At 41.2% G+C, this 57,671-nt stretch carries 43 protein-coding genes, 2 pseudogenes and 2 CRISPR repeat arrays (1 of these 47 cut by a window edge); of the genes and pseudogenes, 40 read left to right on the top strand and 5 right to left on the bottom strand.

All coding sequences use genetic code 11. The annotated features are described in order from the left end of the window. Positions 1–444: 444 nt before the first annotated feature. The 27 genes and pseudogenes from ACZ42C_RS08675 (at position 445) to cas2 (ending at position 29,027) form a co-directional block, all read left to right on the top strand. Positions 445–2,466 (top strand): glycoside hydrolase family 3 protein, encoded by a 2,022-nt coding sequence (locus ACZ42C_RS08675; protein WP_461182193.1) that lies wholly within the window; start codon positions 445–447, stop codon positions 2,464–2,466. Between the two features lie 39 nt (positions 2,467–2,505). Further along, complete coding sequence (locus tag ACZ42C_RS08670) at positions 2,506–2,985, top strand: SipW-dependent-type signal peptide-containing protein (RefSeq protein ID WP_461182192.1); 480 nt, start codon at positions 2,506–2,508, stop codon at positions 2,983–2,985. A 66-nt stretch (positions 2,986–3,051) separates the two neighbouring features. Then, positions 3,052–3,621 (top strand): signal peptidase I SipW, encoded by a 570-nt coding sequence (gene sipW, locus ACZ42C_RS08665; RefSeq protein ID WP_461182191.1) that lies wholly within the window; start codon positions 3,052–3,054, stop codon positions 3,619–3,621. Between the two features lie 44 nt (positions 3,622–3,665). Further along, positions 3,666–4,250, top strand: a complete 585-nt coding sequence (locus tag ACZ42C_RS08660; protein ID WP_461182190.1) for a TasA family protein — start codon at positions 3,666–3,668, stop codon at positions 4,248–4,250. Between the two features lie 222 nt (positions 4,251–4,472). Continuing rightward, positions 4,473–5,711: pseudogene (locus ACZ42C_RS08655) on the top strand (exo-beta-N-acetylmuramidase NamZ family protein); the annotation flags it as partial. Continuing rightward, entirely contained in the window at positions 5,688–5,975 is a 288-nt protein-coding gene (locus ACZ42C_RS08650) for an FIMAH domain-containing protein (RefSeq protein WP_461182223.1), read from the top strand. The pseudogene ACZ42C_RS08655 and the gene ACZ42C_RS08650, both read left to right, overlap by 24 nt. A 118-nt stretch (positions 5,976–6,093) precedes the next feature. Further along, positions 6,094–7,224, top strand: a complete 1,131-nt coding sequence (locus ACZ42C_RS08645) for an endonuclease/exonuclease/phosphatase family protein (protein WP_461182189.1) — start codon at positions 6,094–6,096, stop codon at positions 7,222–7,224. Positions 7,225–7,638: 414 nt separating this feature from the next. Next, positions 7,639–8,592, top strand: coding sequence for an agmatinase family protein (locus tag ACZ42C_RS08640; protein ID WP_461182188.1), 954 nt, complete (start codon positions 7,639–7,641; stop codon positions 8,590–8,592). Between the two features lie 189 nt (positions 8,593–8,781). Beyond that, complete coding sequence (locus tag ACZ42C_RS08635) at positions 8,782–10,098, top strand: protoglobin domain-containing protein (RefSeq protein WP_461182187.1); 1,317 nt, start codon at positions 8,782–8,784, stop codon at positions 10,096–10,098. Positions 10,099–10,312: 214 nt separating this feature from the next. Further along, complete coding sequence (locus ACZ42C_RS08630) at positions 10,313–10,561, top strand: hypothetical protein (RefSeq protein WP_461182186.1); 249 nt, start codon at positions 10,313–10,315, stop codon at positions 10,559–10,561. A gap of 133 nt (positions 10,562–10,694) precedes the next feature. Beyond that, positions 10,695–11,669, top strand: coding sequence for a DMT family transporter (locus ACZ42C_RS08625; protein ID WP_461182185.1), 975 nt, complete (start codon positions 10,695–10,697; stop codon positions 11,667–11,669). Between the two features lie 288 nt (positions 11,670–11,957). Further along, complete coding sequence (locus tag ACZ42C_RS08620) at positions 11,958–12,038, top strand: putative holin-like toxin (protein WP_461182222.1); 81 nt, start codon at positions 11,958–11,960, stop codon at positions 12,036–12,038. A gap of 539 nt (positions 12,039–12,577) precedes the next feature. Beyond that, a complete protein-coding gene (locus ACZ42C_RS08615) occupies positions 12,578–13,780 on the top strand; it encodes a CynX/NimT family MFS transporter (RefSeq protein ID WP_461182184.1) in 1,203 nt (400 codons plus the stop codon). A gap of 175 nt (positions 13,781–13,955) precedes the next feature. Next, positions 13,956–14,144 carry a hypothetical protein gene (locus tag ACZ42C_RS08610; protein ID WP_461182183.1) on the top strand — a complete coding sequence of 63 codons (189 nt, stop codon included), beginning with the start codon at positions 13,956–13,958 and terminating at the stop codon, positions 14,142–14,144. 102 nt (positions 14,145–14,246) lie between these two features. Continuing rightward, on the top strand, positions 14,247–15,428 hold the full coding sequence (locus tag ACZ42C_RS08605; RefSeq protein WP_461182182.1) for an MDR family MFS transporter: 1,182 nt from the start codon (positions 14,247–14,249) through the stop codon (positions 15,426–15,428). Between the two features lie 17 nt (positions 15,429–15,445). Further along, positions 15,446–16,180 carry a Cof-type HAD-IIB family hydrolase gene (locus tag ACZ42C_RS08600; RefSeq protein WP_461182181.1) on the top strand — a complete coding sequence of 245 codons (735 nt, stop codon included), beginning with the start codon at positions 15,446–15,448 and terminating at the stop codon, positions 16,178–16,180. 133 nt (positions 16,181–16,313) lie between these two features. Further along, the gene (locus ACZ42C_RS08595) at positions 16,314–16,490 is read left to right on the top strand and encodes a cold-shock protein (protein WP_461182180.1); all 177 of its coding nucleotides are present in this window, start codon (positions 16,314–16,316) and stop codon (positions 16,488–16,490) included. A gap of 197 nt (positions 16,491–16,687) precedes the next feature. Continuing rightward, a complete protein-coding gene (adh, locus tag ACZ42C_RS08590) occupies positions 16,688–18,208 on the top strand; it encodes an aldehyde dehydrogenase (protein WP_461182179.1) in 1,521 nt (506 codons plus the stop codon). Between the two features lie 179 nt (positions 18,209–18,387). Continuing rightward, positions 18,388–18,753: a DUF779 domain-containing protein gene (locus ACZ42C_RS08585; protein WP_461182178.1), complete on the top strand. Its 366-nt coding sequence runs from the start codon at positions 18,388–18,390 to the stop codon at positions 18,751–18,753. Positions 18,754–19,062: 309 nt separating this feature from the next. Beyond that, a complete protein-coding gene (gene cas3, locus ACZ42C_RS08580) occupies positions 19,063–21,468 on the top strand; it encodes a CRISPR-associated helicase Cas3' (RefSeq protein ID WP_461182177.1) in 2,406 nt (801 codons plus the stop codon). A 713-nt stretch (positions 21,469–22,181) separates the two neighbouring features. Then, a complete protein-coding gene (locus ACZ42C_RS08575) occupies positions 22,182–23,411 on the top strand; it encodes an IS110 family RNA-guided transposase (protein WP_461183817.1) in 1,230 nt (409 codons plus the stop codon). Between the two features lie 170 nt (positions 23,412–23,581). After that, entirely contained in the window at positions 23,582–24,286 is a 705-nt protein-coding gene (gene cas5c / locus ACZ42C_RS08570; RefSeq protein ID WP_461183714.1) for a type I-C CRISPR-associated protein Cas5c, read from the top strand. Between the two features lie 12 nt (positions 24,287–24,298). Further along, positions 24,299–26,197 carry a type I-C CRISPR-associated protein Cas8c/Csd1 gene (gene cas8c / locus ACZ42C_RS08565; RefSeq protein WP_461183715.1) on the top strand — a complete coding sequence of 633 codons (1,899 nt, stop codon included), beginning with the start codon at positions 24,299–24,301 and terminating at the stop codon, positions 26,195–26,197. After that, the gene (cas7c, locus tag ACZ42C_RS08560) at positions 26,194–27,051 is read left to right on the top strand and encodes a type I-C CRISPR-associated protein Cas7/Csd2 (protein WP_461183716.1); all 858 of its coding nucleotides are present in this window, start codon (positions 26,194–26,196) and stop codon (positions 27,049–27,051) included. The genes cas8c and cas7c overlap by 4 nt, the downstream gene beginning before the upstream one ends. Then, complete coding sequence (gene cas4, locus ACZ42C_RS08555) at positions 27,041–27,700, top strand: CRISPR-associated protein Cas4 (RefSeq protein WP_461183717.1); 660 nt, start codon at positions 27,041–27,043, stop codon at positions 27,698–27,700. The genes cas7c and cas4 overlap by 11 nt, the downstream gene beginning before the upstream one ends. Next, positions 27,697–28,728, top strand: coding sequence for a type I-C CRISPR-associated endonuclease Cas1c (gene cas1c, locus ACZ42C_RS08550; RefSeq protein WP_461183718.1), 1,032 nt, complete (start codon positions 27,697–27,699; stop codon positions 28,726–28,728). The genes cas4 and cas1c overlap by 4 nt, the downstream gene beginning before the upstream one ends. Positions 28,729–28,736: 8 nt before the next feature. Then, complete coding sequence (cas2, locus tag ACZ42C_RS08545; protein ID WP_461183719.1) at positions 28,737–29,027, top strand: CRISPR-associated endonuclease Cas2; 291 nt, start codon at positions 28,737–28,739, stop codon at positions 29,025–29,027. A 175-nt stretch (positions 29,028–29,202) separates the two neighbouring features. Beyond that, positions 29,203–32,299: direct repeats of the CRISPR family, unit length 32 nt; unit sequence GTCGCACTCCTTGTGAGTGCGTGGATTGAAAT. A 233-nt stretch (positions 32,300–32,532) separates the two neighbouring features. Here cas2 and ACZ42C_RS08540 read toward each other — a convergent pair. Then, a protein-coding gene (locus tag ACZ42C_RS08540) for an IS3 family transposase (protein ID WP_461183819.1) occupies positions 32,533–33,665 on the bottom strand; the annotation gives its coding sequence in 2 pieces (ribosomal slippage) (positions 32,533–33,416 and positions 33,416–33,665; 1,134 coding nt in all). Positions 33,666–33,773: 108 nt separating this feature from the next. After that, a CRISPR array of direct repeats spans positions 33,774–37,080; the repeat unit is 32 nt; unit sequence GTCGCACTCCTTGTGAGTGCGTGGATTGAAAT. 751 nt (positions 37,081–37,831) lie between these two features. Between ACZ42C_RS08540 and ACZ42C_RS08535 the strand changes: the two are divergent. The 11 genes and pseudogenes from ACZ42C_RS08535 to ACZ42C_RS08485 form a co-directional block, all read left to right on the top strand. Beyond that, positions 37,832–38,356 (top strand): annotated as a pseudogene (locus ACZ42C_RS08535) (PglZ domain-containing protein); the annotation flags it as partial. Continuing rightward, positions 38,326–38,580: a hypothetical protein gene (locus ACZ42C_RS08530; protein WP_461183228.1), complete on the top strand. Its 255-nt coding sequence runs from the start codon at positions 38,326–38,328 to the stop codon at positions 38,578–38,580. The pseudogene ACZ42C_RS08535 and the gene ACZ42C_RS08530, both read left to right, overlap by 31 nt. 216 nt (positions 38,581–38,796) lie before the next feature. Further along, positions 38,797–39,843 carry a hypothetical protein gene (locus ACZ42C_RS08525; protein ID WP_461183229.1) on the top strand — a complete coding sequence of 349 codons (1,047 nt, stop codon included), beginning with the start codon at positions 38,797–38,799 and terminating at the stop codon, positions 39,841–39,843. A gap of 108 nt (positions 39,844–39,951) precedes the next feature. Then, a complete protein-coding gene (locus tag ACZ42C_RS08520) occupies positions 39,952–40,638 on the top strand; it encodes a Crp/Fnr family transcriptional regulator (RefSeq protein WP_461183230.1) in 687 nt (228 codons plus the stop codon). A gap of 372 nt (positions 40,639–41,010) precedes the next feature. Beyond that, a complete protein-coding gene (arcA, locus tag ACZ42C_RS08515) occupies positions 41,011–42,243 on the top strand; it encodes an arginine deiminase (RefSeq protein ID WP_461183231.1) in 1,233 nt (410 codons plus the stop codon). A 248-nt stretch (positions 42,244–42,491) separates the two neighbouring features. After that, on the top strand, positions 42,492–43,973 hold the full coding sequence (locus ACZ42C_RS08510) for a YfcC family protein (protein ID WP_461183232.1): 1,482 nt from the start codon (positions 42,492–42,494) through the stop codon (positions 43,971–43,973). A gap of 105 nt (positions 43,974–44,078) precedes the next feature. After that, positions 44,079–45,092: an ornithine carbamoyltransferase gene (argF, locus tag ACZ42C_RS08505; protein WP_461183233.1), complete on the top strand. Its 1,014-nt coding sequence runs from the start codon at positions 44,079–44,081 to the stop codon at positions 45,090–45,092. Between the two features lie 46 nt (positions 45,093–45,138). Further along, positions 45,139–46,119, top strand: a complete 981-nt coding sequence (gene arcC, locus ACZ42C_RS08500; protein ID WP_461183234.1) for a carbamate kinase — start codon at positions 45,139–45,141, stop codon at positions 46,117–46,119. 154 nt (positions 46,120–46,273) lie between these two features. Continuing rightward, positions 46,274–48,991 (top strand): cation-transporting P-type ATPase, encoded by a 2,718-nt coding sequence (locus ACZ42C_RS08495; protein ID WP_461183235.1) that lies wholly within the window; start codon positions 46,274–46,276, stop codon positions 48,989–48,991. Further along, positions 48,991–49,113, top strand: coding sequence for a hypothetical protein (locus tag ACZ42C_RS08490; RefSeq protein ID WP_464891349.1), 123 nt, complete (start codon positions 48,991–48,993; stop codon positions 49,111–49,113). Before ACZ42C_RS08495 ends, ACZ42C_RS08490 begins: the two co-directional genes overlap by 1 nt. A 70-nt stretch (positions 49,114–49,183) precedes the next feature. Then, positions 49,184–50,659 carry a protein adenylyltransferase SelO gene (locus ACZ42C_RS08485; protein WP_461183236.1) on the top strand — a complete coding sequence of 492 codons (1,476 nt, stop codon included), beginning with the start codon at positions 49,184–49,186 and terminating at the stop codon, positions 50,657–50,659. A gap of 175 nt (positions 50,660–50,834) precedes the next feature. Here the strand turns inward: ACZ42C_RS08485 and ACZ42C_RS08480 are convergent, their stop codons facing one another. After that, positions 50,835–51,965, bottom strand: a complete 1,131-nt coding sequence (locus ACZ42C_RS08480; RefSeq protein ID WP_461183237.1) for a CAP domain-containing protein — start codon at positions 51,963–51,965, stop codon at positions 50,835–50,837. 300 nt (positions 51,966–52,265) lie between these two features. On the opposite strand from ACZ42C_RS08480, the gene ACZ42C_RS08475 reads away from it, so the two are divergent. Continuing rightward, positions 52,266–52,700, top strand: coding sequence for an IDEAL domain-containing protein (locus tag ACZ42C_RS08475; RefSeq protein WP_461183238.1), 435 nt, complete (start codon positions 52,266–52,268; stop codon positions 52,698–52,700). Positions 52,701–52,836: 136 nt separating this feature from the next. On the opposite strand, the gene ACZ42C_RS08470 is transcribed toward ACZ42C_RS08475, so the two are convergent. From ACZ42C_RS08470 to ACZ42C_RS08460, 3 genes are all read right to left on the bottom strand, one after another. Further along, complete coding sequence (locus ACZ42C_RS08470) at positions 52,837–54,870, bottom strand: penicillin-binding transpeptidase domain-containing protein (protein WP_461183239.1); 2,034 nt, start codon at positions 54,868–54,870, stop codon at positions 52,837–52,839. Between the two features lie 188 nt (positions 54,871–55,058). Beyond that, positions 55,059–55,997 (bottom strand): LCP family glycopolymer transferase, encoded by a 939-nt coding sequence (locus ACZ42C_RS08465; RefSeq protein WP_461183240.1) that lies wholly within the window; start codon positions 55,995–55,997, stop codon positions 55,059–55,061. A 266-nt stretch (positions 55,998–56,263) separates the two neighbouring features. Further along, on the bottom strand, positions 56,264–56,476 hold the full coding sequence (locus tag ACZ42C_RS08460) for a sortase domain-containing protein (protein ID WP_461183252.1): 213 nt from the start codon (positions 56,474–56,476) through the stop codon (positions 56,264–56,266). A 655-nt stretch (positions 56,477–57,131) separates the two neighbouring features. Between ACZ42C_RS08460 and ACZ42C_RS08455 the strand changes: the two genes are divergently transcribed. Beyond that, positions 57,132–57,671, top strand: partial view of a TasA family protein gene (locus tag ACZ42C_RS08455; protein ID WP_461183241.1) — the 5' portion only. Its footprint extends 162 nt past the window's final position; the window shows 540 of its 702 coding nt (coding positions 1–540); it begins with the start codon at positions 57,132–57,134; its stop codon lies off the right edge, out of view.

Below are 57,671 nucleotides of genomic sequence, written 5' to 3'. Positions count from 1 at the left end.
ACTCAATATATTAGAAAGCGCAAATGTCTCGTCAATCTCATTAACTCTGAAATAAATGCCCGCAAGTGCAACAGGGGAAGTAGTCCCATGCAGCAGTTCTTTAGAATCAGGTATACTTTCCCGGTTTTGCCTGAAGACTATTTCCATCATCCTATTTTGCTACATTTAGACATGGTTCTTTTTCATTATTTTTTAAAAATTTAAAAATATGTATAGAAATTTTGTAAACGATCTGTTATTGTCATATTTAATAGAATACATAAGGGATTTATTGACATCTTTGACCACAAAACGCAAAGAGAGGCAGGTGACATTTAAAAAACAGAGGAAATAACGGGGGGTCATGAATTACAGGACGTAAGCACATAATATAGTTCAAGAAAAATAATGTTGCAACGGTAATACCCTCCCGGTCCTGCAAAATAATGTAAAGGAGGAATATCTTTGAAGCCAAACCGGTGGGTGGTTGGTTTGTCGATTATTTGCATCATGATGTTTCCATTCCAAACTTCTGCAAATCAGGTGCCTGGAGATGATTATGCTGGTGAAATTGAAGATATAATGGAAAACATGACGCTGGAGGAGAAAGTCGGACAATTGTTTATTGTTCATGTATACGGTACAACGCCAACGGATCCGGACTACGAAGATATTAACCTGAATAATAATCGTGGTGGAAAGAATTTTAAAGAGGTCATTGAAAATTACCACATTGGGGGGGTTTTATATTTTAATTGGACAGATAATATTGGCACCCCGCTTGATGCACAGCAGGTAAATGGATTATCCAACGGACTTCAGGAAATAGCAATGGAAGAGTCATCCATTCCGTTGTTCATTTCCATAGATCAGGAAGGCGGAATTGTACAAAGAGCAACCAGTCCGGCAACAGTATTTCCTGGAAACATGGCCCTCGGCGCCACAGGTTCTGAACAATTAGCTTCCGAGAGTGGCAGTATCCTCGGCAAGGAAATGAACGCACTTGGTGTAAATATGAATTTTGCACCGACTGTGGATGTAAATGTTAATCCTGACAATCCGGTCATCGGTGTCCGTTCCTATGGGGAAGACCCGGAGCTGGTTTCCAAGCTTGGAGTTGCACAGATTACAGCGATGGAAAACGAAAATGTCATCACTTCAGCAAAACACTTTCCGGGGCATGGGGATACAGATGTGGATTCACACTACGGTCTGCCGATCATAGAGAGTGATTTGGAAACTTTGTATGAAGTAGACTTAAAGCCTTTCCGGGACGCGGTTGACGCAGGTATTGGCTCCATTATGACAGCCCATATCGTCGTTCCTGCGCTGGATGATTCAGGATTGCCCGCAACCCTTTCCAAACCGATTCTTACTGATTTGCTGCGGGATGAAATGGGTTATGAGGGTCTAATTATAACGGACAGTCTTGGAATGGCCGGAGCGGATATTTACCCGCCTGAACAAGTACCAGTGGAAGCATTTAAAGCAGGAGCGGATCTTTTATTGAATCCGCCGAATGTAGAAGTGGCATATAACGGCATGCTGGATGCTGTGGAGTCAGGTGAAGTGAGTATGGAGAGGTTGGATGAATCCGTCTTCCGTATTCTACAGGCAAAAATGGATTATGGTTACTTTGAAGACCCATTTACGGACTCTGAAGCAATAAATAATATTGGGACTGATGCTCATTTACAGACAGCACAGGAAATTGCCGATAAAAGTATTACCCTCGTAAAAAATGATAATGAGGCGTTACCGGTCAACAATGATGAAAGCGTTTTAGTTACCGGACCATCTGCAGCCAACCCGGCTGAAATCGCAGAACAGTTGGAAAAGCTGGGCATAGAAGCCAATAGCTTTACAACAGCCGCGAGTCCAACCGAAGCAGAAATTGTTGAAGCAGGTGAACAAGCTGCCGATGCAGATAAGGTCATCGTTACAACCTATACGGCAAATACAAACGCTGCCCAACAGGATTTGGTACAGGCGATGGTTGATACAGATAAACCGGTCATAGCGGCAGCAATGCGTAACCCGTACGACCTAATGGAATTCCCGGAGGTGGATGCATATTTGAATGCATACAGCTACCTGGATGTATCTACCAATGCGATGGCAAATGCGCTTGCAGGAGAAATTAACCCGTTTGGGAAATTACCTGTCACCATTCCTGACCTTTTTGACATAAACCATGGTATAGATTATGTGGACAAGCCATTGTCCGCAGAAGGAATAAAAGAAATGGCGGATGATCTTCTGGAAGAAGGGGAAATTTCCAATGAGGAGGCCCACCGTACGATATCCATGCACCTCGCTGCAGTACAGCAGTATGAAGAAGGGGAACAACAGGATAAAGTGATACGGCATATAGAAAGCTTTCAAATGTTGACGGACCATTATAAAGATGCCGGTGTTATTTCAGATAAAGCCTTCAGTTACCTGGATACGCGTACCATCAGATACATGGAATTGTGGACAGAGTAACAGAAAACATTTATTTCAGGTAAAGAGGAGGAAGATGGAATGAAATCGAGCCCGAAGAAAAAGAAAACAAACAAATACACGAAAATTTCATTGCAGATTCTCTCCATCATGTATCTTCTGTTTTTGATTATTCACCAGGTCCATTCACCAACGACTGCCTATTTTACCGACTCCGACACGGTAGAGGGAACCATCGAAACAGATATGGTCTTTGATGACGAGGCGAAAGATGCCAAAGTCACAGAGGAAAGCAATAGGAATGAGGGTGAAGCAAAGGATGAAAATACCAAAACAGAACTGAGTGATGAGCAAAATGAACAGCAAAAAGATAATAAAAATGAATCATCAGATGCTGAAATGGAAGATGAGAAAAAAGAAAAAGCGCAGGACAAGCAAGAAGGAAATAAAGGAGAAGCTGCAGTAGAAGATACTGAACAGGAAGAAGATACAGAAACCGAAGAAGCGCAGGAACAAGTGGAGACAGAGGAAAAAGAAGAAACTGAAGACGTGCAAGAATGATCAAAGTGTTAAGTGAGAAGCATCAGTATATCAGACACTGTTATTTAATGAAAAGGGTGGTCAAGCATGAACGGAGGCAAAAAAGCAATTAAATTTATAAGCAGCCTGACTACAACACTGCTAATGGTTGTCTTACTGGTTACCCTATTTATGGTTGTCATTACAAAAGCATCCGGAAATGAAGCGAATCTATTTGGCTATCAGATTAAAACAGTATTATCAGGCTCCATGGAACCAGTTTTTGAGACCGGGTCGATTATTGCAATTAAGACAGGCGGAGATATGACCCGGTTTCAGGAAGGAGACATCATTACCTTTCAAATGGATGAAGATATACTGGTGACACACAGAGTGACCGAAGTGAATAATGCTGGTCAGGAATACATGACAAAAGGGGATGCAAATGACGGAGCGGATTTGAATCCGGTGACTTCGGAAAATATTGTCGGGGAATACACCGGCTTCACTGTCCCTTATGCCGGGTATGTAATGAACTTTGCAAATACGAGAGAAGGGGCAGCACTTCTTCTCATTGTACCGGGAGTCTTCTTTATCGGTTATGCCATGATTACGATCGGGCGAACGGTAAGACATGTGAAAAAGCTGGTGGAAAAAGAAGAAGTAAAGGCAGAGTAGGATTGTTTATAAAATATTAGATGAATAAAAGGGGAGAAATACAAATGAACATTAAAAAACAATTAAGTATGGGGATTATGTCAGCGGCTTTGGGAATCTCTTTAATCGGTGGAGGTACTTTTGCCTATTTCAGTGACACGGTAACAACGGAAAATACGTTTGCAGCGGGTACACTGGATCTGGCTGCCGAACCGGAAACGATTATCAATGTGGACAATATGAAACCAGGGGATTCCATGGTTCGTACATTTGAGCTCCAAAATAATGGATCACTTGACATTCATCGGGTCTTTCTTGACACCGAATATACGGTGGATGATGCAGAAGGAAATAATACGGAAGATTTTGGTGAGCACATCGAAGTGGAATTTTTATACAACGTAGACAAGCTGGATGAAGTTATATTCAGCACCACTCTTGCAGAACTAAGGGATATGACACCGGAAGCAGTCGGAGAGCATGCGTTGAACCCAATTCTGGGTGAAGGGTTACCGTCCGGTGACTTTGATGATTTAGTAGTGAAATTTAACTTTGTGGATAATGGCGAAGATCAAAACCAATTCCAGGGAGATGCACTGGAACTGGAGTGGACATTCACAGCAACACAAACTGAAGGTGAAGAGCTTTAAAGTACAGATATAGCAAAGAAAAAGGGAATACCGGAACCGGCTGGTATTTCCTTTTTTAAAACAATAGCGGCGAAATTTATAAAAATGCTCACTAAATATGAAAAACTTATTTTATACGGGATATTTCAAGATCCGGTAGTACACCCTCAGTATAACCGTAAATAACATCCTCGAGCTAACAGCAAAGAAAGCATACTATTTTATCCATGTGGAGGTTTAATTATGAAAAAGTTAAGTATTGCGGCTTTTGCGCTGTTGTTGATTTTAGGTTCCCTTACAGTGGCGGCAATGGCTGCCCAGGAAGTAACAACAGAGGATGATTCCGCCAATGAATTAAAGCTTGGTGTTGAAGTTTTGCTTGATGAACAAATGGAACTATTGGAAGGGAAAAGGGTTGGGTTAATTACCAATCCGACCGGGGTTGATCAGGAGTTGAATCATATTGTTGATGTGCTTCATAATGATCCGGAAGTGGAATTAACCGCATTATACGGGCCAGAACATGGAGTTCGCGGCGATGCCCAGGCTGGTGATTATGTGGAGTTTTACATCGATGAAATTACTGGTCTGCCAGTTTACAGCTTGTATGGACAAACAAGAAAGCCTACACCGGAAATGCTGGAAGATGTCGATGTTTTACTATTTGATATCCAGGATGTAGGCGCCCGTTTCTATACGTATATTTACACCATGGCTTATGCAATGGAAGCGGCACAGGAAAACGATTTGGAATTTGTCGTGCTGGACCGGCCGAACCCAATAAGCGGATACGATGTCGAGGGACCGGTGCTTGATCCGGAATATGCTTCCTTCGTCGGAAACTACCCGATTCCATTGCGTCACGCCATGACAGTAGGAGAACTGGCACTTCTCTTTAATGAAGAATTTGAAATTCATGCAGATATAACAGTAGTGGAAATGACCGGCTGGGAAAGAGGTATGTATTATGATGATACTGACCTGGAATTTGTCATGCCATCACCAAACATGCCTACATTGGATACGGCTTTGGTTTATCCGGGAGCCGCTTTTATTGAAGGGACCAATCTTTCTGAAGGAAGAGGTACAACGAAACCATTTGAATTATTGGGTGCGCCTTTTGTAAATAGCACAGAGTTTGCTGCGGCAATGAATGATCTTGATTTACCTGGTGTTACCTTCAGGGCAGCTTCATTTACGCCGATGTTTTCCAAGCATAGCGGGGATCTGAGTCACGGGGTGCAAATTCATGTTACCGACAAAGAAACTTTTAAGCCGGTGGAAACAGGGCTTCATACCGTTAAAATGCTGCACGATATGTACACGGATGAGGTGGAGTTGACCGCATTCTTTGATAACCTGCTCGGTAACGGATGGATTCGTGAAGCGATTGAGAATGGTGAATCAGTGGACTCCATGGTAGCCGAATGGCAGGAAGAGCTGCGGGAATTTAAAGACCTGCGCCAGGATTATCTGCTTTATAAAATTACTGTAGCTGAGCTTCAGGGTTTGCTTGAAGAATTGGAAGCATCCGGAGATGTGACTGAAGAGGCGATGCGGGCATTAAGCATGCACCTGATTGCTGTAGAGCAATTTGAAGGAAATGGAGATGGTGAAAAAGTAGCCAATCATATGGAAGGTTTTATGCTGCTCCTGGATCAGCAATTTGACAATGAATTCATGGATGAACAGGCATATGATCGCCTTAAAGCAGATGCTGATGATTTGTACAAACAGTGGAAATAAAAAGTTCAATTACTCCCCCTTTTGCATCTTGCAGAAGGGGAATTTGTGTTGGTTACTGTTGACTGAAATAACAGTTGAACAATGGACTGGTATAAATAATAAACAGGAGTGAATACAAATGAAAAAGTTGTTTGTCCTTGCTTTCGCATTTTTCTTTTTCTTTTCCTGCTTCCATATTGTAACGGCCAGTGAAAAAGAAGATGATCATGAAACAAAGGTTTCTGCCACAGTTGCAACGTATAACATGGCTGCTGGCACAGGAATGGATGGAGCGTATGACCTGGATAGAATTGCTGATACAATTAGTGAAACTGATGCAGATATAATAGGTTTGCAGGAGGTGGATGTTCATTGGGGCAGTAGAAGTCAATATGAGAATACCATCGAGATCCTGGCGGAAAAATTGGACATGCATTATTTTTTTGCACCAATTTATAGTTATGAGCCAGTAGAAGATGGTGCTCCAAGAAGAGAGTATGGAGTCGGGCTTTTAAGTAAATATCCCATCCTACATGCAGAGAATAGAGAAATAACAAGGTTGTCTACGCAGGATGCTGATCCTGTACCAACGTTAATGCCAGGTTTTCTGGAGGCGGAAATAGATATAAATGGAGAAAATGTTTGGTTTTATGTCACACATCTTGACTATCGCGGAGATCCGACGATCCGGGAGATGCAAATTGATGACATGTTCGAAGTGATGTCACTGGATAGGCCTAATTTGTTACTGGGCGATTTGAATGCAAGACCTGATGCAGAGGAACTGGAGCCGCTCTTTAACTGGTTTGATGATGCATGGGAACAAAATGAAGAGCCGGGCTATACCTTTCCTGCAGATTCGCCGGATCGAAGAATTGATTATATATTAACTTCACCAAGAATGAAGGTGAATGCTGCGCAAATCACTCATTCGACTGCATCTGATCATTTACCGGTAACAGCAGAAATCACGTTGCCACGGGGAAATAATTCGCAGTCTATAGCAGAGATGAAAACCCTTGTGGAAAAATTCGCTGAAAAAGGAGAGTTTACTTCTGCGGAGCCCGTGCATGCGCTTAACGTTCACTTGACTGCTCTGGATCATTTTGAAGAACATCATCAAGCCGAGAAATTAATCAAACATCTGGAAGGTTTACAGGTTTTATTGAATTATCAATCAGATCAGGAAGTGGTCACTGACAGAACATACACCGAGTTATATTCAGATACATTATATTTAAAAGAGAAGTGGACAGAAATTTCGAATTAGTTATAAAAAAGTTAATGTCTTTATGATTGTGTATGCACCCTGTCGGCCTTTAATAAAACAACAACCTCTTTTTGCCCGGTCATCGTAACGGGTACAAAAGAGGTTTTTTATAAGGGTGCAAAAAGGGTATAGGATAAAAGCAGTCTGTCCAAAATTCAAAATCGGGAGGAAGATTTAGGAATATGCCATTGATGGATGGACGCTTATTTTGATTTGCAATACCAATGCCATTATTGGTAATATGAGCAATAATTACCTTCTTTAGAACAGGGAAAATGAAGATTCTCGCCCCCGCGCTATCCAGTTTGGCTGTCGTGATATTCAGACTGGTTGGTAAAGGTCCTTCAGACGAGATCATAGAAGAGTATGATAAAGTAACAGGAGTCAAATAGAAATAATACAGGAGGATGAAAAATGAGTCAGGATAGGATATATGGGAATACACCTTGTTTTTTAAGCGGCAAAAAAGTAAAAGTGGATGATGATTCTGTTATGGATAAAGATGTATTGGTTTATGGCGTTCCGTGGGAAGGGGCGGTAACTTGGGGAGATTACACAGGGTGTGAGCTTGGCCCCAAAGTGATCCGTTTAAGTTCTGCACGCTATTCGGGTTATCTGCCTGAACTCAACCATATCGACGTCTTTTCCCATTACTCAATTGGGGATTTAGGTGATGTGGATGTTGTACCTGCAGATACGAATGAAACAATGCAGCGGATTGAAAGCTTTGCGGATAAGGTGTGGAAGACAGGCAAGTTCCCGATCGCACTGGGTGGGGATCACGGCATCACGTATCCGATTGTAAAAGCATTAAGTGAAGAAGTTGACGGACAGGTTGGCATCATTCATCTGGATGCCCATTACGATAACGCAAAAGAATATGACGGGGAAATATATGCAAGGAATACTCCATTTCACCGGATTTATGAGAGTGAAAGTGTGCGGAATGAAAGCATTGTACATCTTGGCATCCACGGACCGCGCAATAAGCCCGAATCCGGCCAATTTGCTGAAGAGGCCGGTGCAAAAACCATTACAATCAGGGATATTCGAAAAACGAATAATCTGGATGAAGTAGCCAAAAAAGTGTATGATCTGGCAAGCGAAGGGACGGAAGCTGTTTATCTGAGCATATGCAGTGACGTGCTGGACTTTGCCTTTAATCCGGGTGGACCTGTTGATGGGAATGGATTGACTTCCTACGAGCTGCTTGAGTTAATCCATGCTTTTGCCAAAATGGGTATTCGGGGAATGGATTACGTAGAAGTATATCCCCAACAGGATGTGAATGATAATTCCTCACACTTCGTTTCTTATGCAGCATTGTATGCATTAGCCGGAAATATCCTGTATGAACAGAAGAAATAGAAAAAGTGCCGCTTCCGCTGGGAGGCGGCTATTCTTTTGGTGAAATTCGATAAACTTCGACAAAAACCGGGGAGTGACATATTTTTACGGTGGGACGAGCATTTAGCACAGTCCCAGGCACCGGCTACAACATTTTCTTCATGCTGCCGATATAAGGGGTAGCCGCATTAAAAAGGAGCATATTGAGGTATGAAAAGACTGCTTAGAAGTAGAAAACATCACGGGGTTAATCAAGTTCTATTAACGGAAAGGCTGGAGGAAATGAGTCCGGTTATTCAGGTTCAGGCCGGATCAGATTTGGATCACCAGCTGAAGATGCTTGATATTTCCAGGACGGACTTGGCGGTTGCCCAAGTATTAAAGCCATACGTGGAAAAAGAGAGTACAGAAATTATTGATGCGTTTTATAAAAACCTGGAGCATCATCCACCATTACTTGAAATCATTAACGAGAACAGTTCCATTGATCGACTTAAAAAAACATTAAAAAGACATGTTGTCGAAATGTTTGCAGGTGAAATGAATGACGCTTTCATCGAAAAGAGAAAAATCATTGCCCATATTCATGTGAAAATCGGGTTAACACAAAAGTGGTATATAGCTTCTTTTCAAAAGCTGTTTGATGGTTTGTATAATATTATTTTCCGTAATTTGCAGCATGAAGAGGATCGTTTACTTGCCTTAAAGGTTGTGAACAAATTACTCAATCTGGAGCAACAGGTTGTGCTGGAAGCCTATGACGACGAAGTAACTCAGATGAAAGAATCCAGTCTTCAGTCTAAGTTGGAAACAGTGGCATCATTGGAAGAAACTTCGGTAGATTTAGCGTCCCTGGCTCAGCAGACAAATGCTTCTTTTGAAGAAATGACAGCACAGCTAGACGTGATTTCCAATAATTCTAAGACAGGAACAACCCTGGCACTGGAAGCAAAGGATGCTGCTGACGAAGGAAGAGTCCGGTTGGAGGACATGGGAAATTCCGTTTCTAATATGGAAGACAGTACTTCCAAGGTGACGGACGATATGTCGACCCTGGAAGCCACAGCTTCACAAATTAAAGAAATTATAGAAATTGTAAAATCCATTGCAGACCAAACCAATCTGCTGGCCTTAAATGCATCGATTGAAGCAGCAAGAGCAGGGGAACATGGGCGCGGTTTCGCTGTAGTGGCAGATGAAGTACGGAAATTAGCCGAGCAGACAGGAAGCTCTGTAACCAATGTGACAGAACTTGTTCAACAGACGAATGAACAAATTCACAACAGTTCCGCATCGATCGTACAAGTGCAGGAATTTCTCTCTGATGTAAAGAAGGGATTGAAAAACACAGAAACCACATTTGTCAAAATCGACGAAAGCATGGAAAATACTATTACAAGCAATAAAAATATCCAGGGTGATCTGGAAACGGTTGTCCATGTGATTAATGACATTGGACAATCCGCTTCGACATTATCCGAATCAGCTGATAAACTGAGCCAGGTTATGGAAGAAATGCAGGAATAATGAAAAAGTTACACATATGGTGACTGAACGTATCCATTCGAGAACATCCGGAAGTGACAAATTTCTCGGTTTGAAACACAAATATCGCATACCCCGCCCCCTACTAAATACCTACAAAGGGGGTGGAAAGATCGTTCTTTATGCACTTGTAGGTAATTTATTCAGGTGATAGGATAGCAATGTCGATATTAAAAACAGCGAGGGAGGGAACAGGTTGACCAAACAAATGCTGGAAGATTTGTTGCATGCAATTACGGACCTGTTGGATGAATTGGATGATATAAAAACGAACAGTCACCAAATCAAGGATCTTTACTCTGATCTGGAACTTCAAGTAAATGATATTGAATTAAATATAGATGGGTTGGAGAAGAACCTGAAAGAATTGGACGATAAAATAGCGTTAATTGCAGAGGGGCAGGAGCGAAAACCGAATAGCATCATAGCGGAGGACATCATTTAAAAATGAGCATGCAGAAGCAGGCTTATTTTTTTTGTAATATATAACGCAGAACCGGTCCGCTGAAAAGAAATGGGGAGGATATCGACTGTCCCCTTGTTCCTCTGCTATAATTTGTACAGGGGGATTGTATGCAATGACAAATAGATTAAACCTTTTACTGGAAGCTTTGCAAAAAAACAAGGCGCTTTTGTGGCTGCTTATCATTTGCATTACTTTAATATGGGGCTATGCCTGGGTGCTGATGAAAGCATCTTTGCAATATATGGGTCCTTTTACATTTTCGGCATTTCGCTTTAGCATCGGAGCAGTAACCTTACTGCTGGTGATCTGGCTTTTAAAAACAGGTCTGCCTCCCAAGAAATACATAAAACATATAATTCTCATTGGATTATTACAGACATCAGCTGTTTTCCTGCTCGTTATGTACGGACTCTTGTTCGTTGATGCGGGGAAATCTTCCGTCATTTTATACTCCATGCCGCTATTCAGCACTTTGCTTGCGATAAAATTCCTTGGTGAAAAAATCAACACAGCAAAATTTATTGGCCTATGTATGGGTTTGCTTGGCTTAGTAACTATTTTAGGGTGGGATATATTTATTGGACAGCCCCAAGAGGCTATTATCGGTCAACTGCTGATTGTTCTGGCAGCCATTGCCTGGGCCATTTCCAATATATATTACCGGCTGAAGGTACAACATTTGCCAAAACTCCAGGTGTCCGCCATCCAAATGACGTTTGGTGCAATGGGAATAATAATTGCAGCAGGCTTCATGGAGTGGAATGAGCCGGTTATTTTAAACGCAGAAAGTATTTATTATATTGTATTTACCGGTGTCCTGGCCTCAGCCTTATGTTTTACAGCGTGGTTTTTTATTATCAGTCTGATTGATATGGCAACGGCAACCATCTCGACTTTGCTTGTCCCCATGTTCGGTTTGTTTTTCAGCAGCCTCATTCTGAATGAAGAATTGACGCTTGGTGTAATCAGCGGCTCTGTATTGATTATATCCGGTATCATCATTGCTCAAGTAAAAAGCCCGAAAAAATCTCAAGGCGATCATACAACACGTCGGAATAACAACAGACATCAGCCGGACAGCGGATAACCAATGTCGCAAAAATTCAGATATATGCATTACCAACGATGCATTCTTTGGCATAAGATAAAATATACAAGCATTTATCCAGCTTGTGTAAGCTATTTTGGGAAAACAGCACATTCGACACGTTAAGATATACAAAAAAATGCACACCTACCCCGTGACAGAACAAATATTCCTATTTTCATGTATGTTTGCATTTTGGCAAGTCATACTAGGAATGAGCAAACGCTTATCGGGAGTTCTGTTAACCCCGACTAGCAAAGGGGGTGATGCTGTTTGGGTGTCTTCGAAGTGTTTATGCTGATGTTTGCATTCGGTTCGTTTATCCTTACGCTTTTGACACTCATCGTACGGATGATCAACAAAAAATAGACCTCCTGGATTGAGGCCTATTTTCCGGAATGCTGTGCCCAGATGAACAGCATATCAAATGGACCGCAGTACCAGCTGCGGTCTTATTTAGTATATGCAACCTTACACCTAGAGTATACTGCGTACCGGATAATTAGCCAAGGAAAATAAAAGTACAAAAACTTTTCAAATAGACATGATCTATGGGAATACGTTAGAAAAACCTAATATTAGACAGTATGGAAGGTTGGCAACATCGACTAGTGGAGAAAGGGAAGTGTATATTCAACAATATGTGCAATCCCTTTTACAATTGACTAATTTGAAATCATAGTTAAAAAGTCCCGATTTCAAAGTGGATTCCATTCTCCTGAAGGGTTCCGCCACGTTTCCTACCTCATAGATGATGAAAACCTAACTTGTCAATTTCCCTGTTTTAAAGTAAGAGCATTTATGGACAAAATTTATTCTCATTTCGTTTCTGATGCCTGTGCAGTTTCTTTTTCTCAGTTGATTATTATGCTATATTCTTATATAGGGTAAAAGAAAGGAATTGTTGTATGAACATACAGGATCAGCAAAAGAATCAATTATACCGTGTCTTATTAATTGCGGGCATCATCATTGTGGCAATAAATTTACGGCCTGCCATCACTTCTGTTGGCCCGCTCATTGGTACCATACGTGATGATATAGGCTTATCGAATTGGAGTGCAGGTATATTAACCAGCCTTCCGCTGGTCGCATTTGCGGTGCTGTCCCCCCTTGTCCCCAAGCTGGGAAATCGATATACGAATAAAGTTATTATGCTTGCCGGGTTAATCCTTTTATTCATCGGGGTCAGCATTCGTTCTTTTTCTTTTGTTTTTTTTCTATTTCTAGGAACTTTGTTTGTTGGTTTGGGCATAGCGATTTGTAATGTACTGCTCCCTGCGGTCATTAAAGATAAATTTCCTGCAAAAGTTGGATTGATGACAAGTATTTATTCGACAGTGATGGGGATTTTTGCCGCAACCGCATCCGGCGTCAGTGTACCAATTGCTTCGGGAATGGGATTCGGCTGGCAGGTTGCCCTGCTTGTTTGGTCGATTCCAGCAGTAATTGGCATTGTTATATGGATCTATCTGGTGAAAAAACCGGATGCAACTGACGAGAAAGAGATGAAGTTTGTAAGTACCTCGGACAATCGTATGTGGAAATCTTCATTAGCCTGGCAGGTGGCAGCTTTCATGGGACTTCAGTCCTTCCTTTTTTATGTGACGATTTCCTGGCTGCCGGAAATTTTGCACCATTACGGTTTAACTTTGACTGCTGCAGGTTGGATGCTGTCCTTCACTCAGTTTGTCGGTCTTCCGGCAAGTTTTATTGTTCCTGTTCTGGCCGGAAAATTTACTTCGCAACGCTCGATTGTAATTACACTTGGAGCCCTGTCAGTAACCGGTTACGGCGGCCTGCTGCTTGGGCAGTCAATGGCGGTTCTAGTGATCAGTTCAATATTCATTGGCCTGGCGCTCAGTGGTTCATTTGCACTCGCTTTGACTTTTCTTGGTCTTCGCGCCCGTGATGCCAGACAGGCTTCCGAGTTATCCGGGATGGCTCAATCCCTTGGATATGTGCTGGCCGCTACAGGACCCATGTTTATCGGATACTTATTTGATCTGACTCAGACATGGTCCATGCCACTTGTTATGCTGATCATTGTAACTATACTCGTAACTTTGTTCGGCCTGGGAGCAGGTCGGAATCGGTTTGTGCTTGATTAATGCAGGATGGAAGTGACCTGATGGAGGTTTGCCTGAAATTAAGCAGGTAATGGCACCTGGTCTATTTATGAGCTGCGTGCAATACAGCAATTTCCTGATAGTCACTTCCATGGTGGGTAATCCTTTTTAAACCTAAAACAGCAACTAATAATAGAGAATAGTAAGGGAGATTAACATGTCGGATGTTGCAAAAAGACTGATCACAGAAGCTGTCGGGTGGGTATTCGCAGCCATTGGCGCGTATTATGTATATGAAAATACTTCAAATGTCCTGGCCTATATTATCCTAGTGCTGGGTATTATACTTGTTCTCACTAATTTTCCATTTACAGGTTATTCGAAGAGAAGAAAACCCCGGAAATAATACAGGAGAAGTGAAAATAATAAGGGGTAAAAAACCTATTGCTTAGCTTTCCGAAATATATTAAACTAACGTAGATCATATGTGGAATGTGAGATGATAGGGATGCCAAAAATGATTTGGCTGTTGGTAATTGCGACGACTATTAACGTTACCGGGGCCTCTTTTTTATGGCCTTTAAACACGATATACATGCATAACGAGCTCGGCAGAAGTTTGGCTTTTGCGGGGTTTATTTTAATGCTCAATCAGGCTGCGTCGATTGCAGGAAACCTGATTGGTGGAGCATTATTTGATAAAATCAGTGCCTATAAAACAATCCTGTTTGGTACAGGTTTTGCCATGACTGCAGCATTTTTTCTTTCTTTTTTACATGAAAATATTACAGCTTACTCGATCCTGCTTATTATGATTGGGTTTGGGGCAGGGGTTACCTGGCCGGTAATGTTTGCGATGGCTGGCTCTCTTTGGCCTGAAGGAGGAAGACGCGCATTTAATGCCATCTATGTAGCCCAAAATCTGGGAGTGGCACTTGGCGCAACCATTGGGGGATATATAGCAAGCATCTCTTTTGATTACATTTTTATGGCAAATGCTTCTCTTTTTCTTGTTTTTTTCCTGATTGTTGTCATTACCTTTAAACCAATGGACCAGGAACGCGACAGACAAATGCAGGCCTCTGTTATGGATCAGCGTGGGGAGATCAAAAGCAAATCTGCTTTTACTGCCTTAATTATTTTGTGCAGCGGGTTTTTAATCACCTGGCTGGCATACAGTCAGTGGCAGTCGACGATTGCTTCACATACCCAGGATATCGGAATTCCATTGGAACAATATAGTACATTATGGGCGATTAATGGTTTCCTTATCGTTTTAGGTCAACCTTTGGTAAAATGGTTTGCAGGGAAGGTAACTTCACAAAAGAAGCATATTTATATAGGGAACACTATTTTAATGGCTTCCTTTACGCTTGCCATGTTTTCCGATATCTTTACGATGTTTGCGGTGGCAATGGTAATTTTAACGCTGGGAGAAATGCTTGTTTGGCCTGCGGTTCCAACCCTTGCCAATGAGCTGGCACCGAGAAACCGCAAAGGGTTTTACCAGGGAATGGTTAACAGTACAGCGGCGGCAGGCAGAATGACAGGTCCCCTGATCGGTGGACTGATTGTTGATTTATTCAATATTGAACTGTTATTCTTCATTTTGCTGACATTACTTCTCATTCCTTATTTTACAACGTATTTTTATGATAAGCGTATAAAACAAAAACAGCAGGCTGCTTAGAATGGAGGAGTTAATCTTTGGAACGTAAGATTAAATTAGTAGCTTTGGACATGGATGGTACTTTATTAAACAGCGACCAGGAAATTTCGGATTATACAAAAGAAGTTATTCAAAAAGCACTTGATAAAGATATTCATGTTGTGTTAAGTACAGGGCGATGGCTTAAGTCATGTTATCCATATGCCGAGGAGTTAAATCTAACCTCCTATTTGGTTACTGTAAATGGCGGCGAAATCTGGACGATGGATAAAGAATTGATTGATCGGCATTTGCTGCCGGCGGAAAAAGTGGAAAAAATGTGGCATATTGGTAAAGATGTCGGTGTGCATATGTGGATGATGGCAACCGATGAGCCGTTTCGCAACACGCCGCCGGATAATTTTTACCATTATGACTGGCTTAAATTCGGCTGTCATTCCCTTGAACAGGGAAAGCTGGATAAAATGGTCGAAAAGCTTTCCTATATTAAAGGTTTGGAACTTACAAATTCCATGCCGAACAATATCGAGGCAAATCCTGAAGGTGTAAACAAGGCAGCAGCTTTAAAAAAGGTTTGCTGGGAAATCGGAATTACGATGGATGAAGTAATGGCTTGCGGGGATAGTTTGAATGATATTAAAATGATCCAGGAAGCTGGAATTGGTGTGGCGATGGGCAATGCCCAGGAAGCGATATTAAAAGCGGCTGATGTAGTGACGGATACGAATGACCGGGATGGCGTGGCAAAGGCGATGGAGCGGTATGTACTGTAAATGAGAAGAAGATATGTAAAATTAATTGTAATGACAAGCAGCAGATTTTGCTTCAGTTAACCCAATCTCTTCAACTCGCATTGTATATGGAATGCGAAAGGAGTATAATAAGAAGGGAAAGGAGATGCTGACATTGTCATTTTACCGTAAAGAAGAAGTCCCTGAAGTGGAAACCGCTGTATGGTCATGTACCAGTGCTGATTGTTCGGGGTGGATGCGTGAATCATACAGTTTTGAAAAAGAACCTGAATGCCCGCTGTGTAAATCCTCTATGGAGCAGGAAACAAGGGTCCTGCCGGAGTTGAAATAAGTTATAGTATCTCTGTTTTAATTAAATTTTGCTTGGAAAAGACGTTGGGATGCCCGCGTCTTTTTTTGTGTTTTAATAATTTGAATCCTGCAATAAGATAATACTGGAATAATATTGCTTACATAGAAATAAGATGAAATAGAGCGTCTTGTCCTTCATCAATTAATTATTTTACAAAACCAAGGAGGAGTAGTTATATGAGGTATGTAAATCCAAATACGGAAGGTTCACTTGTGACCTTCCAGAAAAGGTATGACAATTTTATTGGGGGAGAGTACCGTCCACCGGCAAGCGGATTGTATTTTGAGAATGTGAGTCCTGTTACCGGTGAAGTTTTCTGTGAGATAGCGAGGTCGAATAAGGAAGATGTGGAAGCAGCAGTAGAAGCAGCATATCAAGCAAAAGAGGCATGGGGAAAAACATCTGTAGCCGAGCGGGCAAATATTTTAAATAAAATTGCTGATAGAATGGAAGAGAATCTGGAAATGCTAGCAGTGGCGGAAACTTGGGATAATGGAAAGGCAGTGAGGGAACCGCTGGCTGCTGATATTCCTTTAGCAGTGGATCATTTTCGCTATTTTGCCGGAGTTATTCGAGCGCAGGAAGGTGGCATCAGCCAAATTGACGATGACACGGTAGCTTATCATTTTCATGAGCCACTGGGTGTCGTTGGCCAAATCATTCCATGGAACTTCCCGCTATTGATGGCAACTTGGAAACTTGCTCCGGCACTGGCTGCAGGGAATTGTGTTGTTTTAAAGCCGGCAGAACAAACGCCAGCATCTATCCATGTATGGATGGAACTGATTCAGGATCTCTTGCCGCCTGGTGTTGTTAATATTGTAAACGGATTTGGTGTGGAAGCAGGGAAACCACTGGCATCAAACAGCCGGATTTCCAAGGTTGCATTTACAGGGGAAACAACAACAGGGCGTCTGATTATGCAGTATGCTTCAGAAAATATAATTCCAGTTACATTAGAACTTGGTGGAAAATCCCCAAATATTTTCTTTGAAGATGTCATGGATAAAGATGATGCTCTTCTCGACAAGGCTGTTGAAGGCATGGTTATGTTTGCCTTAAACCAGGGTGAAGTTTGTACGTGTCCGTCGCGTGCGCTGGTTCATGAGTCTATTTATGATACATTTATGGAGCGGGCAATTGAAAGGGTCAATCAGATTAAAATTGGACATCCACTTGATACAGAAACGATGATGGGAGCACAAGCTTCCATGGAACAGATGGAAAAAATCAAATCTTATCTGGACATTGGTAAACAGGAAGGCGCTGAGATTCTAGTTGGCGGAAATGTAAACAAGCTTGAAGGGGAATTGGAAGGCGGCTATTACGTAGAGCCAACTATTTTTAAAGGCGACAACAGTATGCGTATCTTTCAGGAGGAGATTTTTGGACCAGTTCTATCCTTAACAACTTTTAAAGATAAGGAAGAAGCAATGGAAGTAGCAAATGATACATTATACGGCTTGGGTGCAGGTGTCTGGACGCGTAATATTAATGATGCTTATCGGTTTGGCCGTGGAATAGAAGCCGGTCGTGTATGGACGAATTGTTATCACCAGTATCCAGCGCACGCAGCGTTTGGTGGATACAAGAAATCCGGAATAGGCCGGGAAAATCATCTGATGATGCTGGGACATTATCAGCAGACAAAGAACCTGTTGGTCAGTTATAGTGAAGGAGCTGCTGGGTTGTTCTAAAGTTGCTGTAAAGCTTAGAAAAAAGGAGTTATGGTTACGCCGTAGCTCCTTTTTTGCATTGTTATATGAACGAGAGGCAGGCTGGTTTTCTGATATCGTTCAGGAAGGAAGTATCAATTTTTCCACGGCATATGCATATATTAGTTAAGGTTTAACCAGAAATAAATAGGGGGGATATGATGACTGATCGGGTAAAGGCAACAAATGAGGCGCTGGATCTGATTAATGTACTTAAAAGTATGCACGGAAACTTAATGTTTCACCAGTCTGGAGGGTGTTGTGACGGTAGTTCACCGATGTGTTATCCCAGAGGGGAGTTTCGAGTTGGCGAGTCAGACCTGCTGCTTGGAAATATTGGAGATACTCCTTTCTACATCTCGAAAGACCAGTATGAGTATTGGAAACATACACAGTTAATTATAGATGCCGTAGATGGACGCGGAGGGATGTTTTCGCTGGAAGGGCCGGAAGGAAAACGGTTTTTGACAAGGTCACGAGTGTTTACGGAGGGGGAGAAAGAGGAGTTGGAAAAGGCAAATAATTAACGTAGACCGTCAAATCTCGGGAAGGTTTGGCGGTTTATTATGTAGTAGAAATACTAATGCATTTCTAAAGATTATTACAGGGATAGCATTATTTTGTATATGCTTTGTGTTAATCTATAAAATAACAAACAAATATTTTGTTTTGCTAATTTAATCAAAAAGATAATTTGCTGTTATTGGTAATATTTAATGAAAATTAAAATATAGAAATATGTTTGAAAAAATAATGAAAACTTTTTCTGTTTATTGGAAAATACTTCATGAAATGGTATTATTGTTATAAAATCATTTTAAAATAGGAGGTAGGACATGGTTAAAATTGCTCACGTTCGTGAGAAAGATAATGAAATCCAAACAGTCAGCTATCACTTACTTGGTGTAAAAAAATTATCTGAAACATTCGGTGCAAAGTTAGGTCTTAAGCATGTTGCCGGTTTGGCAGGATTACTGCATGATGTGGGTAAATATACAGATACATTTCAAAAATACATAAATGACGTAGCTTTTTATCCTGAAACTACTGAAATGAAACGAGGAGATGTTGACCACTCTACTGCGGGAGGTAAGTTGCTATTTTCATGGTTTCATAATAAGGAAAATACACCGTATGAAAAACTTTTAGCCGAAATTGTTGGAAACGCGATAATTTCTCATCACAGCAACCTGCATGATTACATATCCCCTGAAATCCAATCTGACTATCTAAGACGTGTGAGAGATAAAGAATTGAAAGAATATGAAAACGCCGTTGATTGCTTTTTTCAAGAGGTTATGGATGAAAAAGACTTTAATCAATATGTTTCCAATGCAGTGAATGAACTTCAACAGTTTATGGATATGAGCCCCACACAAAGTTTCTTTCTAACAAAGTATATCTTTAGCTGTTTAATCGATGCAGACCGAACTGATACGCGTTGGTTTGAAGAAAACACAATAGATGTACAGGACTTCCAACATGATAAATTGTTTGCCTTATACTATGAAAAATTAATAAGCAAACTTGAATCTTTTAAAAAGAATAGTAAAGGAAATGAACAAATCAATATATTGCGTCAACAGATGTCAGAACAGTGTGATTTATACGCAGATAAACCTTCTGGCATTTATACCTTATCCATACCAACGGGCGGTGGTAAAACGCTGGCCAGCCTCCGTTATTCTTTAAAGCATGCGCAGAAATTTAATAAACAAAGAATCATTTATGTTGTCCCCTTTACAACGATCATAGAGCAAAATGCACAAGAAGTTCGTAATATTTTAGAAGATGAAGATCACATTTTAGAGCATCATTCAAATGTCATTGATGAAGACGAGGAAAACGATGAACAATCCGATGGGTTAATTACAAAAAAAGAAAAAATAAAGTTGGCCAGAGATAATTGGGATAGTCCAATCATTTTCACGACAATGGTTCAATTTTTAAATATTTTCTATGCTAAAGGAAATAGAAATACAAGACGTTTACATAATCTGAGCCATTCAGTACTCGTATTTGATGAAGTACAAAAAGTCCCAACGAAGTGTGTATCACTTTTTAATGAGGCATTAAATTTCTTAAAAAAGGACGCGTATTGCAGTATATTACTTTGCACTGCCACACAACCAACGTTGGAAAACGTAAATCATTTTCTTCTGAAAGAACGTGATGGGGAAATTGTGCAAAATTTATCCGATGTTTCCAAAGCTTTTAAAAGAGTTGATATTATAGATCGGACAGAAAGACCGACGAATAATGACGAGTTGGCAGAATGGGTTAATTCCAATGCAGAAGCTTGGGGAAGTACCCTCGTAATATTAAATACAAAATCAGTAGTAAAAGAACTATACGAAAAATTAAAGGACAGTTCACTGCCGGTTTACCATCTGAGTACGGGCATGTGTGCGGCACATCGGAAAGATATTTTAAGCGAGGTTAGAAGGTTATTACATGATAAAGTTCCTTTTATATGTATAACAACCCAGTTGATTGAAGCAGGGGTGGATGTCAGCTTTAAATGTGTCATACGGTCTTCTGCTGGACTGGATTCCATTGCTCAAGCAGCGGGACGGTGTAACAGACATGGTGAAAATGATGTGCAAGATGTTCATGTTATAGATCATGCTGATGAGAATCTTTCTAAGCTAAAAGAAATAAAGACTGGTAAAGAAATATCGGGTAATGTGTTGGTGAGGTATAAAAAGAAGGGAGAAGAATATGATAGAAGTTTGTTATCCCAAATTGCAATGGATGAGTACTTTCGCCATTATTATCAAAAAATGGAAACCGATTTGAACTATTACATTCCACAGGTAGATAAAGAGATGACGAAACTGTTAATGGCAACCCGAAAAGAAAACGATTACGTAAATACTTATAAAAAGAAACACAATACAGAATTACCTTTGTATCTGACCGGCAGCTACAAGACCGCAGCAAATCACTTTCAGGTTATAGACCAGATAACAACAGCTATTATTGTACCATATGGAAAAGGAAAAGAGATCATTGCTCAGTTAAATAGTGTAGAGCGAGTTGACGATTTATCCACACAGTTAAAAAAAGCACAACAATATACAGTAAATGTTCATTCAAAAGAATTAACCAAATTAAAACAGAATAATGCCATCATATCCCATTTGGAAGGTACCATTTATGAACTAAGGGAAAATTGGTATAGCGGAGAGTATGGTATTGATTTGTTGGGTGAAGGTGAGATGGGAAGTTTAATCATGTAAAGAACCTGTCTGTTTAAAAGACAGGCCTCCACTTCTAATTATTATTATTTCAATCCGCGCTAAAAGCGATTAATTAAATATATGTAATTACTTCACTTATAGCACAGTATTTACGTTAATTTACCAAAAGGTTTTTCAATAAAAATTACAAGTGAAGGAACACATTTACCCCTTCTGCATAAAATTGCTTATAAAAAGAAGGGAGAAATTTTAAATGGAGATAAAAAATCAAAAAGCAAAAGAGTTTTTAAAGTTATTACTTGAGATTGTAAGATATATAACCAAATAGCTGTATATCTCTTTAGTTAATTGAATTAGCTAAAGAGTATTCATACATATTACCCTCGTATAGTATATTTAGGCCCATAATTTTGAGCCTATAAGATTCTTACTTTTATAAAAATATAGTCAAATCTCTTGGATGTCCTGAGATATTTCTAGATAATGGTCTTAGGATCATTTGGGACAATTCTTTTCCCCCTTGTGGCTCGACCACATTAGAAAGACTGTTTCCCAGTGTACGTGCGGACCTTCCTACTCGCAGGCTGTGCACCCTGATTATCGAACCTGGATGGTAGTAGCTCTAGGGCGGCTTTCGAATCAGGGATAGTACTTATACACGAGGTTGTTGATCGACGTTCACACTAGGGATATCTCAGGGCGTCCAAGAAATAAGTACCAATGATTCTAAATCGAAAGGAGGAATTCCCCCCATGAAATTATTTGTTGGTCTAGATGTTAGTTCTTTTGATATTAAGGTTTGTTTTCTAAATGGTGAAGGAGAGAAACTTCGTTCCTTCACAGTATCCAATGATTTGCCTGGTGCCACTGTTTTACGTGATTCTATTTTAGAGTATATACAAAGCCAAAAAAGCCATTTGATTAAAATTGGTCTTGAATCTACTTCAGTTTATAGCTTTCATCCATCCATGTTTTTACATAATGATGAAACGCTTAAGGCACTTGGTACAGAAGTATTCGTTATGAATCCCAAACAGATTGCGAACTTTAAAAAGAGTTACAGTGATATGGACAAAACGGATGAAATTGATGCGTTTGTCATTGCCGATTATTTACGCTTTGGGCGTTTGCCAATGTCTGTTGTTAAAGAGCAGCAGTATGTTGCGCTTCAACAACTTACTCGCTCTCGTTACCAACTCATCCGTCAAGTAACTAAAGAAAAACAACACTTTCTTCAGCACTTAAGTTTTAAATGCAACACCTTCACAGAGGAAGTGGAGTCTTCTGTCTTCGGCAATGCCATGATGGAGCTGTTTTATGAGAAATACAGCCTTGATGAACTGGCGCAAATGCCAATAGAAGATTTAGCAGCATTTCTTCAAGAGAAAGGCAGGAACCGCTTTGATGATCCAGAGTGTGTAGCTAAATCAATCCATAAAGCTGTTCGTTCTTCCTATCGCCTAGATAAGGTTGTAGAGGACTCTATAGACATCATTCTTGGCACTACTATTGAGGTCATAAGGACTCTTCAAAAGCAAGTAAAAGAGATTGATAAAGCGATCAAGCGAATTATGGCTGGATTACCTCAAACACTTCAAACGGTACCTGGTATAGGTCCAGTATTTACAGCAGGCATTATCGCTGAGATTGGGCAGATAGACCGTTTTGAAGGTGAAACAAAAATCGCAAAGTATGCGGGCCTTTATTGGCGTAAACACCAATCAGGGCGCTTTACGGCTGATGATACTTCGCTATCACGTAATGGTAATCAGTATCTCCGATATTACTTAGTTGAAGCCGCCAACCGGGTAAGAAGAGAGATTCCTGAATACCAAGTGTATTATGAAAAGAAGTATCGAGAAGTACCGAAACATCAACACAAAAGAGCCCTCGTTCTAACCGCAAGAAAATTAGTGCGTTTGGTGGATGCGCTACTACGTAATCACCAAATCTACACGCCGAAAAGGAGCGTGAATATATGAAGCTAAATTGCTTCTAATATCCTTTGTGTTATTTCCAGTAATTTACATTATTTTACTGGTCTAGTTTCTTGATGCCTTTTTTAAGCAAATTGAACCTTGACAATTAAATAATTTAACATTTTTCTCTTGACATACTACCGCAGGTCTTTTAAAGGAGGTGAAAGAAAAGCATGAAAAACGAAATCCAATTCGAGGTTTTTGGGGACTATGCACTTTTTACAGATCCACTCACTAAAATTGGCGGTGAAAAACTTTCTTATAGTGTACCAACGTACCAGGCGATTAAGGGCATAACTGAATCGATCTACTGGAAGCCAAGCATCCTTTTTATTATCGACGAGCTTCGTGTAATGAAACCAATCCAAATGGAATCAAAAGGAATACGTCCTATTGAGTATGGTGGCGGCAACACACTTGCCAACTATACCTATTTAAAAGATGTCCATTATCAAGTAAGAGCACATTTTGAGTTTAATATGAACCGTCCGGATATGGCTTTTGATCGTAATGAAGGAAAGCATTTCAGTATTATGCAACGTTCACTGAAGGCTGGTGGCAGACGAGATATTTTTTTAGGAACAAGAGAATGTCAGGGCTATGTGGAACCGTGTGAATTTGGAAGCGGAGAAGGTTATTATGATAATGAAAACTCAGAACATCATTTAGGAACAATGGTCCACGGATTTAATTATCCGGATGAAATCGGTCGAAATCAACTGGAAGTCAGGTTATGGCATCCAATCATGGATAAGGGATATATAAGTTTTCCTAGACCAGAAGAATGTGATATCACACGAGTAATTAAAGAGATGGAGCCAAAAAAATTTAACGAAGACAATGTTGAATCAGCAGAAACACTTTCTCGTTATTTATAGGAGGTGAATAAGATGAGTTGGCTGCAAAATTTATATAAGACCTATGAGGCGAATGAAAGTCAAGTTGGAAAAACATTTAAAAAACGAAATGGGCAAGAGTATACATTATTGCCAATTTCCCACACTACCCAAAATGCACATATAGAAGTGACAGTTGACGAAGAAGGAGAATTTATGAGGGCAATCGTACTGGAAAAAGAGAGTACGATCATTCCTTCAACAGAGGAGTCTGCAAGTAGAGCTGGATCAAAAATTGCTCCATACCCCCTGCATGATAAATTGAGCTATGTTGCCGGAGATTTTGTGAAGTTTGGTGGAAAGGTAAAAAATCAAAATGATCTTCCTTTCGACGCCTACATCCAGAATTTAAAAGAATGGGCTGAATCTCCATATGCTACACCCAAATTAATAAATATTTACACGTATGTAAGTAAAGGAAGGCTAATTGAAGATTTGGTTAATGACGATATTCTCGTCTTGGATGATAATAAGCGACTGATTAATAAATGGAAGAAGAAGTATGAAGAAACACTGGGGGAAAAGCCTCCCATATTTTCCAGTGGAGCTACAGATCAGATGAGTGTTTTCATAAGATTTAATGTTTATTCACCTTCCTCTACAGCTGATGTGTGGAAAGATAAAAAAATGTATCAATCTTTTATTGACTTCTATAATGAGAAATTAGAAGATGAGGATGTTGATTTCGTAACTGGTAAAATAACCCCCAGTACAGAAAGACATGCGAATAAAATACGCCATGCCGCAGACAAGGCAAAATTAATTTCAGCTAACGATACCTCAGGTTTTACATTTCGAGGAAGATTTAAAACTAGTAAAGAAGCTGCAGGAATTAGTTTTGAAGTATCACAAAAAGCCCATAATGCTTTAAAATGGTTAATTCACCGGCAGGGAAAAACGATTGATAACCGTGTATTCCTAGTCTGGGGCATTGACCAAACAGATATAATTGACCCCAGTGACGATGCGTGGGACATAATGCAACATGTAAAACGGGAAATAGAAGAAGAACCAGGTACAGACAAGCCCTTTGCAGAAGAGGTGAAAAAAGCAATAGATGGTTACCGAAGTGATCTAAATATGAATGCAGCAGTTAATATACTGGTACTTGATTCAGCAACTACTGGGAGAATGGCTGTGCTCTATTATCGGAACATGAATAAGGAACTGTATCTTGATCGTTTAAAGGATTGGCATGCACAGTGTGCTTGGGAGCATAGATATCGAAGGACTGAAGAGCAATTTGTTAAATTTTATGGTGCTCCAGCTACGAGAGATGTAGCTTTCGCTGCATATGGACCTAGGGCAAGCGAAAAAATTGTTAAGGGATTAATGGAACGTATTCTACCTTCCATCATAGACGGACGACATATTCCCAAGGATATTATAAAAAGTATATTTCATCGAGCTTCTAATCCAGTGTCGATGGAACGGTGGGAATGGGAGAAAACACTTAGCATTGCTTGCGCACTTATACGGAAAACATATATTGAGAAAAAGGAGGTATGGGACGTGCCATTAGATAAAGACTCGACTGATCGCAGTTATTTGTTTGGCCGTTTGTTAGCGGTTGCAGATGTGCTTGAAAGGGGAGCGCTAGGAAAGGAAGAAACTAGGGCAACAAATGCTATACGTTATATGAATTCATTTTCAAAAAATCCAAGCAGAACCTGGAAAACCCTTCAAGAAAGCTTGCAGCCCTATCAAGCTAAATTAGGTACAAAAGCAGCTTATCTATCAAAAATGATAGATGAAATTAGTGATCAATTTAATATAGAGGATTTTAATAATAAGCCTTTATCAGAAAAGTATTTATTAGGATTTTATAGTCAACGTCGGGAACTGTATAAGAAAAAAGAATCAAATATTGAAAGTGAGGAGACAAACAAATGAGTGTACTTGATCACAAAATTGATTTTGCAGTAGTTTTAACTGTTAATAAGGCTAATCCAAACGGTGATCCATTAAACGGAAATCGTCCACGCCAAAATTATAATGGACATGGGGAAATTTCTGACGTGGCGATTAAACGGAAAATCCGTAACCGTTTACAGGATATGGGGGAAGCTGTCTTTGTCCAATCTGATGATCGTAAAATAGATGAGTATAAGAGTTTAAAAGAAAGAGCGGAGTCGGATGAAACTTTAGCAAAAATGCTAAAGGATAAAAAAGCATCAGCGGATGATTTTGCTACTATTGCATGCGAGAAATGGATTGATGTCCGTAGCTTTGGGCAGGTGTTTGCATTCAAGGGATCTAACCTATCCGTGGGTGTCCGGGGACCTGTTTCTATTCAAACTGCAACTAGTATAGATCCAATAGACATTACGAGCTTACAGATTACTAAAAGTGTAAATTCCGTTACCAGTGAATCTAGGAGTTCTGACACAATGGGAATGAAACATCGGGTAGATTTCGGTGTTTATGTATTTAAAGGAAGTATTAATACCCAATTAGCAGAAAAGACAGGTTTTACAAAAGACGATGCAGAAAAAATCAAGCAAGCGTTAATTACATTATTTGAGAATGATAGTTCTTCTGCGAGACCTGATGGTAGTATGGAGGTTCATAAAGTTTACTGGTGGGAACATTCTTCAAAGCTTGGGCAATATTCATCTGCAAAAGTACATCGATCTTTAAAGATCGATGCAAAAACCGATGCACCTGAAGCTTTTGATGAAGAAAATTATACCGTAGAGTTACAAGAATTGGATGGATTAGCGGTGGAAGTACTACATGGTCAATAGTACAGAAGATAATTATTTGATGCTATCAGGTCTTCAGCACTTTCAGTTTTGCCGTCGCCAGTGGGCATTGATTCATGTTGAGCAACAGTGGGCAGAAAATGTGAAAACGATTGAAGGACAGCATTTGCATCAGAAAGCTGATCAGCCGTTCACCCGTGAAAAACGTGGTGAAAGGCTGATCGTGCGAGCGATGCCCATACAATCACATCAATTAAAATTGAGTGGAATTTGTGATGTAGTTGAATTTATTAGAAGTCCCGATGGTATAGAATTAGCAGGCGTGGAAGGTTCCTTTTTAGCCTATCCTGTTGAATATAAACGGGGCAGGCCCAAGAAGGGTGATGAAGATGTCATTCAGCTAGTAGCCCAAGCAATGTGTTTGGAAGAAATGCTACTATGTGAGGTTGACCAAGGGTATCTGTTTTATAATGAAATTAAACATCGTATTGAAGTTCCGATCACTACAGACTTAAGAAATAAGGTAATAGACATGGCAAAGGAAATGCATCACTTTTATGAAAATCGCTATACACCTAAAGTGAAAGCAGGTCCACACTGTAAAAGCTGCTCATTACAGGATATATGTTTACCAAAACTTATGAACAAGCGTACAGTAAAAAGTTATATTGAAAGGAAGTTGAACGAGTGAAAAAAATGTTAAATACATTATTTGTTACCCAACCAGATGTCTATTTATCTTTAGATGGGGATAATATAGTGTTGAAAAAAGAAAAGAGTCAACTCGGAAGACTTCCTTTACATAACTTGGAGAGTATTGTTAGCTTTGGTTATACAGGTGCCAGCCCGGCATTAATGGGATATTGTGCTGACCGCAATATTTCAATTTCATTTTTATCAAAGAATGGAAGGTTTTTAGCTCGTGTTATTGGAGAAAGCCGAGGGAATGTCACACTGAGAAAGAAACAATATCGTTTATCAGATGATGAAGTTGAATCAGCAAAAATCGCTCGGAATTTTATAATAGGAAAAGTTTATAATAACAAATGGATTTTGGAAAGAATGACAAGAAATTATCCATTACGTATTGATGTAGAACAATTTAAGGATTTATCAAAACATCTTACTTCAATTCTCCAAGAAGTAAAAATATGTGAAGAACTTGATAGTTTGCGTGGTTGGGAAGGACAGGCTGCAATTAGTTATAATAAAGTCTTTAATTCTATGATTTTGCAACAAAAAAAGGATTTTTATTTCCATTTACGCTCAAGGAGACCACCAAAGGATAATGTAAATGCGATGTTATCTTTTGCTTACACACTCCTTGCAAACGACACAGCAGCTGCTTTAGAAACTGTTGGGCTTGATGCTTATGTTGGTTTTATGCACCGGGATAGGCCTGGACGTGCATCCCTAGCTCTTGATCTTATGGAAGAACTAAGAGGAGTATTTGCAGATAAATTTGTTTTGTCCCTAATAAACCGTAAAGAAATAACCAAAGACAGTTTTTTGCAAAAAGAAAACGGTGCAGTATTACTGACAGATGAAGCAAGAAAGACTTTCCTAAAATCTTGGCAAATTAAAAAGCAAGAAAGGATCACCCACCCTTTTTTAGGAGAAAAAATAACTTGGGGGCTGGTACCATATGCTCAAGCTTTACTTTTAGCTCGGTATTTACGAGGTGATTTAGATGAATACCCACCATTCTTATGGAAGTAGGTGAATAGATGCTTGTTTTAATCACATATGATGTGAGTACGTCGAGTGAAGGAGGAACAAAAAGGCTGAGAAAAGTTGCTAAAGCATGTCAAAATTATGGTCAACGCGTACAAAATTCTGTTTTTGAATGTATCGTTGACGCTACTCAATATGCAATATTAAAGATTGAGTTAGAGCAGCTTATTGATCCTAAAAAGGATAGCCTTAGGTTTTACAATCTGGGCAATAATCACAAAACTAAAGTGGAACATTTTGGAGTGAAGGAATCTTTGGATCTAGAAGACCCGTTATTATTTTAGACAATGGTGCTAACCTCAAGTGAACATGAAATTAGTAAGTGGTTAGCACCGAAATTAGACTTTTATTTAGGTGAATAGTTGTATTTTGATATCCATTATTCATAATTACTGGTAACGTTAAGTCGATTTTTTGATGTGTTAAGTACGTGTGTTCCTGTTTTTTGCAAAATTGGCAGTCGCACTCCTTGTGAGTGCGTGGATTGAAATCATGTCTTCATTTTCCATATCGTGATGAACCCGAGTCGCACTCCTTGTGAGTGCGTGGATTGAAATAAAAAGCCCGGTAGCTGCTAACCCAGATATTCCACGTCGCACTCCTTGTGAGTGCGTGGATTGAAATAACTCTCATTGGCCGCGGCTTGGCGTTAATAAGAGTCGCACTCCTTGTGAGTGCGTGGATTGAAATCATTACGTAAAATTGTACAGGCACACAAAGAAAGTCGCACTCCTTGTGAGTGCGTGGATTGAAATTCCCTCGGGAATCACGATACAACAAAGTTTCTTGTCGTCGCACTCCTTGTGAGTGCGTGGATTGAAATTCAACAAGGTTTGATTCCTCGAGTAGTTCCCGGGTCGCACTCCTTGTGAGTGCGTGGATTGAAATCGCAAACAATGGCGCAAATGAGTCCGGCAATGAAGTCGCACTCCTTGTGAGTGCGTGGATTGAAATAATCCTTAGCCACATCTATTCAAGGTGCAGTGGAGTCGCACTCCTTGTGAGTGCGTGGATTGAAATCTTCCAGTGCCAAACAATCTTATGAAGGATTCTGGTCGCACTCCTTGTGAGTGCGTGGATTGAAATATATCTATTTTTTAGTCTCTCTTTATGTGCCTGTAGTCGCACTCCTTGTGAGTGCGTGGATTGAAATAACGATGGCGGAAATGTATGAATATAAATGATTTTGTCGCACTCCTTGTGAGTGCGTGGATTGAAATTTCATATCATCACCCTTTTATATAGATTCTTTGTGTCGCACTCCTTGTGAGTGCGTGGATTGAAATCTGCTGTATAGGAGCCTGCTGAGGTGCAGGATGTGGTCGCACTCCTTGTGAGTGCGTGGATTGAAATATTCATGTGATCTCTGTAACTGGTTGTACTTATGTCGCACTCCTTGTGAGTGCGTGGATTGAAATCTGCTGTGGCAAAGCTTCTTATTAACGCCAAGCCGTCGCACTCCTTGTGAGTGCGTGGATTGAAATTTTAAAGCTTTGCGTGGCCAATCCCTGAGTGAATCGTCGCACTCCTTGTGAGTGCGTGGATTGAAATATTGACCGATTGCAGTATTTCATCTTTGCTGCTAAAGTCGCACTCCTTGTGAGTGCGTGGATTGAAATGTGCCAACTGCGACGTAAGTCGGTTGTCTACTTCGTCGCACTCCTTGTGAGTGCGTGGATTGAAATACTTCTCGTTCCTTTAAATCGCGTCAAATTAAAGTCGCACTCCTTGTGAGTGCGTGGATTGAAATCCAACGAACAACCCCTGTTCTGTTGCAATCACTTGGTCGCACTCCTTGTGAGTGCGTGGATTGAAATGATTAAATTCATATCTTTGTCGTAATAGTCTGCTGTCGCACTCCTTGTGAGTGCGTGGATTGAAATATTACATCGACCACTTGTTGAGCGGATACGCCGAAACGTCGCACTCCTTGTGAGTGCGTGGATTGAAATATCAATGCGATTGCTTCCGATTATGCTCGGACAACGTCGCACTCCTTGTGAGTGCGTGGATTGAAATATGACAACGCAAGATGAGGAGTGGGTGGTATAAAGTCGCACTCCTTGTGAGTGCGTGGATTGAAATTTAACAGCGTTACTCCCATTAATAAAAGTAACCCGGTCGCACTCCTTGTGAGTGCGTGGATTGAAATTAAATCAAGCAAAGTTGCATAAGCCCCTCTAGGTGTCGCACTCCTTGTGAGTGCGTGGATTGAAATAAGTATACCGCCCGCTATCCTATCAGCAAGCATACGTCGCACTCCTTGTGAGTGCGTGGATTGAAATCAAGTGGAAATTGAATATAGAGACCCGGAAATTGAGTCGCACTCCTTGTGAGTGCGTGGATTGAAATCACGGTTGATTTCCGTTGCGAAAAAGCTCCACGAGTCGCACTCCTTGTGAGTGCGTGGATTGAAATATTCACGGATTCAACTGCGCTATCATCATCTGTCGTCGCACTCCTTGTGAGTGCGTGGATTGAAATTATTAACTTGTACCACTTGGAAAAACTTTATGAAGTCGCACTCCTTGTGAGTGCGTGGATTGAAATTTGAAGTTTTGGTCACCCGCGAAAAAAGGGGAAGGTCGCACTCCTTGTGAGTGCGTGGATTGAAATTAACCTGTGCATTAACTTAACTTCATCAACATCCGTCGCACTCCTTGTGAGTGCGTGGATTGAAATTCTTACTGTCTGGTAATGTTGCCCGTCAGGATTATCGTCGCACTCCTTGTGAGTGCGTGGATTGAAATCTCGATCTCATCTTCTGCCAATCCTTCGCCATAGCGTCGCACTCCTTGTGAGTGCGTGGATTGAAATTCTTACTGTCTGGTAATGTTGCCCGTCAGGATTATCGTCGCACTCCTTGTGAGTGCGTGGATTGAAATTTTTGCAGATGATTCTTTATCCATCTCCGCTATTTCGTCGCACTCCTTGTGAGTGCGTGGATTGAAATTCTAGGAAGTTCTGGCGGTGTCTGGTTTAACTGCGTCGCACTCCTTGTGAGTGCGTGGATTGAAATTTTTTAACTCTGATGATATTTTTCAAAAATGCCACCGTCGCACTCCTTGTGAGTGCGTGGATTGAAATTGTTTGCGCGTCTTGCAGAGCTTTTGTGGCTTGTGTCGCACTCCTTGTGAGTGCGTGGATTGAAATTTAAGCTCGCTGAGTGTGTCCATTACGTGTGACAAAGTCGCACTCCTTGTGAGTGCGTGGATTGAAATCTCTACTAACTCCAAAGTGAGTGTATGGAAAAGTGTCGCACTCCTTGTGAGTGCGTGGATTGAAATCAGTCTCATTACGGGCGATTTTGAGGGCTTGAAAGGTCGCACTCCTTGTGAGTGCGTGGATTGAAATTGTTTCCTGCGAAACAACACTACTCACATTATTAGCGTCGCACTCCTTGTGAGTGCGTGGATTGAAATCTGACGTTTTCCCGTCTATGCCCACAGCAAAATGACGTCGCACTCCTTGTGAGTGCGTGGATTGAAATCCGCAAAGTGGAAGAAGGTACTGCTTATCTAGTTGTCGCACTCCTTGTGAGTGCGTGGATTGAAATTAAAACACACTGGAATGTCAACACTAAACTAAACAAATTTATTAAGGAATATAAACTTTTTATGGTGTTAAATAAAATGCTCTTTAATGAAAATAGTTGTATCAGTTTCTCACTTGACTTGGAGCCTCTGCGGGCATGATTTTCTTGCCAGGAAGCCAGCCAATTTAAAACCCGGCTGGCTAGCCAAAAAGGCTATCACGCCCGCCTCTCCAAGTAAAGTGGACGCATTGGTGTTAGATAGCAGTCTGTTCTAACGGATGCTGTAGCTTGTACTCTCTTGGCGTTAAATAGTCTAGTGACTCGTGCATGCGAATGTTATTAAACCAATTGACGTAATCAAACAATTCAAGATCTAACTCTTCTTGACTTGAGAAAACCGCTCCATTGACGAACTCTGTTTTAATAGATTTAAAGGTTGCCTCTGCTACTGCGTTGTCATATGGTGTACCTTTACTGCTTAATGATCTGTCGATATTAAATGTAGCTAATGCCTCATCAATTAATTGATTCTTAAACTCACTGCCTCGATCCGTATGAAACAGTTCAAGGTTGGTTAAGTTGTAAGGCACTGTCGAAAAAGCACGTTGAACTAACCTTGCATCTTTATTTGGACCAGCACTGTGACCAATGATTTCACGGTTATGTAAATCAACGAGTACACAAATATAATGCCATTTTTGTTGCACGCGAACGTATGTCAAATCACTTACAACTACTTTCAGAGCTTGCTTTTGATCAAACTCACGGTTTAATACATTTCCCACGTCAGATTCATTTACGGTTGATTTTTGGGGCTTGAATTGGGCAACTGTATACTTAGAAACAAGTCCTTTAGCTTTCATAATTCTGCCGATCCGACGGCGAGAGACTTGCCAGCCTTTCTTTTGTAGTTTCTCTTTGATTTTCCGTTGGCCATAGACTCGTCTGTTTTTATGGAAGATTTCTACAATTAATTTTGTTAGTTCTTCTTCTTCTTTTGTGTCACGTTCTTTCGCTTCATAATAGTACGTGCTTCTAGGAATTTGCAGGACTTCGCACATTGCTGATACCGAGTATTTGTGTCGATTATTACGAATCACATCTACTTTCGTCCCATGATCAGCGCGGCTTGCTTTAAAATATCATTTTCCATGGCAAGCCTTTGGTTCTCTTTACGTAACTTGATTAATTCTTCTTGTTCAGGAGTACGATTGTCTTTTTCTTCAAAAGATCCAGTTGTGTTATGTTGGAGAACCCATTTATCAAAGGCAGATGGCGTCAGCTCGTATTCTCTGATAATCTCGGCTCTTGGTTTACCTGAAGCATGTAACTGAACGATTTGTTCTTTAAACTCCTTTGAAAATGTCCTTCTTGGTCTTTTGGTCATAAACTGATTCTCCTCCGACTAATTATTGAATTCAGTTTATATGACCTTAAAGTTTTTGTCTAACTAAGTGTAACCGATTCACACCCTACACGTTCCGGTGGAAGGACAGTCGCACTCCTTGTGAGTGCGTGGATTGAAATAGAAAACCCATGGAGTTATTTGAACACTGGAGTGGTCGCACTCCTTGTGAGTGCGTGGATTGAAATGCTAAAAATTGGTAGGGCTTCTGTATATTCTTCAAGTCGCACTCCTTGTGAGTGCGTGGATTGAAATAGGGATACGAACAAAAAACTAATTAAACTAGCACCCGTCGCACTCCTTGTGAGTGCGTGGATTGAAATTCCAGACAAGTTTTTGACAGAAAGCACCTCATCACGTCGCACTCCTTGTGAGTGCGTGGATTGAAATCCTAACATCCCAAAAATCCCGAGCCTTGACGTTGGTCGCACTCCTTGTGAGTGCGTGGATTGAAATCCACGTATAATGTTAGTCATACCCGTTGTGTCCAGTCGCACTCCTTGTGAGTGCGTGGATTGAAATTCTTGTCATAACTACTTTTGAAATGTTACTCATGTCGCACTCCTTGTGAGTGCGTGGATTGAAATACAAGAAACTGGTTTACCGAATGGAGAACCTGGGTCGCACTCCTTGTGAGTGCGTGGATTGAAATTGAAAAAGCATATGGAGATGTAATTGATGCTGCTAAAGTCGCACTCCTTGTGAGTGCGTGGATTGAAATGCGCCAAAATAGCCGAAGCATATGCAAAATATGAGTCGCACTCCTTGTGAGTGCGTGGATTGAAATTCCACTTGCAGATATACCGGGCATTGGAAAGAGGGAGTCGCACTCCTTGTGAGTGCGTGGATTGAAATACAGAAAATCAAATGAAATATGTTATGGGGAAGAAGTCGCACTCCTTGTGAGTGCGTGGATTGAAATCTAGAATAACCAATCAAATACAATAAAGGAAAAAAGTCGCACTCCTTGTGAGTGCGTGGATTGAAATAATAAAGTGGACAAAACATGTTCGCACTGGAAAGGTCGCACTCCTTGTGAGTGCGTGGATTGAAATAAACAAGGAAAGGAGGCTAAATAATGGTTACAATGTCGCACTCCTTGTGAGTGCGTGGATTGAAATATTTGCGAAAAATGTACGTAACACGATACAGGAGAGTCGCACTCCTTGTGAGTGCGTGGATTGAAATATAGCGATTCAGGGCATCTTTAAAAAGCGTTAGTGTCGCACTCCTTGTGAGTGCGTGGATTGAAATACGGATTAGGTTAGCATCTCGCCAGTCCTCGCCTCGTCGCACTCCTTGTGAGTGCGTGGATTGAAATCTATAGGACATAATGCAAAAAGTGTCGCCGGTTCATCGTCGCACTCCTTGTGAGTGCGTGGATTGAAATCTGCCAAAATTCCAGTACCATAGAAAGGTTTTCCTGGTCGCACTCCTTGTGAGTGCGTGGATTGAAATAACAAGTGCGCTAAGGTTATTACCGACAAATGACGGTCGCACTCCTTGTGAGTGCGTGGATTGAAATATCCATTGGGTTTTCTTGTCGTACCACCCCGTACGTCGCACTCCTTGTGAGTGCGTGGATTGAAATTCATGGTATCGCTCCTTTGGACAACTCAGAATAAGTCGCACTCCTTGTGAGTGCGTGGATTGAAATATTCGCGACGTGCCTTTATACAGCGTTTTTTGCTGTCGCACTCCTTGTGAGTGCGTGGATTGAAATATAATTACCTAGATTTTTCTTTGTCTGTACTCCGGGTCGCACTCCTTGTGAGTGCGTGGATTGAAATCTGCTGTGCCTGGTATTTCGTTTTCATAATTTAGCGTCGCACTCCTTGTGAGTGCGTGGATTGAAATTAAATCTAACTCTGTATTTAAACAGCATCCATATCGTCGCACTCCTTGTGAGTGCGTGGATTGAAATCGGTAATTCCATCTCTATTGCAATTTGGAATAACGGTCGCACTCCTTGTGAGTGCGTGGATTGAAATAAAGATGGCATAACAGGTAAATCACCTGCACCGAGGTCGCACTCCTTGTGAGTGCGTGGATTGAAATCGGCCATACAGGACTTGGCCGAAAATGTAAAAGGGTCGCACTCCTTGTGAGTGCGTGGATTGAAATAAGATCCCGCCTAAACCTGTCATCATGGAGCCTAGCGTCGCACTCCTTGTGAGTGCGTGGATTGAAATGTAGTAATGTACGATAATGAAACGGTAAAATGTCATGTCGCACTCCTTGTGAGTGCGTGGATTGAAATAATCTGCCTGTTTAAATTACTCAGCGAATCGGCAACGTCGCACTCCTTGTGAGTGCGTGGATTGAAATAAGAGCAAACGCGGGCAGTTTTTACCGCTCCAGGTCGCACTCCTTGTGAGTGCGTGGATTGAAATATCAGCATAATCCCAGTGCAGTTGTATTGTCTCAAGTCGCACTCCTTGTGAGTGCGTGGATTGAAATATCAGCATAATCCCAGTGCAGTTGTATTGTCTCAAGTCGCACTCCTTGTGAGTGCGTGGATTGAAATCATCCATTTCCACTAGCTCCCAAGTTATAATTATAGTCGCACTCCTTGTGAGTGCGTGGATTGAAATTTGGCAGATGTGGGCGAGGTGGAAGTAAAGGAACTGGTCGCACTCCTTGTGAGTGCGTGGATTGAAATCCGCCACTATCGACACAAGGTATATGCGAAGCACCGTCGCACTCCTTGTGAGTGCGTGGATTGAAATTCTGGCGGTTTGTGACGCGACTGCCAGAGGGGCTAGTCGCACTCCTTGTGAGTGCGTGGATTGAAATAAAATTGATAAGCTCATCAAAAAAGTGGACATCCAGTCGCACTCCTTGTGAGTGCGTGGATTGAAATGGCCAAGCGTTGACCGCTCAAGGATTGAACGCTGAGTCGCACTCCTTGTGAGTGCGTGGATTGAAATTGATAAATTTCATTTTTATTATCTCCCTTCCCTGTCGCACTCCTTGTGAGTGCGTGGATTGAAATTCTCGTGTAACCAACCACATTTATTTCATCTACGGTCGCACTCCTTGTGAGTGCGTGGATTGAAATTATACGTGGAGTTAACGGAATTACTCATGCTTCATTGTCGCACTCCTTGTGAGTGCGTGGATTGAAATCGCTTTGTCCAAGACTAAGTCGGACGGATCAAATGTGTCGCACTCCTTGTGAGTGCGTGGATTGAAATCCTGTACAACTTCATGATCTCTGGATGACGCTCCTGTCGCACTCCTTGTGAGTGCGTGGATTGAAATAAGCATGTTTATATCTATCAAACTACTGTTATATCGTCGCACTCCTTGTGAGTGCGTGGATTGAAATTGCTAAAGGTAGCGGATATGGAACAATGGAGATAGTCGCACTCTACATGAGTGCGTGGATTGAAATGCGGATGAATTGCTGGACTTGTCTGCTATTACCGGTCGCACTCTACATGATGGTTGTTATATCAATCAGGGAATGCCAATCATACCACATCAAGGTTTACAGGGGAATTATGGCACTGGATAAACACACCATAAAATGTTATATTATTTATAGAAAACCATATAATAATTACACAAGAATTTGGAGGATGGAACAGGCAGCCATCGCCCTTTGTTTGGAGATGTAGGGTTGTCACCCTACCCAATTCTTGTGTGTGATAAAGCCATAGTTAAGATAGCTATGGCTTTTATCTGTTGCGCGTGCCCAGCAAGCCGTTAATTGCTAGTTGGTGAAAGTCCAACTCAAGTAAGTGTCAAGACGCTTGGCAGCTACAGGCAACTGATGGAGAAATCCTAAGGTTGAAGCCCTGTGACAAAGTAACTCTCTAATAGAGTGCAGCGAAGCAACAGATCGTAACATCAAGTGAATCTTGCCGCCTTGTCAAAAGAGACCACAAAGGGAAGTCGACCCTGGGTAATATGGGGGAAGACCACGGAAGGTGTGAAGAACTTGAAAGACAGCACCAAGGAATCCCTCGGGGTAAGGGGATCGGTATGTTAGGGGAAAGTAATTAATGGAACTGGGGATACCCTCCTCGGTAACTCTACACGCGGAGTAAAACCGATTCAACCTATAAGCCACAAGGTGAAATGGTTGATGGACTGAAAGGGAGTCGAGGGGATCATAGTACCAATGATGGCAACGACAACATGAAGCTGCCGAAGATGCGATAAATGACATTCGGCTGCTGGTAAACCGGCTGGTAGTGGACACGAGTGCTTCCAACATTTTAATTACAGCGGATCATGGATTTTTATATCAGAGAAAGCCGTTGGCAGAGAGCCAAAAACTGCCGGATAAAGAAGAAGATGCGATCGTTACGAAGCGGAGATTTTCCGTATCGGAAAAGTCCAGAGAAATAGAAGGAACCCTGGACTATTCCATGGATTATATTTTAGAACAGGAGAAGGACTTGTACGTTACTGTACCAAAAGGGATTAATCGGTTTGCCATCCAAGGTGCAGGTGCGAATTTTGTTCATGGTGGTGCGATGTTACAGGAAATTGTTGTCCCTGTTATTACATTTAAAAATGACCGAAGTAAATCATTGGTTAATGCTGCGGTAAAAGTGGATGTGAAGTTAACAACGCCAACAAGAAAAATAACAAATACGATTACTTATTTGGAGTTTTCCAGACAGCCCGCGTGGAAGACAAAAAACGGCCAAGAAATTTAACTGTTTATTTTGTGGATGAAGATGGAGAACGTGTTTCCAATGAAGTTAGAATGATTGCGGAAAGTGTCTCTTCCCAGGCAACAGAAAGAACCATGCGTGAAAAATTCGTGTTTAAATCGATTGCATATGATAAGCGTAAAGATTACTATCTTATATTGGAAGATGAAGAAGAAAAAATGGAGTCCATTTATGAGAAATATGCTTTTACAATAGATATTGTTTAACTTTTGAGTAATGGAAAGAACTATGAAAGAAACACATTGTGAAGGCAGGTTCTAGGTCTATATTTCACGTGCAATAGTAGTTTGAGCCTGCCTATATGATGTTTTGCTTATAAGAGAGTTTATCTTAACACAGCGGGATAAAAACTGATTAACAAAGCGTGTATCATTCACCCACACACCCAAATATACATAAACTACACAAAAAGAAAAAAGGATGTGTCCGCAATTAAAAAGTATTATGTTTCTGCAAACACAGCGGAAGGTTTTATTAACTTGCTGCCTTCCAATGTAAAAGACTTTAAATATGTCATTATCCTGAAGCATCCATCGCATACGTTAAAAACTGCTGTTATCAATAAAGTCATGGAAAGATACAAAGACAATGAGCTGGAGATACTATTAAGCCCAAAACAAAAAGAATACCTTGACGGTGTTATCATCCGCGACAAAAAGACGGCCATGATCATTGATGACATTGCAACACCGAATCTACCGGGGGCAATTGAAATTGACCTTAATTTATTCATATCCGAACAACTCCCCAACGATCTTGATGAACAAAAAGAAAAAATTCAGGAATACACAAACTTAGCCTACGACGATTTCCAAACCGGCTTAAAAATACACGATGACCTGGAAGCAATCTATATCAATGAAATGGATTTTCAAAAAGCGGATGAGCTGGCTGATAACTTCATTGAAAAACTGCTGGAAAACGTACCGAAAACAACTAATAAAGGAAATGCTTTTTATCGCTTATTTGGTACGAACACGGCTGATGGCGTAGTGAACGAGGTTCCCCATATAATTAATCAGGTGTCAAAGGCTTACTATATTAAGGGCCGGGCAGGTACAGGTAAATCCACGTTCATGAAAAAAATTGCGGAAGCATGCATGCAGCATGGGTATGACATAGAGCAGTATCATTGCAGCTTTGATCCTGGAAGTATAGATATGATTCTGGTAAGAGAATTGGATTTCTGTATATTTGACAGTACCGATCCGCATGAATTTTCCCCTGAACGTGATCAGGATGAGATAATTGATTTATATGAAATAGCTGTAACCCCGGGCACCGATGAAAAGTATGAGAAAGAAATTGAAGAGGTCACAGCAAGGTATAAATCCTATATGAAAAACGGAATTAAAAACATCAAAAAAGCAGGAGAATATCTAGAAGCGATGGAACAGCAATTTCATATTAAAGACGAAGACATAAAAAATGTTACAGAATTTATAACAAAAAAAGCAATGGTACACTAGAATTCACTTGATTGTATGACTATTTTCCAAAAATTGATCTGCATCACATCTAATCCCTTATTTTTATGTTATGATTAAAGTAGGAAAAGGAATTAAGGTGGGGATTGAATGCGAACATCACCAGCAGTGAATTTAGCCAACTTTGAATTTTTATCTCATTTTAGTGAGGAAGAAATTGCCGAATTAAAAACATCGCTGTTTGAACGAACTTACAAGAAGAATCAGCTGCTTTTTACAGAAGGAGATCCACGGGAAAGAATCTTTCTCCTCGCAGACGGTTATGTGAAATTGGAAAAAACAAATCGGGATGCTAACATGCTGTATATTAATTATATTAATCCGAATGATTTTTTTCCGTATGTAGGATTATTTAATGAGGATTTTTATCGATATTCAGCTTACGCAGTTACTGACATCCATGTATACTACGTCCCTACGAAAAAGTTTGAATCGATCATTCCGCAAAAAAATGAAATGTTACTGCATATCATTAAGCGGCTGGATCTTTTAACGAAAAGACATCAGGACCGCCTTCAGACTGTATCCACACCGCTTGCAACAGATCGGGTGGAACAATCCATCAGCTATTTGTTTCAGAATTTCTCCACCAAAATTGAGAAAGATTATCATATTGACATTCCAGTAACCATGGTGGAAATGGCTCAAATTGCAGGCACCTCCCGGGAAACCGTATCACACGTATATAAGACGTTAAAAGAAGATCAAGTTATATCATTGAACGGAAAGAAAATCATAGTGCATGACGCAGACTACTTCATCGGAAAATGCGTATAAAAGAAGCAACTGCATGTTTCATCAGCATAATGCTGATCCTTCTCCTTTGTTATCGCAATAATACCGAATTACAATGTTAATTCGGTTATTTACCACCCTATCATGTGAAAACATTCACATTAAAACTTATTATGCCAAATCCTCCACATTATGAATGCCAAAATCTATACAACTGCCTTGTCTGATTTACTGCAAATAAAAGGTGAATTTGCATACATTATTTATGTGAAAACATTAACAAAGTTATTGTATAAACCCCCACATCAAAAGTTTCTTTTCCAAAGTAGAATAGAAGATAGAGAGATAAGGTTATTTTCTCTAAACATTTTATAAGAAAGTTTGTTTTTAATAAAAAAACAGGAGGTCTTTACGATGAAATATCCATTTCGTGTCAATTCGGAGATTGGTAAATTAAAGTCGGTATTACTACACAGGCCTGGAAAAGAATTGGAAAACCTTACCCCGGAATATTTACCGAGGCTATTATTTGATGATATCCCGGACTTGAAGGTGATTCAGCAAGAGCATGATTATTTTGCAAATGCGTTAAGAAACCGGGGCATTGAAGTTTTATATTTAACTACGTTGCTTTCTGAAGCGCTTCACACAGAAGATATTAAGGAGCAATTTGTGGCAGATATTTTATTTGAATCAAAAGTGATGGTGAATGGCTCATACGATACGGTGTCTGAATTTCTGTTATCCCACAGTACGAAGGATATGATTGATAAGATCATTGCCGGCGTGCGAAAATCTGAGATTCAGAAGGAGAAAAAGACCCATCTTTATGAACTGCTGGATGATCATTATCCATTTTATCTGGATCCGCTGCCAAACCTCTATTTTACAAGGGACCCAGCGGCAGTAATCGGGGAAGGCCTGACCATTAATACGATGCGTGAAGAAGTGAGAAAACGAGAGTCTCTGTTCATCAGCTATATTTTAAAATATCACCCACGTTTTGCCGGACATGATATACCTGTTTGGCTGGACCGTTACTTTGAGTATCCAGTCGAAGGCGGAGATGAACTTATGCTTTCAGAGGATACGGTTGCGATTGGCATCAGTTCCAGAACAGCTGCCAAGGCAATTGAACGTTTAGCGTTAAATATATTCAACCGTCAGGACAAGATCAAAAAAGTCGTTGCGGTGGAAATTCCAAAAACAAGAGCATTCATGCATTTGGATACTGTCTTTACGATGGTCGACTATGATAAATTTACGATCCATCCTGCTATTCAGGGGCCTACTGGGGACATGAATATTTATATTTTGGAAAAAGGTGAAACAGAAAACACGGTAAAAATTACCCCAAGGAAAAATTTAATAGAAACATTAAAAGCTGTGCTTCATTTGGATGACGTGACATTGATCCCGTGTGGAGGAGGAGACCCGATTGCAGCAGCCAGGGAACAATGGAATGACGGTTCTAATACACTGGCCATTGCTCCAGGTGTCGTAGTCACCTACGCAAGAAACTATGTAACCAATCAATTATTAAGGGAGCATGGAATTGAAGTTATTGAAATCCGGGGTTCGGAACTCGTCCGGGGAAGAGGCGGACCGCGCTGCATGAGTATGCCACTATATCGGGAAGATCTGTAAGGGGAAACAGGAACCACTGTTTCTCCCACCAATTAAAGGGGGGATGCGAATGAACAGGATTCATGATGGACTGGTTTCATGCTCGCAGTCCAACCCTGTGTTACACGCTATCTAAGATTCCTTATACAGAAAAAACAGGGTGATGCATCAAGGACGAGCTTTAATTTCCGGAAAACGAAATAGTAGATGTAGTCATGTTTGAAAGATGGTAACTCAGGAAGGAAATTATTTGATGAGGAGGGAGAGACATGGAAAAGAAAAAAAGTAAATTTAAAATGCCCTCTGCGTACACCCTGTTATTTCTCATTATTATAGTGATTGCTATACTAACCTGGATCGTGCCTGCCGGTCAATACGAGATCCTGGGAGATGATTTGCAGCCGGTACCTGGCACTTATACTGAAATGGAACAAAATCCCCAAGGTATATGGGAAGTACTGTACGCACCTATTCGCGGTTTCTTTGATGCGCAGGATATTGCCTTTTTCGTCCTGGTTATTGGCGGATTTCTTGGCGTTGTAATGAAAACCGGGGCAATTGATGCAGGAATCGGCCGTATTGTAAAAGGAATGGAAGGCAGGGAGCATCTGCTTATTCCGGTACTGATGGTTTTATTCGCCCTTGGTGGAACCACTTACGGAATGGCGGAAGAAACCATTGCCTTTTATCCATTGCTCATTCCGATTTTAATAGCAGCAGGGTATGACTCTCTGACTGCAGTATCAATTATCGCGCTAGGATCAGGTGTTGGTGTGCTTGGCTCCACGATGAACCCGTTTTCAACAGGGATTGCATCAGGCTTTGCAGGAATCTCCATCGGTGAAGGGATTATACTTCGGGTAATTATCCTTATTCTCACACTCGCTGTAACTATTTTCTTTGTTATGAGATATGCCAAACGGGTGAAAGAAGATCCTTCCAAATCCCTGGTGTACGATATGAAAAAGGATAATGAAGCGTACTTTCTAAGCGGACAATCCGAAAAGTTATTGGATTTAACCGGAAAGCGAAAAGCAGTATTGTGGGTGTTTGGTATCACTTTTTTATTTATGGTTCTTGGTGTCATACCATGGGCAGATAAATTTAACATCCACATTTTTGATAACATAAACAACTTTTTCTTAAACATCCCGGTCATCGGTCCGTTTCTTGGAAATGTCATGCCGCTGGGTGACTGGTGGTTCGGTGAATTAACCTTGCTCTTTCTGTTTGCTTCCATTGTTATCGCCTTTATTTACAGAATGGGAGAGGAAAACTTCACCAGCACTTTTGTTGATGGGGCGAGAGATTTACTTGGTGTAGCTTTAATTATTGGCATATCAAGAGGTATTTCTGTTGTCATGGCAGATGGTGGAATGACAGCAACCGTGCTGCATTGGGGAGAGCAGTTGTTGGACGGGGTAGGGCCGGTATTATTCTCCAACCTGGCTTACTTGTTCTATCTGCCATTATCATTCCTGGTGCCGTCCACATCCGGATTGGCGACGATGTCCATGCCAATCATGGCACCTTTGGCCGACTTTGCCGGCGTAGGAAGGGAAATGGCAGTGACCGCTTTTCAAAGTGCTGCCGGAGTAGTAAATTTAATTACACCGACCAGCGCCGTTATTATGGGAGCATTGGCGATAGCCCGTGTCCCGTATAACGTATATTTCAAGCACGTCTGGAAGCTTTTGATTGTTTTATCTATTATTGTCATGGCTTCTATGAGCATAACAGTTTTGCTCTAGCTATGAATTTTTGCAGGGAGTGATGGGCAGGGGAGAGCATTTGTTGTTTGAACCTGCCCATGCAGCCGGTTTCAATTTTAGTAAAAAACCAAGGAGGTTTTTCAAATGGAAACGACCACGATAGATCTGCGGGGAAGAAATTTTTTGACACTTACAGATTTTTCGGAAGAGGAAATTAACTATTTAATTGACTTTGCTAAGGAACTGAAGGAAATGAAGAAAGACGGTGAAGCTCACCGTTTTCTGGAAGGACAAAATATTGCCCTGTTATTTGAAAAGCCGTCCACAAGAACGCGCTGTGCGTTCACGGTAGCATGTGTGGACTTAGGCGCACACCCTGAGTATTTGGGGAAAGCGGATGTGCAATTCGGGAAGAAGGAGTCCGTCCGTGATACTGCGATTGTGCTTGGCAGAATGTTTGATGGCATCCAATACCGCGGGTTTAAACACGAAACCGTGGAAGAACTGGGGCAGAATGCAGGAGTTCCAGTATGGAATGGGTTGACAGATGACTACCATCCAACCCAAATATTGGCGGATTTTCTTACTATAAAAGAAAATGTGGGACACCTGAAAGGGGTGCGGCTCGTTTATGTCGGCGACGGCAGAAATAATGTAGCCACCAGTTTATTAATTGGCGGTGCAAAAGTTGGGATGGATATCCGCATTTGCGCTCCCGAGACACTTCTGCCGGATCAAGAACTCATCACCTATGCGGAAGAGTTGGCGGAAGAATCAAAGGCGAAAGTGATGGTCACTTCGGATGTAGCAAAAGCTGTGGATGGTGCAGATGCGATATATACAGATGTGTGGGTATCCATGGGTGAAGAGGAGCAATTCGGAGAGCGAATCAACTTGCTGAAACCTTATCAGGTTAACAAAGAGATGCTGGAGTTAACCGGCAACAAAAATGTGCTGTTTTTACACTGTCTTCCGGCTTTTCATGATTTGAACACCGAGGTGGGAAAGCAGGTTTATGAAGAATACGGTCTGAACGAGATGGAAGTAACAGATGAAGTGTTTCAAAGTGAAAATTCCGTCGTCTTTGATCAGGCGGAGAATCGAATGCACACGATTAAAGCGATTATGGCTGCAACAAACAGGAAAGAAAATAATTGATGCAGGGGCCATCTTTTACCCTGCATCATACAAAGAGGTGAGCAACATGGAAAGGAAGAGAATTGTCGTGGCGCTTGGTGGTAATGCGATCCAAGCAGGAAATGGGACTGCCCAGTCACAATTAAAAGGATTGGAAAAAACCGCGATACAACTAGCCAAACTGATTAAAGACGGGCATGAGCTTGTGATTACCCATGGCAACGGTCCGCAGGTAGGCAATATTTATTTGCAGCAAATGCAAGCAGAAAGTGCGGATTTGCCGGCCATGCCGTTGGATACTTGCGGGGCGATGAGCCAGGGGATGATCGGGTACTGGCTGCAGAATGCCATTGACTTACGGTTAAAGGAGCTTGGTGTATCCAAACCGGTTGTTTCTTTGGTAACCAGGGTAGAGGTAGACGCAGCAGATCCAGCATTTTGGAACCCGGTCAAACCAATCGGTCCGTTCTATACGGAAAAAGAAGCAGAACAGTTGATGGAGGAAACAGGGGAAACATATGTAGAAGATGCGAATAGAGGGTGGAGAAAAGTCGTTCCATCTCCATTACCGATAAATATTCTGGAAGATAAATCAATCCGGACTTTAATCGAAAGTGATCACATCGTTATTTGTGCCGGTGGAGGCGGTGTGCCGGTGATTCATCGTAGAGGAAGGTATATCGGGGTCGAGGGTGTCATCGATAAGGATTTTGCATCCCGGAAGCTGGCAGAGGAAATTAACGCCGATGTACTGTTAATGCTGACGGAAGTAGATCATGCTTATATTCATTTCAACACACCGGATGAACAGGCACTTCACGTGGTAGGAACGGAAGAAGTGGAAGAGCTGCTGAAAGAAGGCCATTTCGCACCTGGCAGCATGCTGCCGAAAGTAAGAGCGGGCATTGATTTTGCTGCATCCGGTAACGGCAGGAGCTGTATTATTACTTCCTTGAATAAAGCAGCGGAAGCACTGCAGGGAAAAACCGGCACAAAAATTGTAAAACAGGCAGTGAAACAAGGAGATGCTTCTCTTGTTTCCGTTTGAAAGGGTCATCGCATTTTATGTATAGTGAATATAGGTGGTTAAGATTGGCAACTTTATTATATGAATGGACGGTTCTCTCACCTTATTAGTAAAGTGGAATAAGGCTTATACAACAGGAGAACCGTCCCGGTGTTGTTAAAGAAAGGGTGAGGAAATGAGTAGGGAATATGATCGCTGGTATGAGTTAAATGCTGATGATGTATTAAAGGACTTGGATGTCAATGAGGATAGCGGGCTTACTGCGGAAGAAGTAGTGAAGCGGCAGGAGCAATATGGAAAGAATAAATTGACAGGTGCCAAAAAAGAATCGAAATTCAAGAAATTTATGAAGCAATTTAACGATATGCTGATCTATGTATTGCTGGTGGCGGCAATTATTACGACACTGCTTGGCCATATGATAGACACTGTCGTTATTCTTGCAGTAGTGGTGATCAATGCCCTCATCGGATATCTTCAGGAAAATAAAGCGGAAAAAGCCCTCGATGCCATTAAAGGTATGCTCTCTTTGCATGCCAATGTAATACGGAATGGAAAGCGAGTGGAAATTGAAGCAGAAGATGTAGTAAAAGGGGATATTGTACTTTTGCAATCAGGAGATAAAATCCCGGCTGACATACGTCTATTGCAAACAAATAACTTGAAAGTTGAGGAATCTCCACTTACCGGTGAATCTTTATCTGTGGAGAAAAACACCCAACCACTAAAGGAAGATACCGTACTCGGGGACAGAATAAACATGGCTTTTTCAGGAACGACGGTTACGAATGGCACAGCCACTGGGGTTGTAGTGGAAACCGGTAATGATACAGAAATCGGGAAAATTAACCGCTCCATTGCAGAAGTGGAAGAAATTAAAACACCGCTGATCGAACAGACAACCAAGTTTGGAAAGCAAATTTCCGTTGCGATTGTGGTGTTCGGTATCGCACTGTTTTTCTTTGCTTTATTTTTGCGTGATTATCCTATTGGAGAATTGGCGCTTTCTATTATTGCCCTCATCGTAGCGGCCATACCGGAAGGACTGCCCGCTATTATGTCCATTCTTCTTGCTATTGGTGTACAAAACATGGCAAAAAGGAATGCTATTGTCCGAAACCTCCCTTCTGTTGAAACCCTCGGATCCGTCTCTGTCATCAATTCGGACAAGACAGGGACACTGACGAAAAATGAAATGACGGTACGTTCCATTTTCACTCGGGAAAAAAATTATGAAGTAACCGGTTTGGGTTATTCTCCGGAAGGACAGATTCTTCACCATGGAGAAGAAGTCAATATATCTGCGGATGATTATGTAAAAAATGTACTTTTAACGATGAAAACTGCAAACGATGCAGCGTTGACAAAGGATGAAGATGGACATTGGGCGATCAACGGGGAACCAACGGACGGTTCACTCGTAACACTCGCCGAAAAGGCAAATGAAGAACTGCCGAATGTGACAAAAATAGATAAAATACCATTTGACTCCGAGTATAAATATATGGCAGTACTCGGCGAATATAACAATGAAAAATATGTTTTCATTAAAGGTGCACCGGACAGACTTTTTGAAATGGCGCAGTACGAGGAAACAACAGACCATCCTTTTAAGCGGGATCATTGGGAAGAAAAAATGGTGCAGCTGGCCAAAAAAGGAGAGCGGGTACTTGGGGCAGCCTATAAAAAGGTGCCTGATGACACGGAATCCATTGATCATGACGATTTGTTCAGAGAAGTCGTCTTTCTCGGTTTAACCGGTATTATTGACCCGCCGAGAGAGGAAGCCATCGATGCCATTAAAGCATGCAAGCAGGCGGGCATCGCGGTTAAGATGATCACGGGAGACCATCCGGAAACAGCGCATGCGATCGGGAAACAGCTCGGAATCGGCAATGGCCATGGTGCCCTGGAAGGCAGAGAGTTAGATAAAATGTCGGAGGAAGAGCTGCAGGAAGCAGTGAAAAAATATGATATTTTTGCAAGGACAAGTCCACAAAATAAATTGCAGCTGATTGATGCATTGCAAAAAAATGGCGAAATTGTTTCCATGACCGGTGATGGTGTAAATGATGCGCCTTCCCTGAAAAAAGCGGATATTGGCGTGGCGATGGGGATCAAGGGAACGGAAGTGTCCAAGGATGCTTCCAAAATGGTACTGGCTGATGATAACTTTAAAACGATTTATGATGCGGTGGAAGAAGGCAGAAGGGTATATGATAATCTGCGGAAAACAATCCTATTTATGCTTCCTACCAACGGAGCGGAAGCCCTGCTTGTCGCAGGCAGTGTGATGCTTGGAATTGCGGTTGTATTAACTCCCGTACAGATTTTATGGGTGAATTTAATTACAGCGGTCACGATAGCTTTCGCGCTTGTTTTTGAAAATCTGGAAAAAGGGGCGATGAGCCGCCCGCCCAGACCAAGAAAAGCTGCTTTACTGAATGGCTACTATATATTCCGGATCGTGTATGTTTCGCTGATTGTAGGTTTATCTTCCATATATATAACAGTAAACTTAACAAATCAGGGATATGACCATGCATTAATTCAGACGATTGTACTGAACACAATTGTTTTTGCGGAAATGTTTTATTTGTATAATTGCCGGAGTGAAAGGGATGCAGCACTGACAAAAGGTTTCTTTTCCAATAAAGTAGCTTTTATTGTAACAGGTGCGCTTATTTTATTCCAGCTCGGCCTTACGTATGTACCGGTATTGCAAGCTGCCTTCGGTACGGCATCCATGGATATTGAATATTGGATCATACCGATTATGGTAGGCTTGGCCGTATTTATTATCGTGGAAATCGAAAAGTATATTACCCGTAACAGCCGTTTAGGCAATTTGTTTGAAAAACGGCAGAATAAAAGGGAGCAGGAAAGTAATTAGTGGGAAAAGGACAAATGAAACAGGAAGAAAAAGGCCAAATCATTCACCGGTTTGGTCTTTTTCATGTCAGAAACACACAGAATTCCTATTTTCAACATGAATCCTCTCGTCATAGGGAATAGTAAAACAACAGGAGAACATAATGTATGTTAATCTAAAGGAAATATATTATTGCAAGGGTGGATCATATATATGGGTACGCAAACGATTAATCAGATAGCGTGGGGTTTGGATAGCAGTTATGCTGCATTACCGGATTTATTTTATACAAAGCAGCAGCCGGCCAAAGCCGAGGAACCTGCGTTGGTCATTTTCAATCACCCGCTCGCAAAATCCCTTGGACTGGAAACAGATAAGCTGAACGAAGATGCATTGGCAAATGTATTTTCTGGCAATCAGCTGCCGGAAGAAGCAGACCCGCTTGCTCAGGCTTATGCAGGCCATCAGTTTGGCCACTTTACAATGCTCGGGGATGGTCGTGCGGTATTAATGGGGGAGAAATTATCCCCGTCCGGGGAGCGGTTTGATATCCAGCTGAAGGGTGCAGGAAAAACACCATATTCCCGCGGGGGAGACGGCAGGGCAGCACTTGGTCCGATGCTTCGGGAGCATATTATCAGTGAAGCGATGCATGGACTGGGAATCCCGACCTCCCGCAGCCTGGCAGTAACGACTACCGGGGAAAAAGTAAGGAGGGAAACTTTTTTGACGGGTGCCATTGTCACGCGTGTTGCCTCCAGCCATATACGGGTGGGTACGTTTGAATTTGCAGCACGCTGGGGATCAATTAATGACTTGAAAGCCTTGGCCGACTATACGATAAATCGTCATTTTCCGGAAATGAAAGAGGCAGAGAATCCCTATGTATCATTTTATCGAAAAGTATTGGAGCGTCAGGCCCGGCTCATCGCGAAATGGCAGCTGACTGGTTTTATTCATGGTGTGATGAATACGGACAATATGACGATCAGCGGGGAAACGATTGATTATGGACCTTGTGCGTTCATGAATGATTATGATCCAAAAACCGTTTTTAGCTCCATTGATGTAAACGGCCGATATGCCTATGGGAATCAGCCCGGGATAGGGGAATGGAATCTGGCCCGCTTTGCGGAAGCGTTGCTGCCATTATTTCATGAGAATAGGGACCAAGCGGTGGAAACAGCGCAGCAGGAATTGGCCAACTATGCAAAGTATTACCGGCATTATTGGTTATCCGGCATGAGAAAGAAGCTGGGACTAATGGATGAAGAAGATGGGGATGAAACACTCGTCAAAACCCTGTTACAGTTAATGGAGGAACACAAGGCTGATTTTACGAATACTTTCCGTGCGCTTACGTTAAATGAAGAACTGAATGACAGCGACATGTTTCACAGTAAGGGTTTCCAGGAATGGAAAACCAAATGGAAAAAAAGAAAGGAAAGTGAAGGTGCGTCAAATGAAGACATTCAAGCATGGATGAAGGCCAATAATCCGTCCATCATCCCTAGAAATCACAAAGTAGAAGAAGCACTGGAAGCTGCTGTTGAACATCAGGATTACTCTGTCATGCACCGACTGATGGAAGTTCTGTCCAATCCTTACGCCTATACTAAAGAACAGGAAGCATACAGCCAGCCGCCTGAACCAACCAGTACCCCATATCAAACCTTTTGCGGTACGTAACCGGGGACGGGCTTCAGTTGCAGAAATAACTTAATAAAATAGACGACGCGCTGTCTCGGGAAATTTTTATAATTAAAATAAGCTGTAGTCATCCAATCTGAACGTCGTTTCTTTTACCGAACACCTCGCCAATAAAAAAGCATGCTGCACCGGATTTACTCGCAGCATGCTTTTATTATTTCGTTAAGAACTTCTCGGTATAAAAAGGTTGGGCGTCTTCATTAAAGGCGACACCGACTCCCATTTCCCGGTAGCCGGGTTTTAATATATTTTCTCTGTGACCGGAGGAATTCATTAACCCTTCATGAGCAAAAATACTGCTCGTTTGTCCAGCTGCAAGGTTCTCTCCGGCCATTTGAAAGGAAATGGCATCTGCTTCCATCCGATCGAAAGGGGACTCACCGTTAAGGTTGGTATGACCGAAATAATTATTTTCCGCCATATCCACGCTATGCTTCCGGGCTGTCTCTCTTACAGGTTCATGCCAATCCAAAGGAGCCAGGTCCCGGGCAACCCTTGCTGCGTTGGTAATATCAAATAATTGATATTCAAGACCCTCTTTGAGATCTTCGCCCGGTTCCCCAAAGAACCCTTCTTTTTCCTGTTCCAAATCTTTGCTTATAATTTGAATGGCGGTCACGGTATGATTCTCATGTAAATCGAAAAAAATGGTAACATAATTATTATCCATGTCAAACATATTATATTCGCCGTTTCCATCAATTTCATAGTTTGTAAACCCTTTGCGGATCGCCGTAATCGGTGCATCCAATGCATCAAAAACAGTTTCACTGGAACTGCCATAGCTAATGCCTTGATTGGAAGCCAGAAGATCCTGGTTCGTGTATAACCCAACTACCTTATTATTTTCATCATAGGCAGCCATGAAAAAGTTTTGGTAATTCTCATGATATGCAGCCCACGTTGTTCCGTATTCATTCAAAGTTTCTCTTTCTGCACTGCCGGCTTCCTGCTCCACATCGGAGCGATCATCGCCAATTTCTACGTTATGGATGGAAAATGACTGTGCATTCGGTTCTTCCAGGTCTGGACGTTCCACCTGAGCCACTTCCGGTTGCACTTCCTGCGGTTCATTTCCCGTTAATCTGCTGTAAATCTGTTCAATTTCATTATTCAAGTATTGGATTGTATCATTTACTTCAGGGTTTTCAAGCACGTTGACAATATCGGATTGAATAGAAGAAATGACTCCTTCAACCCCGTCCTGCTGAAAGGATTCACCGTAAAAATGCCATAAGACTCCAGCAAACAGCAATAATAGTATAAGATGACGTAATTTAGGCATCGGCTCACTCCTTTCAAATATAAATGAAAAGCTTCTGACTATCAGTATACACGGATATAAAGCTAACGAACCACTTTGGTGAAGAAAATTAAAAACAAACAGTTTGCGGAAACTTAAAAAATAATAAAATATTTTTATTATTCACTTTACCTTGTAGGTATTTTATACTATACTAAACCAAGGGCTTAGTTCTTATTAAAGAACGATTTGGAAAAAACTGAAAAAACAAGTTTCATTTGTGTAAACGAAGGGAAGAGGTAAGTTGATAAAAAATTATTTTGATGGAGGTGAAAGTAAATTATGCTGGCATTTAAAACGATCAAACCGTATCACTTGGAAACTGATAGTGACTATGTGTATCTTGTTTTAGCCAAAAGTGATTTTACGATACTGATCAATTATAAAGAATATAATTTTATCCCGATGAAAGCAAGGAAAATTAAAGTAAACCGTGTAACGGGGCAGATTGTTAACCCTCATGATATTTATGCTTTCCAACGGGGCCAGAACATTATTTACATAACCCTTACCCGTTTTATACAAATGACCGATTTTCTTGTTGAACTGCATCGGTTTGTAAAACCTTATTGTTATCCGCAGGACAAGTTTGACATGATTTACGATAATGATATGGTAATCGATGAACTGGAACGATTAAATGTTAAGCGTCTCATTGACCGTGCACTTGATCAGGGAGACCGGGACAGTTTTTATAAGTTATTGAAAAAGCTGTAGGTCCTCCCCTGAACACACATGTGCCACCACAGGGAAAATGGCAGCTGTGAAAAAAGCCGACCTGATAGAAAGTCAATCTATCAGGTCATTAAATAAGTTTCCCATTTTTTCCATGATTGAAACCTTATGCAAAGAATTAGTGAATATCAATAAGCAGATCAGTTACTTTTTCAGCAGTATATCCGCTGCCGCCCCTGTCTTGTGTATTTTCAATCATCATGGCAATTAATACCTCCGGATCATCCGTTGGATAGCCGACAAACCAGCCGTTTTCCTGGGCGGAGTCATCTTCTCCGGTCAGTTTTAATTCGGCTGTTCCTGTCTTGCCGGATATCGGAAAATCCGCCTCGTCGGCAACAGTGGCAGTACCGTCTGTAACTACCGCTCTTAAAGAATCAGCAATTAAACTTGCCTGGTCGGCAGATATGAAGCTTTCCTGCCAAACCTGGTTTGTTTCTTCACTGGTTAAGAATGTTGGTCTCAACATGTTCCCTTCATTGATAAACATCGTATAGCCGACAGCGAGATGCAATGCGCTCATCTCCAATTGTCCCTGGCCGTAACTGGCATTGGCAAGCATCACCTCGTCATCCATTTCTCCGCTGTTTGAAACGGCAGAAGGGCTGATCGGATATTCAAATGGAAGCTCCTCACCAAATCCGATATTTTCCATACCGCTCACAAATGCTTCACCACCCATTTCCACTCCCTGCATGGCAAAGTAAATGTTATCCGAGCGCACCATGGCATCCATTAAATCCACCGGGCTGCCCGATTCGGAAACACGGCGCACCTCATATTCACCCCACTCCTCACCATTGCTCCAAGTCAACCCTTCTATTTCAATACCTTCATCCGGATCGATCGTGCCATTCTCCAGACCAATGGCTGCTGTTAGTGGTTTTATGACAGATCCGGGAGCAAACGTGGCGGAAAAACGATTGACCAGTGGATTTTGTTCATTATTTTGCAATGTATCCCATAGGTTGGGAGTTGTTCCATATAATATATCATTTGGATCAAAAGCGGGGCTGCTTACAAGCGCAAGCGTTTCTCCTGTTACCGGATCAATAGCTGCAGCAGTACCGCTGTCTTCTTCTTCCTGATATGCATCATATATCTTTTCCTGTAGATTGATGTCGATTGTAAGTGTAATATTTTCTCCGTCCTGAACCGGTGTTTCCGCTAAAACAACATCCTCTTCATCTTCTTTTGAAATAACAATGGTAACACCGTTTTCTCCTCTTAATTTATCCTCGTACCATTGTTCCAAGCCGCGTTTTCCAATGACGTCGGTTGCACTGTACACCCCTGGTTCTGCTTCTTCCAATTCTTCTGCGGTAATATCCCCGATATAGCCTGTAAGGTGGGCGGCTGCTTCCCCGGCTGGATACACACGACCACTCACTTCCCGATTGGTAATTCCCGGAACGTCCCAAAGCTGATGGAGTGTTTCTTCATCCGTCAATGCTACTTGTTTCAGTGGGACAAATAAATTCGGTTCCACCCAATCGGCATTCAGCGCTGTTTCAATATTTTCTTCAGCCATACCTAATAGATCGGCTGCCCGGCTAATGCTGTCTTCGGGATTATCCCCCATGCTTTCAGGTACAAATCCAATTTCATAAACGATATCATTCATAGCCAAAGGCATCTGATTCCTATCCAAAATTTCTCCTCGTTTTGGCTGAACTGTTTGTATACTGATTTCCCCGCCATCTTTCAATTCAGGGAAAATAAAACCGGGATCCCATTCCACAAACCAATTTACTTCCTCTTCCTCATCCCCCTCCTGAAGTTCATGCAGGGTGGCTTCATAGGAGAAGTTAATTTCGCCTCCGATGGTATCCATATCAACTGTAAAGGGAAGCGTTGCAGTTCCTTCTTCCATTGCCTGTTCAAGCATTTCCTCTTCAATAGGGTCAAAGGCAATCTGTAAATCGGAAACTGCCAAATCTTCGTAAATTTTATTGTAACGATCAGCAAATTGATCTATTGGGTATGATTCTCTGGATTCCGGCGTAAGCATGCTGTACATTTTGTCAAACTCCAAATTGTTCCATTGGTCTACGTAAATGTCAAACCTTTCATTTGGTGTTGTTTGTTCTTCTGAACATGCAGCTAACATTGTAATGAAAATAATAATAGAAAACATGAATATCTTTCTCATTTTGATCCCCCGCAATATTGTACATAATATTATTATAGCATTTTATTTATACGAAAAAATGAACAAATCGTTAAATCCGCTTACCCAATCTTTCCTTTTTGTCTTTCAATTGGTAAATTGGCGGATAAATGGAAAAGTCACACTGGTGTAACTCCAGGTGACTTTTTTGTCTGCATTCAACGTGTTGGCTAGCTTGCTTCCATATGATTTTTAACTTCATTGCTGATCCGATTGAATTCTTCGTCCGAAACGACATAGTACCATATGCCGTTAATCATCTCTCCGGTACCTTCAATTTCCAGAGTGGTGGTATTTCGTTGGGTTCCACGGTAGCTGCTGAATAAGGACTGCATATTACCCATATTCAGATCGGTTTTCACATTGCCGCCCAATATATCCAGGATTTCACCGACTTTGGTAATGCTGGAAAAACTTGCACCTTCATTTAACGCAGCCTGAATTACTTCACGCTGCCTTTCGTTACGGCCCAAATCGCCGCGTGGATCATTTTTACGCATACGGATATAATCCAGCGCCTCTGCACCGTTTAAGCGAATTTCCCCCTCTGCAAAATCAGAACCGCCCTGGGAGAATGCCTGGGTATTTCTGACCGTAACGCCGCCAATGGCATCCACACCCTGCTGGAAGCCTTCCATGTTTACCCGCGCATAGTAGTGAATAGGCAGATCAAATGCATCTTCCACGGTCTGTACGGATAAATCCACATTACCGAATGCATAGGCATGGTTGATCTTATCCATACCGCGCCCCGGGATATTAACATATGTGTCACGCGGTATACTGAACATAAGCATGGAATCCGTTTGCGGATTCAGCGACAATAGAATCATGGTATCGGAACGACCTGCATCGCCCTCACGTGAATCCACACCAAGCAAGAGGATATTAAGGGATTTGCTTTCCTGAAAAATTTCTTCCAGTTCCTTCTGTCTTTCGGGGTCACTGTCTCTTTCCAACGGATCATGCATCGTTTCAACTGTATCCCCCAGTTTGTCATACATATAAAAGCCAAATCCGCCTATTAATAGTAGAAAAACGAGAAAAATGCCACCAACCCAGTAAAGCCATTTACGTTTTTTTCTGTGTTTATTCATTCTTGAACTCACTCGTATTCTCCTCTGTAGCAGAACTTTTGCTTATAAAAGTGCAGTTTTCTGTGAAACCTGTTTTACGGATGTATTTCAGTGAAAGTGCAGTATCTGACGGCACATGAGCAACTGCAGATAAATCAACATTACACTTTTCAGCAAAGTTTGCTAAAAATTATCATATCTGGATAGATTATATCGAAAATAGTCCATTTAGTCTATATGGTTTTTGGACAAATGTGAAAATATATAGAGAAAGAAAAATTACGCAGATAGTTATGCATTCAACTTCTGCGTAATTTTCCACCCCGTTCGGTATACGAACCAGTTTCTTCTATAGGAAGTGCAGTGAAAATATAGCGGTCGGGCTCGCTACCTACGAAGTTAAATGGGTAACAGGTGGAGAGCGTCAATACTTCATCAGGGGCGGTAGGCACGAACATGGTCCGGCCATCTGCATCCACAATTTTCTTTTCTGTAATTTTATAGGAATAAATCCTCGCGGTCTAGTTACTCATAAGTATTTGGCTGGTAATGCAAAGTGTTTCTTGATAACCGAGTCGGGGGTGATTTGATCATCATGGTGCAGATATTTGTATCGGCTCTTTATAGTACAAGGACGTTCCAAATGGTTATGTTTCTTCGTAGTTCGTTTATCGTCCTGATAAGTGATAAATGGAAACGTGTTTTCATTGTGCAAATCATGGATAGGTCAAACTACCCCGTCCCGTAGATTTGAGGAATTACAAGTCAAGTTGCTGTATTAATTGAACTGTCGTTCTTAATAAGGCACAAATAAATTTAAAAAAAATGAAAAACTAAGTAAATCAGAGCAAAATAAAGAAAAATACAGAAAATTGTTCTTAATATAGCATAAATCGTTCTTTTTAACGTTTTTCTTTCTGGGAAAAATGCCCTATACTGCAATTAGGTTGTTCGTTATAACTTACAAAAATAACCGCAAAAACGAACGGTTGTGGTGCAGCAGGAAGATTCAGCAAGTATTAGTATAACGAACGGATACATACGGAAGGGGGAGATTCTCTGGAGGTGTAACAGTTTTAGAAACTATCATGTCAAATCTGTACCACTCATCAGGAATTCAGCGGGAAATAGTTAATTTTATTACACATTATTAGGAGGAATGAACAAATGAGTTTAAAGAAAAAGTTAGGTATGGGAATCGCAACTGCAGTAATGGGTGTTGGACTAATCGGCGGAGGAACGTTTGCTTATTTTAGTGATACGGCAGAGCAGACGAATACATTTGCTTCCGGGACAATTAATTTAGATGTTGATCCTGAAATCCAAGTTCCAATGGAGAATATTAAGCCGGGTGACTGGATGCCTAGAGATTTTGAACTTGAAAATAACGGTAGCCTGGATATTGCTTATGTAGAACTTAATACGGATTATAACGTCACTAGAGATGGAGAAAATGTTGGCTCTACCTTAGCTGACAAGTATGCAGAGCAGCTTTATGTTCAATTTCTAAAAAATACAACTGGTGATGAAGATTACGAAGTATTATTTGAAGTTAGTTTAAAAGATTTACGTGATCTTACACCGGAAGATTTAGCAACAAAAGTAGATATTGAAGAAATTATGACAGAAGAAGGGTATGAATATTGGCAGTGGATTATCTGGCCTATCTTTGGTAAGTGGATAACTGTAGACCCGGTGTTTGAAGAT

It is taken from the genome of Virgibacillus kimchii (assembly GCF_055379185.1).
This window is presented reverse-complemented; position numbering and strand designations above follow the sequence as displayed.

What these genes read in the sequence shown, in the direction of transcription:
- ACZ42C_RS08670 (WP_461182192.1), top strand. Translation starts at nt 2,506, where the DNA reads ATGAAATCGAGCCCGAAGAAAAAGAAAACAAACAAATACACGAAAATT.
- ACZ42C_RS08485 (WP_461183236.1), top strand. Translation starts at nt 49,184, where the DNA reads ATGGGTACGCAAACGATTAATCAGATAGCGTGGGGTTTGGATAGCAGT.
- ACZ42C_RS08585 (WP_461182178.1), top strand. Translation starts at nt 18,388, where the DNA reads ATGACTGATCGGGTAAAGGCAACAAATGAGGCGCTGGATCTGATTAAT.
- ACZ42C_RS08640 (WP_461182188.1), top strand. Translation starts at nt 7,639, where the DNA reads ATGAGTCAGGATAGGATATATGGGAATACACCTTGTTTTTTAAGCGGC.
- ACZ42C_RS08495 (WP_461183235.1), top strand. Translation starts at nt 46,274, where the DNA reads ATGAGTAGGGAATATGATCGCTGGTATGAGTTAAATGCTGATGATGTA.
- cas7c (WP_461183716.1), top strand. Translation starts at nt 26,194, where the DNA reads ATGAGTGTACTTGATCACAAAATTGATTTTGCAGTAGTTTTAACTGTT.
- ACZ42C_RS08510 (WP_461183232.1), top strand. Translation starts at nt 42,492, where the DNA reads ATGGAAAAGAAAAAAAGTAAATTTAAAATGCCCTCTGCGTACACCCTG.
- ACZ42C_RS08520 (WP_461183230.1), top strand. Translation starts at nt 39,952, where the DNA reads ATGCGAACATCACCAGCAGTGAATTTAGCCAACTTTGAATTTTTATCT.
- ACZ42C_RS08610 (WP_461182183.1), top strand. Translation starts at nt 13,956, where the DNA reads ATGTCGGATGTTGCAAAAAGACTGATCACAGAAGCTGTCGGGTGGGTA.
- ACZ42C_RS08660 (WP_461182190.1), top strand. Translation starts at nt 3,666, where the DNA reads ATGAACATTAAAAAACAATTAAGTATGGGGATTATGTCAGCGGCTTTG.
- ACZ42C_RS08575 (WP_461183817.1), top strand. Translation starts at nt 22,182, where the DNA reads ATGAAATTATTTGTTGGTCTAGATGTTAGTTCTTTTGATATTAAGGTT.
- cas8c (WP_461183715.1), top strand. Translation starts at nt 24,299, where the DNA reads ATGAGTTGGCTGCAAAATTTATATAAGACCTATGAGGCGAATGAAAGT.
- ACZ42C_RS08615 (WP_461182184.1), top strand. Translation starts at nt 12,578, where the DNA reads ATGAACATACAGGATCAGCAAAAGAATCAATTATACCGTGTCTTATTA.
- adh (WP_461182179.1), top strand. Translation starts at nt 16,688, where the DNA reads ATGAGGTATGTAAATCCAAATACGGAAGGTTCACTTGTGACCTTCCAG.
- arcA (WP_461183231.1), top strand. Translation starts at nt 41,011, where the DNA reads ATGAAATATCCATTTCGTGTCAATTCGGAGATTGGTAAATTAAAGTCG.
- cas4 (WP_461183717.1), top strand. Translation starts at nt 27,041, where the DNA reads ATGGTCAATAGTACAGAAGATAATTATTTGATGCTATCAGGTCTTCAG.
- cas5c (WP_461183714.1), top strand. Translation starts at nt 23,582, where the DNA reads ATGAAAAACGAAATCCAATTCGAGGTTTTTGGGGACTATGCACTTTTT.
- cas2 (WP_461183719.1), top strand. Translation starts at nt 28,737, where the DNA reads ATGCTTGTTTTAATCACATATGATGTGAGTACGTCGAGTGAAGGAGGA.
- cas3 (WP_461182177.1), top strand. Translation starts at nt 19,063, where the DNA reads ATGGTTAAAATTGCTCACGTTCGTGAGAAAGATAATGAAATCCAAACA.
- argF (WP_461183233.1), top strand. Translation starts at nt 44,079, where the DNA reads ATGGAAACGACCACGATAGATCTGCGGGGAAGAAATTTTTTGACACTT.
- ACZ42C_RS08470 (WP_461183239.1), bottom strand. Translation starts at nt 54,870, where the DNA reads ATGAGAAAGATATTCATGTTTTCTATTATTATTTTCATTACAATGTTA.
- ACZ42C_RS08605 (WP_461182182.1), top strand. Translation starts at nt 14,247, where the DNA reads ATGCCAAAAATGATTTGGCTGTTGGTAATTGCGACGACTATTAACGTT.
- ACZ42C_RS08645 (WP_461182189.1), top strand. Translation starts at nt 6,094, where the DNA reads ATGAAAAAGTTGTTTGTCCTTGCTTTCGCATTTTTCTTTTTCTTTTCC.
- ACZ42C_RS08635 (WP_461182187.1), top strand. Translation starts at nt 8,782, where the DNA reads ATGAAAAGACTGCTTAGAAGTAGAAAACATCACGGGGTTAATCAAGTT.
- sipW (WP_461182191.1), top strand. Translation starts at nt 3,052, where the DNA reads ATGAACGGAGGCAAAAAAGCAATTAAATTTATAAGCAGCCTGACTACA.
- arcC (WP_461183234.1), top strand. Translation starts at nt 45,139, where the DNA reads ATGGAAAGGAAGAGAATTGTCGTGGCGCTTGGTGGTAATGCGATCCAA.
- ACZ42C_RS08625 (WP_461182185.1), top strand. Translation starts at nt 10,695, where the DNA reads ATGACAAATAGATTAAACCTTTTACTGGAAGCTTTGCAAAAAAACAAG.
- ACZ42C_RS08475 (WP_461183238.1), top strand. Translation starts at nt 52,266, where the DNA reads ATGCTGGCATTTAAAACGATCAAACCGTATCACTTGGAAACTGATAGT.
- ACZ42C_RS08480 (WP_461183237.1), bottom strand. Translation starts at nt 51,965, where the DNA reads ATGCCTAAATTACGTCATCTTATACTATTATTGCTGTTTGCTGGAGTC.